Source organism: Candidatus Methanoperedens sp. BLZ2 (assembly GCF_002487355.1).
Lineage (GTDB): Archaea > Halobacteriota > Methanosarcinia > Methanosarcinales > Methanoperedenaceae > Methanoperedens.
Genome location: NZ_NTMG01000023.1, coordinates 1 through 57531, shown reverse-complemented (window position 1 = coordinate 57531; position 57531 = coordinate 1). Strand labels below are relative to the sequence as shown.

Here is a 57531-nt window from a genome sequence, read left to right as displayed (position 1 = left end):
ATTTAACCCTGATAGTTGAAGATAACGGGCCCGGGATTGTAAAAGAACAGATCCCCAGGGTTTTTGCAAAATTACTCTATGGGTCGCGTTTCCATGCGGTCAAACAAAGCCGCGGCCAGCAGGGAATCGGCATCTCGGCGACCGTGCTTTATTCCCAGTTAACTTCAGGCAGGCCCGTAAAAATTGTTTCCAAAATAGACCGCGATGCTCCGGCTCATTATTTTGAACTGCTTATAAACACCCATACCAACGAGCCTGAGATACTCGTTGATAAGATCGTGGACTGGGACAGGATGCGAGGAACTCGTCTTGAACTTGAGATGGAAGCCTCTTATGTCAAGGGACGAAGACAATCTGTTTATGAATACCTGAAGGATACGGCGATCGTAAATCCGCATGCCCGCGTTACTCTTATTGAGCCTGATAATAACCAGGTAATATTTGAAAGGGCGACTGACAAACTGCCTTTGCAGGCTAAGGAAATACTGCCGCATCCTCATGGTATTGAACTTGGTACGTTAATGAAGATGCTCCGGTATTGCGAAACAGACAGGCTTGATTCGTTTTTGCGAAGCTCATTTTCAAGAATGGGACCAAAGACCGCTGATGAGATCTGCATGAAAGCAAGCCTGGGTCCTGAAACCGACCCAAAAGCGATCGCACTTGATGAAGCAAAAAGGCTTCACGGGGCATTCAAGATCGTCAAGATCCTGGCGCCATCCACTGATTGCTTATCTCCCATAACTGAGGAACTTATCAGGAAAGGCGTGGGGAAAGAACATATAGTGGATTTCATTGAAACCACAACACGTTCCGCATCTGTGCATAACGGTCATCCGTTCCAGGTGGAAGCTGGTATTGCTTATGGCGGCAATCTCCCAAAGGAGGAAAAGGTAGAGATTCTCAGGTTCGCAAATCGCGTACCTCTTCTATACCAGCAGGGAGCATGCGCCATAACGCATGCAATTGAGAATCTTAACTGGAGAAGCTATTCTTTAAACCAGCCGGGTGGCTCACTGCCTATCGGTCCTGCAATAATTCTTGTGCATGTGGCATCAACGCATATCCCTTTTACCTCTGAATCAAAAGAAGCGATAGCAGATGTACCTGAGATCATAAGTGAGGTGGAACTTGCCCTCAAGGATGTGGCGCGAAGGCTCAAGAATTATCTGTCAAGGCAGGATAATCTTGAAAAAAGGCGTGAAAAAGAAGAAATAATCTATTCGATCCTGCCGCGCATAGCAAAGAAAGTGGGTGAGATACTTGAGCGCCCCACACCTGATATTACCCCGATCATTGCAAAAATAATGAGAAATGTATTTTGCCAGCGCGTGGTGAAGCAAAACGGCAAGGGATGCGAAGTAGAGATACATTTTAAGAATCACGGGGATTCGGTGCATCATTTCAATCTTCATGAGACGCTTCCATATTCTATCCAATCGCCAAGTCCTGAACCCAAAAAGATCCCTATGGGAAAACAGATCGATTATGTGTGGAAAGTCTCGCTTAAACCGGGTGAGCAAAAAGCCATCATTTACAGGCTGGATATAGCTCTCGAAGAAGCTGCAAACCTGCCACAGCTTGTGGTTGAGGGCATTGAGAGCGAACTTGTTACAGGCGCAAAGGCGGTCAACGTATGAATGAAACTGAAAAAAGCAACAAACAGATACGAGATTCCCTCTCAAAGACGACTTTAAAGAAACTCATTCAGGATTTCTATGAACAATTCGAGAGCGAGACTATTCCTCACATCACGCTGCCCTCACGCACCAAGAAGAACATCGAATTGAACACAGACAGCGATGTGTGGGTATATGGTGACAGCGAGAGCATGCGAAGCGCGAAAACCGTAAAGGGCGCAACGCAGCTTCTTAAAACATCGCATGTGGTGGAACTTTTGATGAAAGGGCATCTTGACCAGAACAAAAGCTCAACATTGAGAGAATTGTATTACATCAGCGAAAACTGGGATATCGCAAAATTCAACGAACAGTCTGAAAGCGACCGCCTGATCGAAGACCTTGAGATAATTACAGGCTTGCAACGTGAGGATTTCCATGTGCGCCCTGAGGAGAACGGCGCGACATTGTACGGCCCCATTAAGATCAAGGAACTAACAAAACGCGGCGACCGCACCATGCACTGCCAGGACGAGGTTGGCGAGGCGGGATACCAGATACCTTACAATGTGGAGACCATAAAGTTCGTGGAGCATGATGCCAAGTTCATTATAGCCATCGAGACAGGCGGTATGCAGGACAGGCTTATCGAGAACGGGTTTGATGAGAAATTCGACGCCATCCTTGTGCACCTGAAAGGCCAGCCAGCGCGAAGCACCCGGCGCATCATAAAGCGCATGAACGAGGAACTCAAGCTGCCTGTCGTTGTATTCACTGACGGTGATCCCTGGAGCTTTCGCATATACGCAAGCGTAGCCTACGGCGCCATCAAGAGCGCGCATCTATCCGAGTTCATGGCAACGCCTGCGGCGAAATTTATCGGTGTGCAGGCATCGGATATCGTGGAGTACCAGCTTTCAACTGACAAGCTCAATGACCAGGACATCAAGGCGCTTGAGAGCGAGCTTACTGATCCGAGATTTGATACGCCATACTGGAAGGAGCAGATAAACCTGATGCTGAAGATCGGGAAGAAGGCTGAGCAGCAGGCTTTTGCGGGTAAGGGGCTGGATTATGTTACGGATAAGTATCTGCCGGAGAGGTTGACGGAGATGGGAGTGATTTGATCGAAATGTGATCACTCAGTTTATTTCATTACAAGATTATAAGTACTACAAATTACAAACAAAACACGCAGTAACAATGACTCAGAAACCAAGAACTATTGAAAAATCCATATTTAGAGGAAAAAATACCAAAGCATCAGTTTCATCAATAAAAAAAAAGCCATCTGTAACACTTAGATCCAGCGCCACAGGCAAACCTGTTAAATCCATTCAAGAAATAGGAGCGCCGTTTCATATTATGGATAAAGAAGACATCGAAAAAGAACTTTCTCGGATAAAAGAGATGTTCAATATGACACCAGATGAGTTTTATCAAGCATGGAAAGAAGATAAGGTTCATGGTTTTCACGCATTGAAATTCGGGTGTTTGTATGAATACTACAGGAATGAATATGCGTGAATTTGAGGGAACGGGCGACTGAAATAAAAGGGATTTTTTATTCATCTTGTAAGGATATAATAGATGAACCTCCGTCATTTGAGATCATCCCGGATATTAAATATGCCGACTATGGAACCATTTTTGAAGAAGGAATAAGATTCATAGATGGCTCTTTTTTAAATTTTCTTGAAGAAATAAAGGAGGGGAATATTGAAAGATATGGTTATGAATATATCCGACCTGATACCGGCTTTTTCTTTCACTATCAAAATGAGGGCATTGAGAATGGAATTAGAAAACCGCTTAACCATTTACATGTCGGGATATTGAAAAAGTATGCCAATGGAAATCTATTGGATTTACTTCCTGAAGAGTTAAAAGAACATAAAGGCCCACACTTTAAAGCTCCGGAAATAAAATTCAATGAATTTATGGGAATGATCATTGTTTGTTTTTTTGCTGACCACGGGAGCTGTGAGGAAATGAAAAGAAGTCTGGGAGTGTAATTCATGGCAATCCCCCTGATGCTAAAGATCGGGAAGAAGGCTGAACAGCAGGCTTTTGCGAGGAAGGGTCCGGATTATGTGACGGATAAGTATTTGCCGGAGAGGTTGACGGAGATGGGAGTGATTTAATAAATCGAAAGCATAAAATGAATAAAAATTATGACTGATAGAAAAATATATCAAAATACAGAATTTGTAAACAAATTGTAGAATGAGTTCGAGAAGGTTGGCCTGCCTTTAGAAAAATAGTTTCAACATCACAAAAGATAACTCAGTTTATAAATACATTTATAAATTATCCAACCTTTATTAGAAAATATGGACGATGAAGAGGAGTTACCGGAATATTTAAAAGATATCACAAAATCACTCCCCAAAAAAAAGAAAATTGGCAGAAACTACCCGTGCCCTTGTGGAAGTGGAAAAAAATATAAAAAATGCTGTTTAGGTAAAGATTTTAATGAAATAAATAAAAAATTCTTTGAGAATCATGATCTAAAGCAAAATATAATAGAAAAAGTTGAACGATATCCACAAAATTCTTATCTTATACTTCAGTTAGAAAAAGATGAATTATGCATAAGTACTAGTTATGGACCATACACATTTAAAGAATTTGCATTATATTTTTCGAGAAATAAGATTAAATTAAGCGATCCTGATTTTGAGACCCTTTTTGAAGAAATAAGAGAATTTCTGGAAGAGGATAAATTCTTTACCTGGCGAAGTAATAAAATTGTTGACTTAGATTCAGATAAAATTCACGAAATTGAACTGATATTCATGGGATATCAGAAAGATTTCATTTTGAAAGTGATGAAAGAAACAAATGATACTGTAATTGACATGATGTTTCTTCAACGTGCTTTACTAAATTATGTTGGAAAAATGATTCATGATTTTTTAATTAAAAAAGGTTATACTTCCTCATATCCACGAATGATTGAAGATTTGAATGCAGAGAAGGAAGAGTTAATGCAGGAATTTGAAAAAGACTTCATTATTGACTGTAGGGCAAGTCAAAAATTGCTTTATATGTCTACCTTATTAAAAGAGATTGAGGATAAATGTGACAGTCCTATAGAATATTCTCTAGCAAAAGGGCTAGCAATAAATAACATTGCTTTTATTCAACAGAAAGAGATTACTAAAAGCTTTCCAGAAAAAAAAGATGGTGAGAAATTCTTCACAAAGCCGGATATACTTTTATGGAATGATGAATTTCCGATTGCAATTTATTGCGATGGACACGATTATCATGAAAAGACCCCAGATCAAGCATTTAGGGATAAAAATATAGATAGACGACTTACAATCTTGGGTTTTAAAGTTTTAAGATTTACTGGCTCAGAAATACATAATAATCTTGAAAGGTGTGTTGAAGAGATTAAAAATCTATATTTAGGAGATGCTTATTCTAAAACATCTCAAGAAGTTTTGCATAGACAGTTGCTGAGGATAAATCCTGAAAAATTAAATGATTGGGAAAAAAGATTCTATAATTCTATGTTTGACTATCTAGATGATGATAATAGATTGACTCTTAAACAAGAAAGAATTGTAAAACAAATTTTAGATAAATCGGAGTCTTACAAATCCTCTCCCATCTCAAAACTTGACAAATATGATGAAGAATTAAAAATCATTGAGAAAACACTAAAGATTAATCCAGACGATGAGAAACTATGGTTTAACAAAGGTAATATTCTTTCTGAACTAAGCAGATATGATGAAGCATTAGAATCTTATGATAAAGCACTTGTTATTGAACCAGATTTTGATTTAGCATGGATTCATAAAAGTAATATTCTTTTAAAATTAAATAAATATGACGATGCGTTAAAAGCCATTGGAAAAGCATTAGTGATCGATCCAGATTTTGAGGAAGCGTGGTCAAACAAAAGTAATATTCTTTTTAAATTAAATCGATATGAAGAAGCTCTTGAATCAATTGATAAAGCACTTGAAATTAACTCGACCCTTGCTGAGTCGTGGTCTAACAAAAGTAATGCTCTTTTTGGATTGAAAAAATATAATGAAGCATTAGAGGCTATTGACAAGGCATTGAATATTGATCCAGATTTTTCTGGAGCGTGGTCCAATAAAGGTAATATTCTTTCTAAATTAAAAAGAAATGATGACGCACTTGAAGCCATAAATAAAGCACTTAAGAACGAACCAAATCTTGATGTTGCCTGGAGAATCAAAAGTACTATACTTTATGAACTAAATAGATACGATGAAGCACTAAAAGCGATTGATAAAGTAATTAAGATAGAACCGACTTTACTTTGGGCTTGGTTAAACAAAGTTAAATTTCTGTTTGAATTAAATCGATATGAAGAAGCATTAAAAACAATTGATAAAGCAATTGAGATAGAACCCAATGTTGCTCTTATATGGGATTTCAAAGGTACTATTTTATCTAACCTAAATAGAGATACCGAATCGTTGGAAGCTTTTAATAAAGCACTGCTGATTGATTCCGGTTCTATTGGTGCATGGTCTAATAAGACTAATGTTCTTTCTAAATTAAATCGATATGAAGAAGCTCTTGAGGCAATTGATAAAGCACTGGAAATTAATCCAACCCTTGCTGGATCGTGGTCTAACAAAGGCAATATTCTTTTTGGATTGCAGAAATATAATGAAGCATTAGAGGCCATTGAAAAAGCACTGGATATTGATCCAGATTTTGCTGAAGCATTGTCCAATAAAGGTAATATTCTATCTAAATTAAATAGAAATGATGAAGCCCTTAAAGCCATTGATAAACTATTGAATATAAATCCAGATTCATCTGAAGTGTGGAATTTTAGAGGTAATGTACTTTATTGCCTGAATAGATACGATGAAGCTTTAGAAGCTTATGATAAAGCTGCCGATATAAAACCAGATATTCCTGAAATTTTGTTTAACAAAAGCGGTATTCTATTTAGGCTTAGTAGATATAACGAAGCATTAGAAGCCATTGAAAAAGTGATAAATATTGAACCTGATTTTGCTGATTCATGGTTTAGCAAAAGTAGTATTCTTTTTAAACTCAATCGAGACAATGAATCATTAGAAACTATCATTAAGGCACTGGAGCTAGAACCTAATGTTGCTATTATGTGGAATTTTAAAGGTATTATTCTCTCTAGATTAAAAAGATATTATGAAGCATTAGGATCTTACAATAAAGCACTGGATATTGATCCGAATTTGGCTGTAGCATGGTACGATAGTAGCTGTAATTATTGCTTAATTGATAAAAAAGAGGAGGCTCTATTTAATTTAAAACGTGCAATTGAACTTGATGGGTATTATAAAGGAAATGCAAAGACCGATAAAGATTTTGAAAAGTTATGGGCTGATAATGAATTTAAAAAATTGGTTGAGTGAATCTCCAATATTTAGTTATACCAATCCGCTGCCCCTTGCGCCGCCTAAAATGAGACCGGCGCATCCCTCAAATCTTTGCGCTCTTTGCGTACTTTGCGGTGAAAAGCTTAGATAAAACCACAAATAACGCTAACCAGCGCCCCCATCGCCTTTCCCATGCCCCCATGCGCATCATCCCGGCGGCGCCTGACAGCCCGAATTCCTATAGAGGCACCACAAACCTGCGCCCACCCATCACAAGATACCCGGCGCTAGTCGAATAAACTCGAACAAGATTTCCTAACGCTTCCCCTCAGGCTGCCGCTCTTTAAAACCCCGCGCCTCCCGGTGTCGTCTTAAGAGAGTAAGCAAAGGGATAACAATATTAATAATAGCATACTAATTTAGCTGTGACATTTATGGAATCCTCGATAAATCTCGAAAAGCGGCTCATAGCCCTTGATAAAGAACTCCATGCCATTTTAAACATGGTACGAAAGCAGAAAACATCCGGGAAAAAAACAAGTGCTGTAGAGGATTCTCTTGGCGCATGGGGCTATGATATTGACAGTAAAAAATTCGTTGATAATCTGCGCAGGTCAAAGAGATTAGATTGGATAAAATGAAAGTTTTTATCGATACATCAATATTTGTTGATTGTCTGAGGACAAATTCGGTTACCTCATCGAAAGACTTCCTGGAGACTTTGGAAGGTTCGAACAATGGTTTTACATCCTCTATTGTTGTAGCGGAATTAAGTGTCGGAGCATACCTTTCAAAAAAGACAGATGCTTTGGAAAAGACCCTTAAGATAATCTCAACAACATCTGTAATTGATCTCGATAAAGAAATAGCGATACTTGGAGGCAAAATTTACTCAAATCTCATCCGAGAAGGAAAAGAAATAGAGTTAAATGATTGTCTTATTGCTGCAACTGCGGTTTCATATGGAATCAAAAAGGTGGTGACCAGAAATATAGATCATTTCAATAAAATCAAAGACTTAAAAGCTGTCACTCCAGAAGAGTTGGATTTTTAATTAAAGCGACTGCGCCACCCCCTGAAACCTTGGTGCATTAAATCACGCGCCCCAAAGTGATCAAATAACGCTAACCAGCGCCCTCCTCGCATATCCCCAAGCACATCGTCCCGGCGGCACCTGACAGTCTGAATTATGTTTGTATAAAAGCAATGCAGACCCTGCCCATACCCGGTGTCCAGCAACCTATATACTTGTTCACAAAAAATGAACAAAATGTTTATTATAAATAAACAATGTGTTTAGTAATGATGAACGATTTACAAAGATTGTTTACAAAAAAGAATCTGGTAATCCTGAAAGATCTATCAAGTAAAAATGAAACATACATAAGAGAAATTTCTGAAAACACAGGCGTATCTCCGGCGCAAGTTCATCAGGCAATAAAAATATTTAAAAAATTAGGCTTCATCAGGGAAAAAAAGCTCAAAAATAAAAAAATCCTTTCCCTATATCCAAATAACTTGCTTCTCAGCAAAATCAGGCAGCTTATCAATATTAATGATATGCTCAACCACAGTTCTTTCAAAGAACTGAATAAGCACGGGATTGTCGGCATATACGGCAGTTTTGCCGCAGGAAAAGATACGCTGCAAAGCGATATCGATATGTGGATTTATACAAAAAATCATTCAGATGCCATAAAGCTAAAAAACATAACGCGCAAAATAGAAACAGATTTCAGGAAAGAGGTAAAATTACTGCTCCTGACCGATAAAAAAATAAAAGACTTAAAAGAAAACGACCCTGAATTTTATTTCAGGTTGAAACTGACATCTGCAGGAGAAGATATATTTGACTGAGCTATCTGATTACGTTGAAGAAAAATACGTTAATACAAAGTTGCTAAACAGAGATTTTCTCGATTACCTCGATACCCTTCGCGATGCCAGGCATGAGACTCAATATTCGCTTGGTTTTGCGGAAATAGAGATGGATTTGCATGCTGGAATCGTGGTTTGTAGAGAATTTATGAAAGCGGTAGATGTACTGATCAAATAGATATAGGATATTTACTTTGAGTCATCAAACACCGATAAAACAACAAGCAACGCTAACCAGCGCCCTCATCGCACAGGCATATGCCCCCCGCGCATCGTTCCGGCGGCGCCTGACAGATGGAATTATTATTGCATAGAGGTGCACCAATCTCCGCCCGCTGCCAGGGGCGGGTCTAAGCAGCTGAAAATGAAAGTGATATTTCACACAACTTTCACCACAAACTCATCAGCATCCACAGGCAGTATTTTTGCGAATTTCTTGGTTGCAAGCATCTTGGAAAGCTCTTTCGGGAATCGTATCAGGTAGTTCCTCCCATCCGAAGATATTTTGACTTCATAGCCCTTGATCTCCTCAGTGTGCCTGAGTGCAAACTCTCGCTCTATTCTACTGGAAGTTTCAACGTCTAAAAGCTCTTTACCGCATTTCGGACATTTGTATGCACTCACATTCATTATCATGATATTGCCTCTCTTGATATCGATTTTTGCAGGTTTCATTTTTATATGGCAATCAATGCAATATGCCGGAATTTTGTTATCGAGTTGAACTTCAAAATCTGCTTCCTCACCTGTTAGCTCATCAGGCTGAATATTTTCATAATCAATTTCTTTCTTCTTGGATTTCATAATCATCCTCTCTTTCTCTTATAAAGATCAATCTGCCAATCTGATGCCTTGTATGCAGTTTTAATCTCAGCAATTCCTGCTTCATATACAAAAAAATTTGATTTTCTCCGAAACTTTGGGTGAAATAAGTATTTTCTGTATAAGCATTCATATCATACGTATGATTTTCGTATGATTAGATAAACGTTTCGAAGAACAATCTGCAAATTTTTCTACCTTTGAATCGCATTCCTGTTGTGACAGCTTAGTCTGAAACTCTCAACCTGAACCCAGCGCCAGTCAAAGCACAGTCATCCGGTTGCCCTAACCCTATCATGCCCCCTGCGCCGTCCCTAAAATAAAACTGGCGCGCCACCCCTACCCTTAAATCCCAGCGCCGATCAAAGCATAGTCATCCGGCTGCCTCATCACATCCTGCTCCCGGCGCCTTCTTTTATGAAAATAGAGTGCTGCATACATCTTTTCGCCTTATCAAAAAAACAGACAAAAAGAACAACTAACTCGGACGAACTGAAACGAACTCATCCTACCGGAGTTCGTTCAGTTCGTGTTAGTTCGTTGTTTTGTTTCTGCTGTTGCTACCTTTTCAATTACGGAGTACACAACCTGAAACATCAGGCCAGAAAAAAGCGCCCCCATTTCATAGTCACATGCCCCCCATGCGCATCGTCCCGGCGGCGCCTGAAAGCTTCGAATTATTTGAATATTGCTGCCCCGAGGTACTGTCAAGTCTTCGTCAGTTATAAGTACAATGCTATCTTTCCTGGATCAACCGATACTGATTTAATAAATTATATTATATTAGCAAACGCATACTTGACAGAATCCATCTCGGATAATATTTAAATATCATCAGCTCTTCATCTAACTTCCCCTAAGGGAGCAATATATGAAAAAGGAACCAATACTTCCGGAATCAAGAGACACTACTTTCAGGGATCAGGTCTTAAAAACCCACGTCGGAGAAAAAATCCCGACCTGCATACAATGTGGAATATGCGCGGGTTCCTGTCCTGTCAGCCACGAAATGGACTATTCCCCGCGCGAGCTTGTGCGCATGGTGCAGCTTGGCCTTAAAAAAGAAGTGCTTTCAAGCAACACGATATGGATATGCACGACGTGCTTCTCATGCTCTGTCAGGTGTCCGAGGGGAATTCATCCGACTGAGCTTATGGAAACGTTAAAACCAATAGCGATAGCTGAAGGAATAATAAACAAAAATGCAAAGTTCGATAACGTTTTTTCAAGTGTAATTAAGAATAACGGCAGGGCTTCTGAATTCCTGCTCATCTCCAGATACAGCATGACTGAGCCTCGAATGATAAAACAGCTCCCTTTTGGACTGGAAATGATGGCAAAAGGAAAATTGCCATTATCTATCGACAGGATGGAAAATACCAGGGAACTGGAGGCTATTTTTAAACTTGGAGAAAAAGGGGAATCGAAAATAGAGAACAAAGAGATCAAAGAAAAAGATAGGGAAAAAGATAGCGATAAAGAAAAAGAAAAAGAGCCTCAGGAAACTAAAATGCAAGAAAATGAGAATGAGAAAGTTGAGGCTAAAAAATGAAATATTCCTATTATCCTGGCTGTGCTCAGCATGGAACTGCGGTGGACTACCGCATTTCTGTGGAAGCTGTATTTGGCCGCCTTGGCATTGAGCTTGAAGAAGTAAAGAACTGGAACTGCTGCGGTGCTTTGCATGTGCCGGATAGAACTGTAAAGACAGGGCTGTCTGCAAGAACACTTGCATCCGCTAAAGGGCTTGATATGGCAACTCCATGCAACCTGTGCTATTCAAACCTCATGCGTGCCCAAACCGCACTCCAGGACAGCACCCTTAGAACCAGGGTCAATGAGGCTCTCACCGAAAAATATGATGGTAACACAAAACCAAAACATCTTCTTGAAGTGATCGTCAAAGATCTTGGATTGCCAAAGCTTGCAGAACAGGTTAAAAAACCTCTTAAGATCAAAGCTGTTCCTTATTATGGCTGTCTCCTGACACGGCCAGAAAACAATTTTGACAGCCCTGAGAACCCGAAATCCCTCGATGATCTTATTGTAAGCCTTGGAGCCGAACCCGTAAAATATTATTACAAGACCAAATGCTGTGGAGGCCCGATCCTGATAACGAATGAAGACCTGGCCCTCAATCTTTCAAAGGAATTACTGGTAATGGCAAAAGAATCCGGCGCTGATTGCGTAGTTGTCACATGCCCCATGTGCCATCTGCAGCTTGATGCAAAACAAAAAGCAGTGGAATCAAAATTTAATATCAAGATCGACCTGCCAATTATTTATTTCACGCAGCTTATGGGACTTGCCATGGGTTTTGACCCGAAGGAACTGGGGCTTTCCCGGCATCTTGTTCCAACTGATAAATTGATCGCAAAAATCGGAGGCAAGCAATGACAGAAAATGAATCCCCCAGGATCGGCGTGTACCTTTGCAGGTGTGGAGGCAATATCGGTGATGTGGTTGACCTCCAGGCAGTTGCGGATAAACTCAAAGAAGATAAAAACATTACTGTAAATATCCAGGATTACCTTTGCAGCAGCGCTGGGCAGGATAAGATAAAAAACGATATCGAAAAGGGAAAAATTGACCGTGTTGTCATAGGTTCATGCTCTCCAAAGCTGCATCTTGAAACTTTCAGGGGGATGGCAAAAACAGCAGGACTTAATCCGAATCTTCTTGAAATAACAAATATCCGGGAACAGGCAAGCTGGGTTCATGACAGGGACAGTAAGGAAAGTGTGAACTCAAAAGTTCTGGGCCTGATAAAAGGCGCTGCGGCCAGAATGGGTTCAATAGAGCCGTTAACACCACTTACAAAGGAACTTGTGGACAGGACGCTTGTTGTGGGCGCAGGGATAGCCGGAATAACAACAGCGCTTGAACTTGCTGACTCCCATGAAGTGATATTGATAGAAAAGCTGCCATATCTTGGAGGCCACATGATAGGCCTTTCCAAAACGTTCCCCACTCTTGACTGCTCCCAGTGCATTCTTACGCCAAAGATGGTTGCGGTTCACAATAATCCCCGGATCACAATGTTCACGCAGACTGAGGTAGCAGATGTTCAGGGAAGCCCAGGGGATTATTCCATTACCCTGAAACACAGCCCGCGGTATGTGGATATCAAGAAATGCATAAACTGCGGCGCATGTGCAAGGAAATGCACGGCTGGCGCAATATTTCTTCCATTTGCCCAGGCTGTCCCGCAGGCGTACATGATCGATATGTCAAAATGCAAGAATTGCGGCGTATGTGTAAAAGTATGCCCACGCGATGCGATTAATCTTGAAGCAAAAGAAGAAACAAGTACGATTTCCGTGGGCGCAGTTGCGATCGCTACAGGATTTGAACCTATTGACCCATCCTTTATAGAAGAATATAATTATCCATCTCCAAACATCCTCACAGCTATTGATTTTGAAGAAATGTTATCTGCAAAGAGCAAAACCGGAATGAGATTACAGAAAGCTGACGGGACATTCCCGAACAGGGTCGCTTTCGTACTATGCGCAGGGAGCAGGGATTTCACAGGCAAAGGAAGAAAACATTGTTCCAAAGTCTGCTGCATCTATTCGCAGAAGCAGGCGCAGCTTGTGAAAAAGATGAAAGAGGACGCAGAGGCCTGGATATTCTACATCGACATGCGTTCCGCCGGAAGGAGGTTTGAGGAATTTTATCATCACACGCAGGAAAAAGGCGTTAATTACGTGCGCGGGAAAGTCGCGGAAATAATTCCCAAAACAGATGGCACTCTCATGATACAGTACGAGGATACCAATCTTGGCAGGAAAGGGCGCGAAATTTTTGATATGGTCGTGCTGTGCCCTGCTCTTATCCCCTCAAAAGGGACAAAAGAAATCGCGGATAAGCTTGGCGTATCTCTTGGCGATGACGGTTTTATTGAGGAAAAGCATGTGAAGCTTGAACCTGTGAATACGCTTAACCAGTCTGTATTTGCGGCAGGATGCGTGCTTGGCCCCAAGGATATCCATGATTCAGTTACTGAAGGAATAAGCGCCGCCCACAAGGTCTCGCAGTTCCTCGGTAAAGGCATGATACTTATCCCTCCTGAGAAGCCGCAGATATTTGAGTGCAACGGGTGCGGGGAATGCGTGAAAGCCTGTCCGTATAATGCACTTGCTCTTGATGGAGGAAAAGCGGTTCTTTCGCCTCTTGCCTGTACAGGCTGCGGAATATGCGTGCCCGCGTGCCCGATAAAAGGCATTGAGATAAGAAATTTCACACGCGGCCAGTTAAAGGCGCAGCTTCAGGGAATCCTGAGTGAAGCACCGGGTGTATTAGTGTTCATCGACCCGTATGCATATGCTGCTGCCGATATTGCAGGAGTTAACCGGAAACAATACTCCTCTCTTATCAGGTTCGTGAGCGTTCCTTCCATCCACATTCTCGACGCCGATGTGGTCAATGCCGCTTTTGAATACGGCGCAACTGGCGTTATGCTCATTGAAGGGACGACGGATGAGAAACTCACATCGCGCTCTGACGACCTGTATAAGAAGCTCAAGAAAGATACACGAAAGCACAAGAAGCCTTTGAGGTATTCGCATATCGAGACAGCACAGTATGAAAAATTGACCGACCTTTTGAATGTGTTCGCTTCGCAGGCCGGGGCAAAGGCCGAAAAGAGGGGGAGGAAGGAGAAAGGGGAAAAACCGGAAGAGCAAGAGGATTGAAAAATTTCATCAATGTGACAATAGCTTAAATAATAAACTTAAATCTTATATACTATCGATGTTATAACATTGTTACAACATGCTAAGAAATATCATAAAAATAGGAAACAGCCAGGGAATCATAATCCCGGGAGACATCCTGCAAGGAATGGGTTATCCCGGGACAGTGGAAATAATCCCCACCAAAGACGGTATATTCATAAGGCCAATAGGTGGTAAAACCATCAGGCGTAAGCCAAGGAATAAGGATGAAATTGATGGATTATACGATTTAATGAGATCAAAAATTGAAAGGAATATCAGTACTGGAAAGACGCGGTGGATCGGAAACAGGGAAATGGAGCGAAAATTATAACCACAGAATTAAAAAAAATATCATCTATCGAAAATTTAGTTGATAGAAAAATATATTTCATGGGATTGTTGACCCGGGAAGCTGAAAAAAGACATGTGCAGCCTATTGTTGTGGGCGGTTCGGCTGTGGATTTCTATACTGAAGGAATTTATCCGAGTTATGATATAGACCTTGTGAGCGATAGAAAAGTGATCGGGGAAATATTGGAACATGTATTCGACTTCAAACAAAGTGGAAAGAATTGGATAAATGAACAAATAGGTCTTTATGTAGAGGTTCCCGGCAGTCATCTGGCTGGAGATAAAGATAAAGTAATGACAATAAAAATTGAGAACCTGAAGGTCTATGTAATTGGAATTGAAGATTTAATAATTGATCGTCTTAACGCCTGTGTTCATTGGAAGTCCCAAAGAGATTGTGACCAGGCACAGTATATGATCAGATATTACCGGGATCGCGTAGATTTTGAATATCTGGAAAAGAAAGCCAGGGATGAAGTTGTTCTTAATAAATTTAGAGAACTTTGTAAAGAATGAAATAATTTAATGTAATGCATAAAAATATTATTTCCGAATATTTCTTTCCAGCATTTTGCGTTTTCTCCTTAGGGCCGAGATACTAAAATAATAATATAACCATACAATAACAGCGCAAATCAAAAGGAATCCAAACATATATAACAAAAGTTCTGGTGTATCTTTGTAGTGATATCTTACCCTGATCTTTTGTCCTGTTGGATTATTCCAGATGAAGACTTCTCTTCCCAATGCGTCATGTGTAATATTATCCGGATCTGGCTGGATATATCCCAGAAACATGGTCCCGGCCGTGAAATTTTCAGGTAAAACCACACGTATTGTCCTGTTGCTTTCAGGAATATAGTTAAAATCCTGCCCTCCTGGTATGGTATATGCCACAAATCCTGTAAAATTGGTACTGAAGTTAAAATGGGCATAATTTCTGCCCATAATTGTCTTTATCGTCACATTTACGCTGGCATTATTTCCTTGATAATCTACTGCTACAGGATTCCTGAAAGTCTGGATGCTATCTTCTATCCTGTAATCAACGGATGTCTGGTTAATGACACTGTCTATTACCTGGGTGGAAGAGAGATTCAGATAAAAAATAGTAGTATTTTCCATGCCTGGGAGTTCATACTGCATAGGGTCGCCAGTTTTAACATCAGGGGAAATGCATCCGGCCACCAGAACAGAAAATATGATCAGACCAATAATTAATTTCATGAATGCTCCAATGCTCCAACATGAACAATACAACCCTTAAATATTGTCCTTTGAAAACTTAGTTGATAACATACAGTTATCAACCATTTAATAATCATTATTATCATTATTATATCGATAATTTCATATACTTTTCGCTTTATCAATAATATACATTTATAATATTCTTTAAGGAAGAAAATGGAACCACTGAATACAGGAGTAATTGGATTTGATGAAATGCTAAAAGGGGGTATCCCGAAAGAACATATTGTTGCAGTTCTCGGTTCACCCGGTACAGGTAAATCCACTTTTGCGCTGCAATTCATATACGCAGGTCTCCTGAAAGGTGAGAACTGCGTTTACCTTTCACTTGAGGAAAGCGAAGACACTATCGTCAAGACCGCTTCAATTTTCGGCTGGGACCTGAAACCCTACATTACGAATAAAAAATTGGTTCTGATACGCTTAAGCACGATGAATATCAAAGCAGCAGCCGCCTGGGTCGAAAATGACCTTCCAAGACTCTTTAAGTCATTTAATGTTAAAAGACTCGTTATTGACCCGATAACATTGTATGAAATGTTGTATGAGTCTGAAACTTTGCGCCGCGAACATCTTTTTAATTTTGCGGAAAAAATCAGGGAACACGGAATAACTGTGATCATGACTTCTGAAACTAACAATATCAATCCGTATAATTCAAAATACGGGGTTATCGAGTATATTGCGGATGGTGTTGTTTTATTAAGGCAGGTGAGGCATAACGACCTCCAGTCAGTGGCAACAGTGATCGAAGTCTCAAAAATGAGACGTATTGAACATTCAAGGGATATCAAACCTTATTCCATAACAAAAAACGGAATAGTTGTCCACTCTGAGGCTGAAGTTTTCAGTTAGCGAAAGATAGTCAAACGACTAACTCCACATATGGCCGCCAAGTATCATTTCTGTCTTGTCGTTGGTGCTCTGGTGAATTTTTTTGATCCTGACAAGAAATTCATTCCCGATCATTTCAGGCTGCTCAAAAACAGCATCTATTCCCAGTAATTTAAGGAACTCTTCAAATTCCGTAATGGTTTTGAGGCTTTTCACCCTCAGTTGCACATTTTCAGCGATCCGTTCCCCATTTTTCTTCTTTTTAATTGTGGAAATCATTGGCAAAAGGATACTTTCCCCAAGTTCCTGGCATCTTTTCCTCGCACTTTCCTCATCCTCATCCCATTCTACTGACTGGAATGCTTCCCTGCATACCCTTCCAAAGAAAAAATCCCGCCCGAAATCATTGTAGAATTCAAAAGCATATCTGAGATCAGCGCAATTACTGAGCGAGCTTGTATATTTTACAGGAGGCAGGATCATTTTGGGATCTTTGATGACAACGCCTTCGCGCAATGTATCACCAAAACCTTTTATTATATCCGTAATTGCATCATGAGCTTTCTCAACCTCGAATTCACCGAAAAGATGCACTGACTTGATCCTGAATTCATCCATAAGTTTTCGCCTTTCCATTACAGGCACAGGATTTCCGGAATTCTTCTCCCTTATATCAAATACAAAAAAATCCAGGGACTCTATATTATAAAATATTTTAGGTACATAAGGGCTGTCCGGTCCTACCATTTCACCGCACAGCACAAGTTCCGGATGGTCGTGAAAAAAATCCGGCCCTATCAGGTCATTTACCTTCTGCGTTGTATAAGGACATATAAAACCGCCACGCGTAAGCGCTACAAGTTTATCGCCGATCAGCGCTACCCTGACATTGTAACCGTTCATTTTCTCTTCAACCGCCACTTTATCGCATGAAGAAAAATGTTTAATGAGCGCAGGATATAGCATCAAGGTGCGTGATATCTTAGGAAAGCCCCGCACGATCTCAAATGGTTCAAGAAATACCGCAGTTCCTCCTTCAACAGAGGAAACAGGCTTATCGAACCTGAATAATTCATGTTTCCCATATACATACTGTATAGTCTTTCTTTTCAGCGCCCCTGTAATGCTATGTTCGGGAATATCCAGCAGGCTGGATATTTTTTCAATATCAAGTTTATTCGTTAATTCTGAGACATCCCGTCTCATCCTTTTGCCGCCATATATTTTATGATCTCTCGCCTGCTGATAACGCCAACCATTTCATCCCTCAGGTTCAGTACAGGCACTCCGCCAATGTTTTCATTAAGGAGAGTCGATATTACTTCAGTTATAGGAGTATTTGTCCGGACTGATTTTACATTGCGGGTCATAATATCACCCACGATCAGATTCCGGATTCTTACATCCTGCTGATTGTCAGGTACAAGATCCCTGAAATTCATCATCGCTTTTGCGACATCTCTCTCAGTAATAATTCCTACTATATCGCCATTTTCGAGGATAGGCAGTCTCCCAATGTCGTTATCAAGCATGATACGCCTTGCATGGGAAACCCTGTCGCCCGGGCTTATGGTAATCGGCTCTTTCATGACCTCAGCAGCATATCCCTTTATACCCTTTGCATTTTTCAGGATCTCATGAGGAGTTACCCAGCCCAGGATGTTACTATTATCCGTAACGATCAGGATGCCATTTTTCCTGTCCATCAATGCGATCGCATCTTCTATACCCATATCAGGGAGTACCCCGGTGAAGGTATCCGTTGTCGCAGCTGCAACATGCAGCGATGACGCCGGAAGATTTGAAGTCTTCCATGTCCCGAGTTTGCTGGCAATGCTTCTCATCGTGATTACACCCGTAGGCTCACTTCCATTGAGGACCAGCAGTCTTCGTGTATCATATTTATCCATCAGGTCCATTGCATGTGATATCTTATCTGATTTATGCACAGTGATTGGTTCACTCATTATGTTTTTTACTTTCATAGTATCACCTCACATTGTCAATATAGTCTTTATTATGTTCTCCCCTGTCAATATCCCCTTGACTCCATTTCCCAGTACTGAGAGCCCGTTAATCCTTTTTTTAATCATCAGGCCAGCGGCATAGGTCGCAAGGTCATCATAATTCACATTGATGATCGGGCTTGACATTATATCTTCTGCGACAAGGGGTACTTCGCTTATATACCTGTTCTGTTTTCGCCCCGCAGCGCTCTCTTTTCGTGTCATTTTTATTTCTTTCTGCGGGAGGCCGCCTGTTTTGTCCCTCATTTCCGTGAAGGTTAGATTTGAATTGGTTATTATACCCACAGGCATATCGTTATCTTCAAGAACAATTGCCCTGTCTGCTGAATTTGCCTGAAGTTCATGTATTATATGGCTTATCGTATGATGCCTGTGGACAGTTAGTGCTGGATCAATTTGCAGATCCTTGACTTTCATATCAAGATCCAATTTTGAGAAATACCTGATAAGATCCCATTTTGTGGCTATTCCTATGACTTCATCTTTATTATTCACTACAGGTAACCCGCCGATATTATTCTCAGTCATAAGTTCGGCCAGTTGCCTTGGTGTCGCATCCGGAAATATCGTTATGAGGCTCTCGGTCATTACCTTTCTTACAGGTATATCATCGATCGGGCGCCTGCGCCACTGTGGTTCGGCCTGGTTGAGCCTCTTTACGATATCTTTCTTTGTCACCATTCCTATTGGCTTGTTATTTTCAACAATTACAAGTCTTCCGATCTTATGACGAAGCATCAGGTTCCTTGCACGCGCTACATTTTCATCAGGCGATACAACAAAAACAGGAGCGCTCATTATATCTTTTATTTTCATAACAACCTCTTAATCTTAATCAGCCATTGCACGGACAAAATCACGTTCGGTTATAATTCCTTTCAATTCACCATCTTCCAGGACAGGTAGTGAGCCAACATTCTTATCAAGCATCACATTTGCAGCCTCTCCAAGGTCAATATCCGATTTCGTAAAGATTATGTCCCTTTTTACAAGAGTGCTGACCGGAACCTGGAAAACTTCCCTGGCGTTACCGGTAACAAGCCTGTCAAATATATCACCGCTTCCCAGGAAACGCATAATATCCGATGCTGTAATAATACCGATAAGTACATTATCCCGAAGAACCGGAAGTCTCCTGAAACCATTATTGATCATGGACCTGGCTGCTGCCCCTACTGACATATCAGAAGGTGCTGTGACTACTTTCTTGCTCATGTATCCTTCAACTGTTTTACCTGTAATTATACCGGATAATAGGAAAACAAAATCCCTCTCGGAAACGATGGCTTTCACTGTGCCATCTCCATCCGTTACAGGGATCCCTCCGATATTCTCTTTTATCATGGTATCCAATGCATCTTTCAATGAATCTTTTACATTAAGGGAGATGACATTTGTTTCCATGATTTCACTGATGCTGCCATTGACAGCTGCAAGCAGATTGCCTTTGAATTTGTTTTTAACTATCAAATTCCTTTGTCCGCCGCCAAGGAAATCCACTATATCCTGTGATGTAATGATCCCTTTCAGGTGATTTGTCCCTGCATCCGCTACGGGAATTCTTCGGAATCCGTGATTCAGCATCGTCTTTACTGCCCCGATCACAGACATTGTAGGGGGAATAGTGATGACCTCGTTTGATGCTATACTCATTATGTCCCCTGTTTTTTCTGATATCCTTGATTTGAAATCGATGGGTGCCATATTCCGCATATATCCCTTTCTACCCTGCTTTGCTATAATTACATTATTTATAATTACATTATTCCCAGATTTATTCATAAAACACCTTTAGATGAATGCTTTAATTATATCGTTCCTGTCAACTATGCCAACAAGTTTTCCGTCATTTGTTATTGAGATCCTCCCCACGTCAAGTTTCATGAATGCCTGTATTGCTTCCGCAAGCGTTGCTTCAGGGGATAATGTATATGCCGGAGTGCTCATTACCTTCTCAACAGGTGGCGACATCGTGGATTTTGTTCCCTGTTCGTCTTCTCTTTCAATCCTGGCATACCCGGCATTGATTATATTGCGCCGTGTTACCATGCCCACAAGTTCTCCATTTTTCAACACAGGAAATCCTGACAGACCTGTTTCTTTCATGTTCAGCCAGACTTTGGATATGTGGTCTTTGTTGGAACTGGTTATTACATCTGTGGTCATTATTTCATGGATCTTTTTGTGAGGTATTTTATCAACCTTAAGGTTCCTGAAAATGTCAACAACACTTAGTATCCCTGCAAGTGTCATATCCTGTCCCGATTTCAGGACAGGAACACGTCCCATCCCTGCATCCATCATTAATTTAGCAGCTTCCATCATGTCCATCTCCGGATATATGTATGGGAACTCTGATGTGAAACCTTCAACAGTTACATTCGATTTGGTGGAATATATATTCAACAATTCTTTTTCTGTCAGTATCCCTATTACCCTCTTTTTTGCATTGACCACTGGCAGGGTCCTGTAATGTCTGTCCCGCATCACCTGGCGCGCATGCGTCATAAAATCCGTATCCCGTATAAAAACAGGATTTTTGGTCATTACGTCTTCAACTTTCATAACATACTCCTTTTATCATGTATAATTATGTTATATGTTAATAAATAATTATTCAAAATCCTTTGCGAATTGCTGTCCTAGGTTTCCCTGCAGCTCTCACAGAGAAGTTTTCCTTCTACTTCTAACAAGTTATCTGAAATGTATCCGCAATCCTCACAGATACCTTTAAAAACCCGTCCTTCTGTCTCCATGGAAAATATTTTTTCCCTGTGCATCTTGATCAGATCTGAGAATATGCTGCCCATTTCAGCGGAAACAGCAAGAAGATCAGTATCCGTAATAATACCAATCAGTCTCCCGTTTTCCACTACAGGCAACCGCCGTATCTCCAATTTCACCATCTTATGCATCGTTTCGGTGACGTCATCTGTCGAAGATATTGAAATAAGAGGTGTGGTCATTAATTCTTTAATGGAAATATCATCCGGTCTTAAATTCTTTGAAACGATCTTTTTGACAATATCACGCTCTGTAACTATACCGACTGGCTGTTTCCTGTCTGTGATAATGACGCTTCCAACCTTGTATGTAAGCATTTTCTTTGCTAATTGCTGGACATCACATTTAATGTCTATGGTTACAACGTTCCTGGTCATTATTTCTTTCACCGGCATTTTAACTTCCATGTTTTCAGTCCTCCCTAATGTATAACTATGTTTTTGGAGTGTTTATATGTTATGCTGGGTAACTATAAATGAATCATAATTCCAATGACTCAAATTGAACTATTATCAAATTTAATGTATTGTGCTTTACTGTTGTTTTACTGTTGTAGCATCTTTACCATTTTAATAGCAGCTTCAACCGCCCTTTTGCCATATTCCACTCGTTCATGGGCATCAAGCCTGCTCATCCCAGGACCGGATATCCCCAGGGTTATGGGTTTTGAAAATTCAAGCGCAAGATCAGCGATTTTCCTTGAAGCATGCTGGATCACGATTTCATCGTGTTTTGTTGCCCCCTGTATAACGCAGCCAATGGTTACTACTGCGTCTATTGTTTTGTCCTGCGCCATTTTTTTTACGGCCAGGGGCATGTCAAAAACTCCAGGCACATAATATATTTTTTCAACTGTGGCGCCAAGGAACGCCGCATGTTCTTTTCCGAGCGTCTCCATCTGGATAGTAAGATCACGGTTGAATTCTGAAACAACAAATCCTAATTTAATACTCATTTTGGCACCTGATTGGTTATATTATTTGGAACATCTATATATTTTTCGTTACAGTTTTGTAAGAGTTCATTTTGTGTTGTGAACAAAAAGGGATTGTGAAACATTTATATCCCTTATTAATGTAATGAAAGCCAAAGAAGGTATCTATTATGGTTAAAATATACTATGACAAGGATGCAGATTCAAAAATATTGAAAAAGAAAACGATTGCAGTTATTGGTTATGGCAGCCAGGGAGCAGGGCAGGCGCAGAACCTGAAGGATTCAGGACTGAATGTAATTGTCGGTGTCAGGCAAGATGGGGAATCATGGGCCCAGGCAAAAGCCGATGGCCTGACGGTCATGACAATGTCTGAAGCAGCAAAAAAAGCTGATGTCATCCAGATGCTCGTACCCGATGAAATACAGGGTGCCATTTATGCTTCTGAGATCGCCCCGAATATGAAGAAGGGCAAAGCATTATGTTTCTCGCACGGATTTAATATCCATTATAACCAGATCGTTCCGCCAAAGGACGTTGATGTAATAATGGTCGCACCAAAAGGTCCGGGTTTCCTTGTGCGCAGGACATATACAGAAGGCAACGGTGTTCCCGCACTCATTGCGATATACCAGGATGCAACGGGAAAAGCAAGGGACATAGGCATGGCTTATGCAAAAGGAATTGGGGCAACAAGAGCAGGCGTGCTTGAAACAACATTCAAGGAAGAAACAGAGACCGATCTTTTCGGTGAGCAGGTTGATCTTTGCGGCGGAGTGACGTGTCTGATGAAAGCCGCATTCGAGACACTTGTTGCAGCAGGATACCAGCCTGAGATCGCTTATTTTGAAACATTCCATGAAATGAAACTCATAGTTGACCTCATTCATGAAGGCGGATTGAGCAAGATGTGGTACTATGTGTCAAATACTGCCGAGTACGGCGGCCTTACCGTCGGGCCAAAGATCATCAATGAACTGTCTAAACAGGCCATGAAAGAGGCGCTTCGCAGGATCCAGAGCGGGGAATTTGCAAAAGAATTCGTTCTTGAAAGCAGAGCCAACAGGCCGGTCCTCAATGCTCTTGAGAGACAGGAGAACGAGCACCAGGTTGAGAAGGTCGGAAAAGAGCTTCGTTCTATGATGAAGTGGTTGAATCCAGAGTAGAGATTTTTTTTGAGGGATCGGGTAAATCCCGACCCTGCACATATTTTTTAATATACTCCGAGATATTCTCTTGACTTCATCGCTTGAAGAACCATTAGTCTATATATATCAACAGACAGATTGAAGATAGTCGATATTTATGCCAGAGACCATTACACAAAACAAGATGGTAATAAGCTTTGATGCTTTTAATAATCTTAAGAAATTAAAAGACGAACTGGAAGCTTTGATAGAAACGATCGAAATATTGAATGATGAAAAGCTAATGAAAGGGATAAAAAGCTCCAGAAATGATGTAAAAGCAGGCAGAATACATGAGCTGAAAACTATTGATGAACTTGATGAAGTCTGGGTATGAAATTAATTTATACAGAGGAGTTTAAGGGAGATATAAGGAAGATAAGAGATAAGAAAATCCAAAAAAGGATAAAAAAGCTAATCCAGAAGATTATCGATAATCCGGAAATCGGAAAACCACTAAAATATGAGCTTTTTCCCCTTCGTAGTGTTAGAATACCACCATTTCGGATTTTATATGAGCTAAACGGCGATATTATGATCCTGCATAAGTTTGAAAACAGGAAGAAAGTTTACAGGTAATGCAACTATTTTTACGAATTTAAATCTGTAAAACAGTATGTTTTGAATCATTTTCTGGAAATTAATAACCACAAAAGTCACAAGAACACTTTCACATCGCTTTCCAAAGATATATAAGGAGATGGGGCGTTTGGATAGTATCAGGCTGCGAACGCTGCGAAAGGGTGCAAGGCGTTCGTGGAATGCGCGGTCGGAAGATGGAAGGGTGAAGATGAGACGGGATTATGGAAATGAGGGCGCGGAAGAGGGCGGGCGAGTACCTATGAAAGAGGAGGATTTGAATTGATTGAGGCTGTAAAAGAGATCGGAGAATACTCGCTTGAAAAGGCTGGAAGACGATTAGAAGACCCTACGGATATCGTAATTGAAGATCCAGATAGTAATGGCACTTATAAACATATTCTTGGTATTAGAGTTAATAAAAATGAAAATGGTTTTGGATATGTTGGTATCGAATTAGAAGAATACAGCAAAAGCAAGATAAAGCAATATCTGTATAAGCAAGGGGCTCCTAATGGAACTGATTTAACACCCACAAGCAGGATTACAGATATTGAAAAGACCTTTTCTAATAAGACCATTAAATGGTTTACGAATATTACCAAAGAAAATCAAATCATCTTTATAGGTGAGGAAATTGAATTTCTTAAGAGATTAAACGACTGTTTAAAATCAAATACAGATGCAATTTTATCGGATTTAACAATTAAATATAATACTCTTGATAAAAAGGATCCAAGCATAATAACTGTGTTCATTTATTCTCCCGAAAAACAGTATATCGGAGACTTCCCAGTTTTCAGAAGAATTTTACTTGAAAAGACTTCGAAAGGTTATTATCAAAAATATGGAAAGGAATCCAAATCCACTAATAAAGTTTGTTCAGTTTGTAGAAAAAAGTCCGAAGAGGTATTTGGTTTTGTCGGAACCTATGAATTCTATACCGTTGATAAGCCTGGATTTATTAGCGGTGGATTCGATCAATCATTGGCATGGAAAAATTACCCTGTATGTTTGAATTGTGCCTTAACATTGGAAGGAGGGAAAAAATACATCTTTGAAAATTCAAAATTCAGATTTTATGGGTTCGATTATTTTGTCATTCCAAAACTTTTAAATCAAAATAAAAGAGTTGACATTTTTAGAATTTTAGAGGATTTTAAAGGAAAAGATCCAAAGTTTGAAAAGAAATATATTCGACTTTTAGATGCTAATGAAGATGATATATTAAGTATTCTTGCAGAACAAGAAAATTTTTTTAATAATAATCTATTAATTTATGAAAAAGATAACTCTGCATTCAGGATTTTACTATATATCGAAGATATTTTACCTTCTCGATTAAAGAAACTTTTCCAAGCCAAAGAAAAAGTTGATAAAATTGGCATTTTTAGTGAATACATATTGAAAGAAGGTAAATCATTGGAATTCAACTTTGGAAACATTTTTTCATTTTTTCCCAATCCTAAAGGAAAGGGGAAAATGGAATCAGATTTGAGTTCAATCGATAATACCGTTCAAGCTGTAAAATATCCTTCTAAGGGTAAGGGCAATATAGAACAGGATTTAAGCACTTATTTTCTTGAAATAACAAATAAAATTTTTACAAATAAGAAAATTGATTATTCATTTTTAATGTGGGGAATAATTAAGAAAATTCGAAGAGATTTTCAAGATGAAACAAAATCAACAAAATATCTCACCTTAAAAGGTTTTCAACTTCTTATTTATTTAAATGAGTTAGAACTTCTTGACAATTTTAACGGAGGTAAAAATATGAATGAAAAGAGCATCACAAACCTACTGCAAGGAACAAATTTACAGTTAGAGGAGAAAGTAAATACCTTGTTTAAAGAATTTTCAGATTTCTTTAATAAAGATTCGAAAAAAGCAATATTCTTAGAAGGTGTATTGACGCAATATTTATTAAATATTCAATACAATGATCGAAAAGCTACGCCATTTAGAATAAAACTTCAGGGATTGAAATTAGATGAAAAACATGTGAAGAAATTGTTGCCCGAAATTCAAAACAAGCTTGAAGAATATGGAAAAAATTATTATAAAAATCTGGAATTTTTAATTGGGAAATATATGGTTCAATCTGGAGAAGGGTGGAAAATGTCAAATGATGAAATAAGTTTTTATTTTGTATTAGGTATGAATCTCTCAAATCTATTTAGATCAACAACGGAGGAGACACATGAGCAATATAATTACAAATAGGTCAGAACTCGTATTTTTGTACGATGTGAAAGATGCAAATCCAAACGGAGATCCTTTGGATGAAAATAAACCAAGAATTGACGAAGAAACTGGACTCAACCTTATAACAGATGTCAGGCTTAAGAGAACTATCCGAGATTATTTATATAATTTTAAGAAACAAGATATTTTTGTGAGGGAGATCTCTGATGAAGAAGGACATATTCAGGACGCAAAGTTGAGGGCATCGGACTTCTTAAAACATATTCCCTCTGCGGAATTAGAAGGCAAAACACTTCAGCAACAAAAAGAAATAGCTACCGCTGAAATCTTGAAGAAGTGCATAGACGTTAGATTATTCGGAGCAACAATTCCATTGGAATTGAAGGTTAAAAAAGGAAAAAAGACCGAAAAACCTAAAGAAGATATTAAGGAGCAAACTGAAAGCAAGGAACAAACAAGCTCATTAACTTTTACTGGACCAGTTCAATTTAAGATAGGTAGATCGTTACATAAAGTATATATAAAACACTTCAGAGGTACTGGAGCATTCGCTTCAAAAAAGGGTGCTGAGCAAAAAACATTTCGTGAAGAAGATTTTCTGTTTTACTCATTAATCAACTTCTATGGAATCATAAATGAAAATGCTGCAAAAGACACAAAACTTACCGATGATGATGTAAAGTTTCTTCTGGATGGTATATGGAATGGTACAAAAAATTTGATATCCAGATCAAAAGTGGGTCAAGTTCCGAGGCTGCTTATAAAAGTGAATTACAAAGAGAATAATTACCACATTGGGGACCTCAATAGTATGATTTCATTGGTAAAAGAAGTTCCTGATGAAGAGTTGAGAGACATATCTCAAGTTAAGATAAATCTTACAAAAATAATCGATGTCCTAAAAAACAAAAAGGATTTAATTCAAAATGTTGAATATCAAATTGATGACAGAGCAAGATTTGAATTAGAAGGTAAAGAAATCACGATTAATGAAGCCTTGAAAACCACTGGAATTCCAGCGCTGCAGTTATCATCGTAGGGTATATGGATAAAATATTGGTATTCGATGTTTGGGGTGAGTATGCACATTTTAGAAAATACTATACTACAACATCGCCTCTTTCTTTTTCAATTCCACCAAGAACAGCAATTAGTGGGCTTATAGGGGCTATCTTAGGTCTTCCAAAAGATGAATATTTGAAATATTTCTCAAAACAACAGGCGCAGATTGCAGTTAGAATTCTGAATCCGATTAAAAAGGTCAGATTAGCTGAAAATCTGATTAACACAAAGGATGATTATTTCATTCCAATCAAAAAAGGCGCCCACAGCCCTCGAACACAAATAAGGTTCGAATTTGTGAAAGATGCAAAATATAGAATATATTTCTATCATATAGATCCAATTATATTTAACAAAGTAAATTCTATGCTTTTGCACCATAAATGCGTCTATACCCCCTGTCTAGGAATCACCGAACATATTGCTAATTTTGAATTCATTGGAGAAAAAGCGATAAGAGAAAAATCATCCACTGAGTTTATAAAATTAGATTCTGCTCTCCCTACTGACTCGATCAAAGAAATCAAATTGGAAGATGGAGAATATTTTTCTGAAACCATTCCAACGGAAATGGAACTGGATAGATCATTAAAGGAGTACAGAAAAGTTATGTTTGAAAGAAACGGTGTTCAAGGAAAAGGAATAACAGCAAAAGTTGATAGATATTGGGAATTGGAAACTAATGAATCAATCATCTTTCTTTAATCTAAAATCCCATCCGGATAAATTTTTAATTGATCACCTTAGAAATGTGGGATTATTTTGTAAAAATACTATACAATCCAAGAAAATCAACTCGAATATTTTCAATTTAAATGATGAAATCTTGGCCAACTTTTCATTTATAACAGGGGTTTCACATGATTTTGGAAAAGGAACAATTAATTTTCAAAATTATATAAATGAAAAAGACGAAAAACGAAAAAGTTCGCTTAAAAATAATCCTGAAACAAGACATGGACTACTTTCTTCGTTATTTACTTACTTTGTTATAAAAGAATATCTTAAAGATTTAAAATTTGAATTTTTACCGATGTTAGGTTATTTTGCAGTAAAAAAACATCATGGAAATTTAGGAGATGTAACAAATGAAATCTTAGACTTAGATGATAAAAATGTAGAAATCTTAAACAGGCAAATTAATTCTCTGTGTTTAGAAGAGCTCAAACTGATTTATTTGGAATTATTACCAAATATTGATATAATTAAATTTATTAGTACTTATAAAAGCATTATCAAAGAAATCAAAAGCAATAGAAGAACTTTTTCTGATCATCTGCAAAATGAGAAATCCATCCAAGGGGATGCGCCTGGATTACAATATTATCTTTTGACTCAACTTTTTTATTCTATTCTTTTAAATTCCGACAAATTAGATGCATCGGGTATTCAAGAAATTGACCGTAACAATGCGATTCCTTTAGATTTGGTTGATAATTATCGGATAATCAAAGGCTATGATAAACCAAAAAATAAAATGGATATTATCAGAAATGAGATTTATTCAGATGTTATAGGAGAATTAAAAACCTTAAGTTTAGATAATAATATTTATTCATTGAATGTTCCGACTGGAACAGGAAAAACACTTACTGTATTATCTTTTTCTTTAAAACTGAGGGATAAGATTATAAATGAAAGAAATTTCATGCCTAAAATTATATATTCACTTCCTTTTTTAAGTATTATAGATCAGAATTTCGAGGTTTTTGAAGATGTATTTAAAAAAGTTCAGGGCTATACTCCAACAACCGATATTTTATTGAAGCATCACCATTTATCTGATATTTTTTATGAAACCAATGAAAATGTTGATTACGATACTTCTGAAAGTTTGTTACTAATTGAGGGCTGGAACTCTGAAATAATTGTAACTACTTTTATACAACTCTTTCACTCTTTAATTTCAAATAAAAATAGGTCATTAAGAAAATTTCATAACATTATAAATTCAATAGTTATTCTTGATGAGGTTCAATCAATTCCTCATGAATATTGGCTTTTATTCAAAGAAGTTATCTCATTATTTTCAAAATGCTTCAACACTTATTTTATTTTTGTGACTGCGACGCAGCCATTGATTTTTGATGAAAGCAAGAAAGAAATTGTTGAACTTGTAACAAATAAAAAATATTATTTTAATAAATTTGATAGAATTGAATTAATACCAAACCTTCAACCTTTGCTTCTCAATAATTTTAAAGAAATCATAAGAAGTGATGTTGAAGAAAATAAAGATAATAATTTTCTTATTGTACTTAATACAATAAATTCTTCAAAAAGTGTTTATCAATATTTGGAATCATTAAAAATTACAGGCATAAAATTGTATTATCTTTCCACAAACATTACTCCTTGCCAACGTATTGATAGAATAAACGATATAAGAAATAATAAAGCACGAAAAATAATTGTCAGCACTCAACTTATTGAAGCTGGTGTGGATATTGACGTTGATACTGTTTATCGTGATTTTTCAACAATGGATTCAATAAACCAAGTTTCTGGAAGATGCAATCGAAATTATTCAGAGGGGAAGAAAGGGCTGGTAAAATTATTTATTCTGAAAGATGAGAATAAAGAATATTATAGATATATCTATTCACCTTTTCTGATCGATAAAACTAAAGAAGTCCTCAAAGAAGCTCCTGAAAGAATAAATGAAAATTACTTTTTAACCTTAAGCAATAATTATTTTAAAAAAATCAAAGACAGTGGAAGTGATGATGTATCTAATAAGATTCTTTCATTTGTCCAAAAATTAGAATTTGAACAGTTATATAAAAACTTTAAACTTATTCAAGAGGACTACTATAAAATCGATGTATTTATCGAATTGGATTATTTTGCTAAAGCTGTATGGAATCAATATAAGGTGATAAAAGAACTAAAAAATCCAATTGAAAGAAAAAATGAATTCTTAAAAATAAAAAAAGATTTCTATGAATATGTAATTTCAATCCCCAAGAATAAGGCACCTAAGCCTGAAAATGAAACTGGGATAGCCTATGTTTCAATAGAAGAATTAAAAGATAGGTATGATTTAGAAACTGGATTTATACCAGGTTCAGGAGGAACTTTACTGTTTTAATTATGATCTTTCACTTCATCCCGCCCCCCTCTCCTCGCATCCCCCAGGCGCGGTACATGCGGACAGGCAGCGCAAAGAGCATACGGAGAAACCATATGATCAGGCAAACCTACCAGCAATTTAACAAATCTGCGTTCATCTGCGTTCATCTGCGGTTTGTTTTAGACTATTTGTTGCTGCCTTATTTCTCTATGAAACCTGCGCCTGCAAGCGATAGCGCCGGATTTTTAACACAATTAAATGATATATTTTTTAAAATAAACTATGCGAGGAGATGTGAACATTAATACTAACCTCCGTAGTTCCAATAGAACACGGATGACACAGATCTCGCGGATTATCACAAATCCGTGTGCATCCGCGTCATCCGCGCAATCCGTGTTCTATCGTTCGATTTTTCACCTGATCATATACACCAAAGTTAACAAAACTGATAACTATGGTGCATCAAAAAATAAACAAGAAATACCAGGACAGATTTCCAAACAACCATCGATCACCAGAAAACCCCGCCAACGGCGGCGCATCCCCGGGGTCTGGGGGTCACAACCCCCAGCGCCGTTACTGAAACAGATCGAGAGTGAATAATTAGTAGAACAGAATAAAAGAGCCAGTGTTTAAATAATTATAAAGCAGAGGAAATAATGATGAAAAATCAAATTGTTCATGTGCCAAAAGTAAACGATCAAAAAAAATCGAACATAGACCTCGACGAGTTGATCATTAAGCTCAGGAGTTCAGGACTTGTTCACTCGATCATTCTTTTTGGATCAAAGGCAAGAGGAACTGAAAAAGAAAATAGCGATATAGATATCTGTGTCATTCCAAAACCGGAAGTTAAGATTACACTTAAAGAGAGAATATCACTTAACAATTCTGTCCCGGACAATATCGATATTTCATTCATAGATGAATTGCCAGTTTATATTCGTAAAAGGATTTTTCTTGAAGGGAAGGTGCTATACACGCAGGACATGTATCACCTATTAACACTTTCAAAGATCAATGATATGGAATATGAACGATACAAAAGGCTCACCGGGGAATACCATAAGCGCGTAATGGAACGCGTTAGAGCCAGATTGGGATGATGATCGTGGATAAAGATAGATTATTTGAGAAGATAGATGAAATGGAGAACTATCTGAGGGAACTTGAGGAATATCTCCCGGAACAAGAAGAGGATTACCTGAATAATGGTCTCAGGAAACGAGCATGTGAACGTGCTTTCCAGCTGGCAAGTGAGAATTTGCTTGATATCTGCAATTTGATCATATCTGAGAAAGGATTTGGAATACCGTCGGATAGTAAAGACAGCATAAGGAAGCTTGCAGAAAATCAAGTATTACCAGTGTCACTTTCCACCAGGCTTGAAGAACTTGTAGGATTTCGAAACCTGCTTGTACATCAATATGGTCGTGTGGATGATTCGAGGTCATATTCTTATCTAAACCTGGAATTGAAGGATTTTTATGAGTTTATAGAAATCATTGACAGGTATATAGAAAATGAAACCTGATAAAAAATATGAAACATATCGCATCAAAATCTAAACAGATATGAACCTCAAAACCTTCACACTCACCCTTGCATCCAACCGCCACATAGAAGGCACATCAACACAGCTTCGCGGTTTCTTTGCCACTAAATTCAACGAATACGCCCTTCTCCATCAGCACAAAGCCGATAAATTCATTTACAGCTATCCACTGGTACAATACAAAATGATAAACGGCGCGCCCATGGTCATCGGCATCAATGACGGCGCCGAAGTTTTAAAACAAGTCTATGATAAATACGATGAGATAAAACTTGGGGATGAGGTTTATGAGATCGTTGAAAGGGGCATCTGCGTAAAGAACCAGGAATTCGGGCTTTCAGAGAAGATACATTCTTACGAGTTCGCAACACCGTGGCTTGCTCTTAACCAGGAGAATTATATGAGATATTACGGTTTGAAGGATGGCGGGGAAAGGTTTGATTTCTTGAGAAAAACACTCACTGGAAACCTGCTGTCCATGTCGAAATCGCTGAATTACCAGGTTCCTGATAAAATAAAATGTGATGTCCAGGTAAATATCAGGAAACGCAGGTTGAAAGACGTGAATGTAATGACCTTTATCGGAGGTTTCCATGCAAACTTCATCATACCCGATCATCTCGGTCTGGGAAAATCAGTTTCAAGGGGTTTTGGCTCAGTTGTCATGAAAAATGATCCTGAAATGAACTTTAATAATATATACCAAAGCTGACAAATATGATAACTCATGATATAATGAAACAAAATTATCAAAAGTCAACCAATATGGATGCTGAAGAACTTATAATAAGGCTGAAGAAAGAATTCGAATTCATAAAAGACGAAGCGCAAGGCATCTTACTTTACGGTTCCTATGCTATGAATACTGCAAATGAACGTTCAGATATCGATATCTGCCTCATCAAACCTCGAACGACCGGAATTTTGAAAAGCATCTTTCAAAAAGTCGGCGGCAGATATGATATAAAGGTCTTTGAAGATCTGCCCCTGTATGTTAAAATGGATGTTATAGAAAATTACAGGGTGATATATGGCAATGAGCCCTCTATTTCTTATTATCTTTATCATTTCAGGAAAAATTGGGAAGATATGTTGCACAGGATAACCGGCAACAGATTCAAAACAGCAACGGATATGACCACAACAAGGAGGAAATGGCTTGAAACAAGAAGACAGGTATCTTACAAACCTCAAAATGATCATCTTAAAAGTGGCTGATTATTAATGCAGCTCGTAATAAACACGCGCGGTGCGTATCTCAAAAAGGAAAAGAACTGCTTTCTCATAAAGAACGATGACAAGAGCTTTGAAGTCTCGGCAGATAAGGTTGACAGCATCCTCATAACCACATCAGCGACCATAAGCACGGATGCGATCGAGTTCGCTGTCGAGAACAATATTGATATTGTTTTCCTGGATTTCCATGGAAATCCTTTCGGAAGAGTATGGCACTCAAAACTTGGCAGCACGACCCTTATCCGACGCCGTCAGCTTGAAGCCGAAGCGTCCGTCCTGGGATTTAATCTTGCGCGCGGCTGGATAGTGCGCAAGATCGATAGCCAGCTTGATTTCCTGAAAGACCTGAAAAAGAATAGGCCGGATGATAAAGAGCTGATCGAGCCAAACATTGCGAAAATTGCAGAACTTAGAGAAAATCTTGCTGGCATGAAAGGATCACTTGATGAAAAGCGCGGCTCTATCATGGGGACTGAAGGTATGGCATCACTCAATTATTTCAATGCCCTTAGCAATATCATGCCGGATGCCTGGAAATTCAACGGCAGAAGCCGCGATCCCGCGCAAGATGCTTTTAACTGCCTTCTTAATTACGGCTACGGTGTCCTGTATTCGCAGGTCGAGAAAGGATGCATAATAGCAGGACTTGATCCCTATATGGGCTTTTTGCATACGGATAATTACAATAAGAAAAGCTTTGTTTTTGACCTTATTGAGATCTTCAGGATACATGTTGATAGAACGGTTATGAACCTTTTCTCAAAAAAACAGGTGCATGAAGGGCTTTTTGATAAGATTCCCGGAGGCTTGTACATGAATAAGGGGGGTAAAGCGGTTTTAATAACAGCGATCAATGAAATGCTTGATAAGGATATTGACTATAACGGGCGCAATGTCAAGATAAGGAACACTATACAGATGGAATGCCACAGCATAGCGAATAGCCTGATAAAATAAAGACTTGATGAAACAAATAAAATAAAAACCTGCAAAAAAAGGAGGAAATCAAATGACAATGGTCTGGGTGGTTTATGACATTACGGATAATACCACACGCAAAAATGTGGCGCGTATCTGTCTTGACAAAGGGCTTTACAGGGTGCAAAAAAGTGTTTTTCTTGGCACCCTTAATGCGAACGAAAGAGATTCCCTGGCTCTTGAATGTGAAGATGAGATCGATCCTGATGTGGATTCAGTCTATGTTTTCCCCATGGATGATGAATCTTTCAGGAAGGTCAAGCTCCTTGGCCAGGCTTTTGATAAGAAGCTTGTAAGTGATGAAGTATTAACAAAATTCTTTTGAGGACTATGTCGCAAGGAGATACGATAATAACTATTTCGGATGTGCTTGAATACCTTTTCTGCCCGCGTTTTATTTATTATATGCATTGCCTTGCCATCCCGCAGCATGAGGAATCAAGGTTCAAGGTCATAAAAGGCAGGGAAGTGCATGATGAAAAGCGGATCACTAACACCGAATACCTGAGAAAAAAGCTTGGGGTTGTGAAAAAAGAAATAAATGTTTTCATAGCCTCAAAAAATAACCATATCAAAGGTATCGTGGACGAAGTCCTTTTCCTGGATAATGGAACTGCGGCTCCTTTTGAATATAAGTATGCCGAGTTCAAGGATACTATATTCCAGACTTATAAATTCCAGCTTGTGCTTCATGCGTTAATGATAAAAGAAAACTACAAGACCGATGTGAAAAAAGGGTTCATTTGTTTCACGAGAAGCAATAATCATATTGAAGAGATCATTTTTACAGAAAAAGACTTCAAGAAAGCAATCGAGATCATTGATGAAATCCTTGTAATTATTGATAAAGGCTTTTATCCCGGCAAGTCCAAATATAAGAATAAATGCATTGATTGCTGTTATAGCAACATCTGTGTGTGATTTTCTTGTCTTTATATACCAATCCATAATTTTGCAGCAAGAAATCCAACCGCAAAATCTAAGCCATATTAACCCTTATTTTGCCTTAAACAGGTGAAAATCTGTGGTATTCGAGAGGCACATCCATTAAAACAAGGATTGAAACATCCTTTTCCAGATTGTAGTATCTCAAAAATAGATGATTCGAGAGGCACATCCATTAAAACAAGGATTGAAACACGATGATGCCCTATTTTTTGGATATACTGGAAGCAGAAACGTAATTCGAGAGGCACATCCATTAAAACAAGGATTGAAACTTAATATTTTCTGGATAATATAATTTTGAATCTAATATTCGAGAGGCACATCCATTAAAACAAGGATTGAAACTCTCCTACCTTTCCGCTTTAAAATTATGAGGTGAAATATTCGAGAGGCACATCCATTAAAACAAGGATTGAAACTAATGAAAAAATAATGAAAAATGGGGATAATACCATTCGAGAGGCACATCCATTAAAACAAGGATTGAAACCTCCAACGATCAAAATAGATTTCCCTACAGTATAAGATTCGAGAGGCACATCCATTAAAACAAGGATTGAAACTCTTTTCTACGTGTTGCGAATCTTCCGAATTGAAATTCGAGAGGCACATCCATTAAAACAAGGATTGAAACTAATATTCAACTGCATAAATGAGAAGTTCCCTATAATTCGAGAGGCACATCCATTAAAACAAGGATTGAAACTAATATTCAACTGCATAAATGAGAAGTTCCCTATAGTATTCGAGAGGCACATCCATTAAAACAAGGATTGAAACAAAGCATCATTCATAGATGCCCTAATTGTATAAGATTCGAGAGGCACATCCATTAAAACAAGGATTGAAACCCAACATAAGCCTTATAGTTGTTTGCCATCTTGTCAGATTCGAGAGGCACATCCATTAAAACAAGGATTGAAACAACTATCTTATTTATTTTTTATGGGAATCAAACCTATTCGAGAGGCACATCCATTAAAACAAGGATTGAAACATATTTCTGGGGATGAAAACAAGAAGCGGAAGCATATTCGAGAGGCACATCCATTAAAACAAGGATTGAAACGGACTAAATACTGCTTGTACTATCTGGAAAACAAGAATTCGAGAGGCACATCCATTAAAACAAGGATTGAAACCGCTTTCAGATACCGCTGATGCTGTGATAGAAGTCAATTCGAGAGGCACATCCATTAAAACAAGGATTGAAACTGATCTTCCGGGATAGTCTCTTTTTCATTATTCAATTCGAGAGGCACATCCATTAAAACAAGGATTGAAACAAAGCTGCCGTATTCGCTGTAATGACTGTTTCAAATTATTCGAGAGGCACATCCATTAAAACAAGGATTGAAACAACTCTTCATCCTTCATGCACATCATGAACCCTTATTCGAGAGGCACATCCATTAAAACAAGGATTGAAACTACATGGCGATGTTAGAGCATGCGTGAATTGTAGATTCGAGAGGCACATCCATTAAAACAAGGATTGAAACCAGGTGTAAGCGCTGCGGGGAATGTTGCAGATATAATTCGAGAGGCACATCCATTAAAACAAGGATTGAAACCCAAGCTGGTTATTTTCCGTACCTCTATCCCGGAAGATTCGAGAGGCACATCCATTAAAACAAGGATTGAAACAGGATATTGTATAATTCTAATGCAGCCATAACAAAATTCGAGAGGCACATCCATTAAAACAAGGATTGAAACACAATAGAAATTATTTTTTGGATCTGGCTATCCAATTCGAGAGGCACATCCATTAAAACAAGGATTGAAACTGCAAACAGTGCTTCCGTTGTTGAATCTTCAATCTAATTCGAGAGGCACATCCATTAAAACAAGGATTGAAACCCAAAGAAAAATAGAGATGATTAAAATGGCTAAAGGATTCGAGAGGCACATCCATTAAAACAAGGATTGAAACAAAATTAATTTTCGTAATAACCGTTACGGTGATCTCTATTCGAGAGGCACATCCATTAAAACAAGGATTGAAACCCGCCACAGTCAAGACTGGTTGACATCAATCGTTAATTCGAGAGGCACATCCATTAAAACAAGGATTGAAACATCCGACGCTGCTAAGCCCCGCGACACCACCAAAAATATTCGAGAGGCACATCCATTAAAACAAGGATTGAAACTCACAACTTTTCAGCAGAGATATGAAGGTGTAATCATTCGAGAGGCACATCCATTAAAACAAGGATTGAAACTGTCTTAATTCACCCTGCGAACGCGTAATTTTGTAATTCGAGAGGCACATCCATTAAAACAAGGATTGAAACTGAAGATATGTTCGCCCTGCTGCAAGTATCTCAGATTCGAGAGGCACATCCATTAAAACAAGGATTGAAACTTGTTTTTCTTAATCTATTATTTAAGTTAATATAATTCGAGAGGCACATCCATTAAAACAAGGATTGAAACTTTTCATGAATTCACAGACGCGACTGCTACCTGGGATTCGAGAGGCACATCCATTAAAACAAGGATTGAAACGGAAATCCCTTCAATCTTGCAGCTCCAGGAACGAAATTCGAGAGGCACATCCATTAAAACAAGGATTGAAACTGTGCCATTAAAAATGTCTCCAAAGGCTTTTTTTGATTCGAGAGGCACATCCATTAAAACAAGGATTGAAACTTAATATGGCTCCGAATAACAGAACAATAATAAAATTCGAGAGGCACATCCATTAAAACAAGGATTGAAACAGATAGTGACAAAATGCTCACCACATCGAAGGCAAATTCGAGAGGCACATCCATTAAAACAAGGATTGAAACAACTCATACCATGTATGGCTGAATAATATGTTGATAATTCGAGAGGCACATCCATTAAAACAAGGATTGAAACTTTCCAAGCACAGCAGCAATGATGATCGCAATTGCATTCGAGAGGCACATCCATTAAAACAAGGATTGAAACAGATAGTGACAAAATGCTCACCACATCGAAGGCAAATTCGAGAGGCACATCCATTAAAACAAGGATTGAAACACTTCTCCTGAAAAATGAGGTTATAACTCTCCAAATATTCGAGAGGCACATCCATTAAAACAAGGATTGAAACATTCTACAGGATCCCGTCCAAGCCTGTCCAGACGAATTCGAGAGGCACATCCATTAAAACAAGGATTGAAACTCATCTCATCATCGTCATCAAATACAGGAGAAAAGATTCGAGAGGCACATCCATTAAAACAAGGATTGAAACCAAGGGCTTTTTTGGTGTCGATGAGCCAGAGAGTATTCGAGAGGCACATCCATTAAAACAAGGATTGAAACCAGTGATCGAGGAGTGGGCGTAGATGGCAATCTATATTCGAGAGGCACATCCATTAAAACAAGGATTGAAACATTCTACAGGATCCCGTCCAAGCCTGTCCAGACGATTCGAGAGGCACATCCATTAAAACAAGGATTGAAACAGATAATTGATTGCTGCGTGCGCCTGTGTCGTCATGTATTCGAGAGGCACATCCATTAAAACAAGGATTGAAACCACCAGCAAAGGCTGCAACATTTGTAACGGTCAATTATTCGAGAGGCACATCCATTAAAACAAGGATTGAAACGATAATATTCGGGAAGGGATGCTCGCTGCGAGGAAAATTCGAGAGGCACATCCATTAAAACAAGGATTGAAACTGACTTTGAGGTCTATCTCCTTCCGATACTTTTCATTCGAGAGGCACATCCATTAAAACAAGGATTGAAACTTGCTTTAAGTCCTATGGACTATGTTCAGTGAACACAATTCGAGAGGCACATCCATTAAAACAAGGATTGAAACTAGGAGATTAATATGCCCACACTTCCACTAACAATAATTCGAGAGGCACATCCATTAAAACAAGGATTGAAACTAATTAAATACTGCTGGTACAACTGAGATAATACTATTCGAGAGGCACATCCATTAAAACAAGGATTGAAACCCAAATAACGCTTGCTCAGAATCAACAAATTCATCTTATTCGAGAGGCACATCCATTAAAACAAGGATTGAAACTTGTTTGCTCTGAGTATGTCGTTAGAATGAGTTGAATTCGAGAGGCACATCCATTAAAACAAGGATTGAAACCATACACCAAAGGTAAAAAGAGAGTTGAACTTAGATTCGAGAGGCACATCCATTAAAACAAGGATTGAAACTGGAGCGAATAAGTCCTTAAGGATAGAGTGTTCGGATTCGAGAGGCACATCCATTAAAACAAGGATTGAAACATTCGGTCCGGAGCATGGCAGGGCGGAAGTAGTGGATTCGAGAGGCACATCCATTAAAACAAGGATTGAAACTTAAGCCTTCTTTTCGCTAAAGAATAGCTATTATAGTATTCGAGAGGCACATCCATTAAAACAAGGATTGAAACTATAAAGAAACTATCTCTTTCTCTCTCTCTCTCTCATTCGAGAGGCACATCCATTAAAACAAGGATTGAAACTATCATCCGACAAAGCAGTCGAACCAACAAGCATATAATTCGAGAGGCACATCCATTAAAACAAGGATTGAAACACTTTAGTTGATACTGTTGGTAGAGATATATCTTTATTCGAGAGGCACATCCATTAAAACAAGGATTGAAACCATAGCGGACGGATATATAGCTGACGCAGTAAATGCTATTCGAGAGGCACATCCATTAAAACAAGGATTGAAACATGTTTTTTGGCTAATACCAAAACCGGATAAACATTATTCGAGAGGCACATCCATTAAAACAAGGATTGAAACGGTGGTACTTTGTGTTGTACTATTAAAGGTTATTGCTATTCGAGAGGCACATCCATTAAAACAAGGATTGAAACTCTATTATTGATTCAGCAAGACATACTGTTATAGAATTCGAGAGGCACATCCATTAAAACAAGGATTGAAACAATACAGCTTCGAGAACTCTATCATATTCTTTCTCAGATTCGAGAGGCACATCCATTAAAACAAGGATTGAAACTAAAAAGAATATCTGATGATGACTGGTGGGCGTTTGATTCGAGAGGCACATCCATTAAAACAAGGATTGAAACTAGTAACAGCTCTTGGCGCAGCAGTAAAAGCTATTATTCGAGAGGCACATCCATTAAAACAAGGATTGAAACTTCAGACAGGGCGCAGATGGATACTGTACATGCACATTCGAGAGGCACATCCATTAAAACAAGGATTGAAACTACATAACTCAACTCCCTCACGGCAAGAAGAGTACATTCGAGAGGCACATCCATTAAAACAAGGATTGAAACTAATTTATATGTTTTCCATGATACGGGGGTTTTCCATTCGAGAGGCACATCCATTAAAACAAGGATTGAAACTCTTGTTGAAAGACCGGTTCAGGTAAAAGTTACTGTATTCAAGAGGCACATCCACTAAAACAAGGATTGAAACCTGGTGCAACTGCTCCAGTAAATGACTGTGAATTCATTCAAGAGGCACATCCACTAAAACAAGGATTGAAACGGCGTCCTATACGAGTAGGCTAAGCCTACTCTTTTTATTCAAGAGGCACATCCACTAAAACAAGGATTGAAACGGATCTATTCGTTCGACGGATCGCTGCTGTTCTCATTCAAGAGGCACATCCACTAAAACAAGGATTGAAACTCGTATAATTGAACGGCCAAAAAGAAATACTATAGAATTCAAGAGGCACATCCACTAAAACAAGGATTGAAACTACTTACTTCTAAAGTTCTAAAGTAAGAGGAGGTGAATTCAAGAGGCACATCCACTAAAACAAGGATTGAAACGTATTATGCATGTTGCCATAGTTTATCCTCTATTATTCAAGAGGCACATCCACTAAAACAAGGATTGAAACTTCAGGAAGTAATAAAAGCCGAACCTGAAAATGACTATTCAAGAGGCACATCCACTAAAACAAGGATTGAAACCATGGCTACAATCTGAACCCTCATCAGATCGCATCGAATTCAAGAGGCACATCCACTAAAACAAGGATTGAAACTCGTGAACAGGACAATAGTGATCACTGAGTGGGTAATTCAAGAGGCACATACGGAGTTCAAAGTTGAATTTGATGGCTATCTATCCAATGTCAAGATGATAGGTGGAGGAATGGTCTGTCCACCCGGCAGAAACAGAGCGCCCGAAAGTGATGGATAGAGCCATAACCGCAAGCATGCAGGGCATGATCCTTAAAATAAAGGTCAAGAAAAGGCGACAAGTTTTCAAAAGGCAATGTGGCGATGATCCTTGAAGAGCAGAAGATCACGCAGATACTAAGTCGAAGATTGAGAGCCCGCACCTGGTTCAACGAAAGGAACCTTCACATCAGGATACCACATCTGCATGAACGTCAGCAGATGATATTTCATGAGAACAGGCAAAGGTACGGATACTATCAACAGGAATAATATCAATACCACTGCTGCGATAAGCCCGTAGGGTATCATTACTGCCCATAATAAGAAACTCCCTGAGCCCTGTCCCAGCGCTGATAATATAAAATATAATATCAAAGCTGGTATGAGAAGGATAAATAATATTACCATAAAAAGCATCAGTGCCATTATACCTACCACGATTGACCCGGCTATCCAGGCGAAAAATCTGGCCACCCAGTAGACCACGATCTGTCTCCAGTCTTCTTTGAATCTCCGCACGACCTTCTTTATGGCCATTATTATGCCCACTCTCTGATACATCACTACAGGTATCGCAAGACTTATGAACGAACTTATGATGCCGCTGAGCACGGCGAATATAAGCGCTATGCCAAAAAACCACAGAATACTGCTGAAGATCAATCCAGGAGTAATAGTGCCTGATGGGAGTTGCCGGAACACCGGTAACATTGCCAGAATAAATAATGATAAAAAAACTACACTCAGAGTTATCTTTATTATAAACAGATTGAACCCGGGATGCATGTATTTCCGGAAGTATGCTCTGATGGCAACTTTATTCGTAACCAGGGATTCTACAAATACGAACTCCAGGATGCTGGATAATAGAGTGAATAGCAGTATTATGAAAATGATAAGAGCAAGACCGATCAGGATATATGTTTGGTACTGATACCAGAACTGTGTTATTTTACCGATGATCTCTTGTGTTGATGGTGCTTCCATGTTCCGGTCATCAGTCTGCCAGCTTGCCGGGAAGTTGAAGTTCGGTATTCCCATACCACCTCCGCCGATAAAGAATATAATGATCCCGAGCCTTATCCATTTCCAGAAATCGAAAGGCTCGGCAAGAGATTTCTTTGTCCGTTTGATCGCCGAATTGAATGCTTCTAAACCATACCAGCCCATAATCACTTGTTATACTCTCAGTTATAAATAATTTATGTATAATAATTCTTAGACGTCACTGACCTCGGATTTAAACCCAAAAGGCATCGGGAGGCCATTAGCTCCTCAAAAATCATATAAGGATAAACTTGAACGGTCATATCCAGCGCCGGACTTTCTTTTTGTAATCCAGGTATTTTTCTCCAAAAATCATCTCAAGGTTCTTTTCTTCAACAGGGATAAAAATTAATTCCATTAAAATTACAAAAATGACCGGAAAAATGAATGTAATAAATGTACCTAAAAGAATAGCCTCGCCTAATAATATTGTGGTCATTCCTAAATATATTGGTTGGCGGCTAATGCAAAAAGGACCTGTAATCATCAGTGATGTAGGAATTCCATCCGATTTTATTGTTGTTCCGTTCTTTTTGAATAAAGAAAAAGCCCAAATAGCCATTATGAGCCCAAAGATAATCAGAACAATCCCAGAATAAGTATATGGGGCGTGAACTATTCTTTTAATAGGTAAGGCTATGAAAACTATTAACAGTATTAAAGTTCCCATTCATAAGGCATTACTCCTTATTGGGTGTAGCCCTACACCCTCTATTCCTTTTGCGAATGCATCAGGAATTGCTTTTCTTATAATGTTGTAAGCACCGTTTACATCTGAATTTAAGATTGTACCATTTTCTGATCTGAAAAGACCTCTTGTAAACCTTACACCTTTGTAAGTTTCTTGATGACAGATTGGTTCTGAATCAAGGAATGAACACTTTGAAGTATGTGATTCTTGTTGCAGTTTAACTGTTATTCCTTCTGTTTCTGCTTTATATTGAAGCATTTGAATTAACTTAAAGTGTGGAATTTGAACGAAATTCTGGTTGTTCTTCTTTCCCATATTGGCTTCTTGTTTCCAATTATCATTCTTACCAATCACAATCGTTCCAATGTTGTTTTCAAGACAATAATCAATGGTGTATCTTGAAATCTTATGCATTGTGTCTTTTATCTTATGATTTCTTTTAGAATTAAGTTGAGACATTCTTGTTCCAAATTTAATGCCTTGTTTATCATAAATTGATTGAAGTTGTGCTTTTTCTTTATTATAATATTGATTCATGCTCTTTAAAATACCGCCTTTAATAACAATTGGTATTTCACCAATGTTATTTGCAATAGTTACGACATTTCTTAATCCTAAATCAATTCCTATAACCCTATTTCCGTTATGTATTTTTGCATACCATCGTTTGTTTATTTCACCTACTTCTGATTGTTTTTTATAAATTATTTCACAAATGTAATTTAAACCTTTTGGGATTAATCGGACTTCACGTAAATTTGTGTTATCAAGTAGTCTTGTTTTGATTTTTAAAGGTAATTTTTTTGTGAAGGATAAAATATGATCTTTAATTGTGACCTGTTGATTTGTAAATATCAACAATGCTTCACCATCTCTTGGTTTATAATTAGGTATTTTTGGTCTTCCTATGAATTTATCAGGATTTTTTGACCATTCTTTTATTGCTTTGAAAAATGAATTCCAGCTTCTATCAAGAACCTTAAGTATTTGTTGGGCTGTTTGAGCATTTAAGTTTTTATAATTTTCAGATGTTTTTAATGTTGCTGCAAGCGTATTGGACCTTATCCAATTACCGTTCATGAAAAATTCTTGTCTTATTAAATAATTAGCCTCGTTCCACAAATTCTTTGATAAATGACACAATGAACTAAGTTCATCAGTGCCTTCTATTTGAATCTGTTCTGTTCTAATCAAGTTCATCTGTGGAAACCTCAATGTGTTTATTATTTTTACGTTTGCTATAGAGTTTCATTGAAGAACAATGAAGTAAAGATACTATTTATTTGGTTGGACTTCAACCCTTATTGTTCCATTTGAAGCATTCTTGTGAGTGTTTGTCTGGAAATTCTTAATAAGTTTAACACTTCTTTGGATTTCATATTGTTAGTGATACTGTTTGATTATATTATTATATATTATGATTCGTTAATTGGACTATACAAAATGTGATTCATATCCTCTTAAGATAATATGAATGTCTTCTATATTAATTTTTGTTATTCATTATTTATTCCGGCGCCGACTCCTTGTATTCTGGTAGTTATTTGTGGAGACTTATCCGGGAACATGACAACGAACATATTATTAATGTCAAAATAACGTATGATGAATTATTTAAGCCCCCAGAACAATAAGCATCTGAATTAATATGAAAGGCTCTTATTGTAATCAGATGAAGGAGTAATAAAATTCATGTTTAAAAAAGTCCTGATAGCCAACCGCGGTGAAATCGCGATCCGCGTCATGCGTGCATGCAGGGAGCTTGATGTAAAGACAGTGGCGGTTTATTCCGATGTAGATAAAAATGCGCTATTTGCAAAATACGCAGATGAAGCACGTCCCATAGGCCCTGCGCCTGCCTCACAGAGCTACCTGAACATGGACAACATTCTTGAAGTGGCGCATAAAACAGGCGCAGAAGCTATACATCCTGGTTACGGTTTTCTGTCTGAAAACGAGATTTTCGCAGACAGGTGCAAAAAAGAAGGGATAGTTTTTATCGGCCCTTCAGGCAAAACCATAGAAAGTGTTGGCAGTAAAATCGCGGCAAAAAAGACCATGAAAGCTGCGGGGATCCCGGTCATACCTGGCAGCAAGAACGGTATTGATGATCTGGATTCTGCTGTTGATGTGGCAGAATCTATCGGTTATCCTGTGATCGTTAAAGCCTCGGCAGGCGGCGGCGGCATAGGCATGAAAGTGGTCAGGAAGACCGAAGAACTGCGTGAAACCATCGAATCCACCCGCAGGGTGGCAAAATCCTCCTTCGGGGATGCAACAGTTTTTATAGAAAAATACCTGGAAGAACCGCGCCATATCGAATTCCAGATACTTGCAGATTCCTACGGGAATATTATCCATGTTGGTGACCGTGAATGTTCTATCCAGCGCAGGCACCAGAAACTTATTGAAGAATCGCCGTCTCCCATAATGACACCTGAATTAAGGGAAAAGATGGGTTCTGATGCAGTGAAAGCGGCTGCTGCTATAAATTATACTAATGCGGGAACGATCGAGTTCCTTTATTCAAAAGGAGATTATTATTTCCTTGAAATGAATACAAGGCTCCAGGTTGAGCATCCGATAACTGAAATTGTAACAGGAGTTGACCTGGCAAAAGAGCAATTGAGGATCGCCTCGGGCGAGGCGCTGACATATAAACAGTCGGATATCCAGCAAAGAGGCTGGGCTATTGAGTGCAGGTTGAATGCGGAAGATCCGCTTAATAACTTTACACCTGCGCCCGGTAAACTCAGGAGATACCGCTCTTCCGGCGGTCCAGGCGTACGTGTGGACAGCGGCGTACACACAGGATTTACCATTACACCGTACTACGATTCTCTGATCTCGAAACTTACTGTATGGGGCAGGGACAGGAACGAAGCTATCGCCAGGATGAAGCGCGCATTATATGAATATATAATCGTCGGTGTAACCACCAACATACCTTTTCATAAAGCCGTTATGAATAACGAATATTTCAGGCGCGGGGAGTTGACTACTCATTTCATTGAAGATCACAATATCATAAAAGAAGTGGAGAAGATCATAGAAGCTGAAAAGGAGAAGGGTGCCACGCTTGCATCTGCCCTGGGAGCAGAGGATAAAAAGGTGGCAGCAATAACAGCGGCTGTTGGTACATATATCCGGAATGCAAAGCTGGGTGAGCTAAATGAACATTAAAGATAAGATACTTGAAAGACTAATTAATAATAAAGGCATGCGGATTTCCGGAGAACAGCTCGCAAGCGAACTTTGCGTTTCAAGGACTGCCATCTGGAAACATATCAAGGTCTTAAGGGATGAGGGATATATGATCGATTCGTCAACAAATCTCGGGTATTCACTTATCGAAACACCTGACAGGCTGACCCCGGGTGAAATAAAAGCCGGGCTTAAAACAAAGGTTATAGGAAAAGAGATAAAATATTTTAAAGAGACAGAAAGTACAAATATTGTAGCCCATGAGATAGCTGGATCAGTAGATGAGGGCACTATTGTAATAGCTGAAGCCCAGACAGCAGGACGCGGCCGTCTCGGGCGCAAATGGATCTCTCCTGAAGGAGGAATATGGCTTTCCATCATACTTAAGCCAAAGATACAACCTTCACATGCCCCCAGGATTACGCTTCTTGCAGGTGTTTGTGTTGCCAGGACAATACGGAGTCTGGGTCTTCCTGCAAAAATAAAATGGCCGAATGACATTCTTATTAACGGGAAAAAAGTATGCGGCATCCTCACAGAGATCCGGGCTGAAGCTGACCTCATTGATTATCTTATTGTCGGGATAGGAATAGATGCAAATGTAGATACAGAATCATTCCCCGATGATATCAGGGATAGTTCAACATCACTTAAAAAAGAAAAAAGAGCTAAAATAAATCGTGCTGGCTTTGTCAGGAAATTACTTGAAGAGTTTGATGAATTGTATCTGAAATTCCAGGATGAGGGATTCAAATCCATACTGGAAGAATGGAGAAACATGTCGGCTACAATAGGTGAATGGGTAAAGATAACCACACAGGCGCATTCAATATATGGTGAAGCGATAGGTGTGGACAATGAAGGAGCACTCATTCTTGAAACAAGTGATGGACATCTTGAAAAGATCGTATCCGGGAGTTGCGAACATTTAAGACGCACCTGAAACACTTCAATATGGAAGGATAACAAAGACTATGCACAATGATTTGAAAGAACGCGTGAAAAAGCTTGAAAACAATTACAATGGGAAAGAGTTCCTATCTATCGTGAATGAGATCAAGAAAGATAAGATTAATGATGATGAACTTCTCATGCAAATTGAAAATTTAAGTCGAAAAAGATTTGAGGGAAAAGTGTCTTTGACCCCTGGATTATTTACCGGGAACTTATTGGAAATTACTGCCACAATTGCTGCTATAGTTCTTGCTTTTCGGGTAAATACAGACTGGGTGCTATATCTATGTGCCCTCATTCTTATGGCCACACTGCATCCGCTTTCACATTATTTGACAGGCAGGCTTTTCGGGATCGGATTCACACATTATTATCTAAATGGCCCTGCACGCATCGAGCCTACTCTCAGGATCAATTATTTTTCATACCTTAAGGCAGAAGGCGTGAAAAGGGCGCTTATGCATGCTTCAGGTGTCATCGGAACCATTGCGGCACCTTTGGTCGCGGCATTGATAGCCCTGGATAAAGGAGCTTTGGGTGTCGCAATGAATCTTATGTATTTTTTCTTATTGCTAATTGTTTTTGAACTCCTGACTTCAACCAAGATAGGGGATTTGATGAAAGCAAAGAGGGAGTATGGGTACAGGTAAAAATTTTGTAAAATTTGAGACGTGGGAGGAAAGTAATCAGAAGCAGCCCCAACATCTTGCTCTCGTCGGCACCGGGATTCGCATGAAGGGGAGAGGCGAGGAGGCAGCAGGAATGGGGGAAGTTGGGATTACTAGAAGCACTTGATTTTTATAATTAAATCATGATATTTTTTTGATGCAGTTTTAATGCTTCAGCGCTTATGCTCTAAGGTACGGAGCGTCTGGATAAAGACCGCAGAACAGCAGCTTTTCTATGAACTCGAAACAGAATATGGATTCCCTCGGGCAACCTGCCGCTCACTCGTTCAATTGATGCAGGAATTTTTAGAGGAGAATTATGGAAATCTAAGTAGATGTCTTAAAATCCATTTGAAAAATAAGTTACATTTTCATAAATTTATATACCATAATCACCATACAAGGACTGAAGAATTATGGTTTATGATATCGTCATTATCGGCGGCGGGCCTGCGGGTCTCACTGCGGGAATTTATGTAAAGCGCGCTATGCTGAATGCTGTCCTTCTTGAAAAAATGGGGATCGGAGGACAGATAATAGTCACTGACAAGGTCGAGAACTTCCCGGGTTTCCTTGAGATATCAGGCGCTGACCTTGCAGCGAAATTCGAAGAACAGGCACGCAAATTCGGGCTTGAAATGAAAGGAATGGCAGAAGTTGATTCGATCGAGGATAAAGGAAATATCAAGATCATTAAAACAACAGAAGGCGACATAGAAACTAAGTCGGTCATAATAGCATCCGGCACAACGCCAAAAAGGCTGGGTGCAAAAGGGGAGGTTGAATTAACAGGCAGGGGTGTTTCATATTGCGCTACATGTGACGGTTTTTTCTTTAAAGAAAAAGAGGTTGTAGTTATAGGCGGAGGAGATTCCGCGATCACTGAAGCCATTTATCTTACAAAGATGGCAAAAAAAGTAACTGTAGTCCACAGGCGCAATGAGCTGCGTGCTGAAAAGATCAACCAGGAACATGCTTTTTCAAATCCGAAAATAAGTTTTATCTGGGATTCGGTACTCGAAGAAATTGTGGGGAAAAACGTCGTTGAGAAGGTCGTTTTAAAGAACCTGAAAACGAATGTGACCTCGGAGGTAAAAACAGATGGCGTCTTCATATATGTGGGTTTGATCCCAAATACAAAATTTGCAGATGTAAAAAAGGATGAACGGGGATTTATAATCGCAAATGCTAAAATGGAAACTTCTGTTAAAGGCATATTTGTTGCAGGAGATTGCAGGGTCACACCACTTCGCCAGATAACAACAGCGGTAGGTGATGGGGCGATCGCTGCGGTATCCGCAGAAAGGTATCTCGAAGAATTATAATCGAATTAATCAAAATTGACCAAGTTAATCAAAATGGGAAGCAGGGAAGTGTGAACCAAAAAGAATTAAATCCGGATGATTGCATATCCCTGGAAGAAAGGGAGCATTTACTCAACGGGTTACACAGATATCTTATATGGGTGGGAGAAAAAGTACCAGAGGAAGTAGAGATTAATGGGGAAAACATTAAACTCCATGAATTAATATGGCGTTGCATACATAATAAGGAGCTTTCGGAACAGGAAAAAGACCGTTTACTGGAACTTGTGACTTTTCTTGAAACTAAAGCGAAGTATGATGAGGAGATCCTTTTAAGAGAAGATATCACGAAAGAAGAGGCAAAAAAATTATATAATGAGATCGCAAGTTTCATACGCGCAATTATGGATCTAAAGGAATGTGAAGCAGGTAAGATCAAGTTAAAAGATCCAAGTGATGATATCAAACAAAAAGTCGATGATGCACGGCGATGGATAGGGTTTTTGAAAAATGTGGGTAAGAAAAGCCTCCTATGATTAACTATAATTTAAGCTTCATTAAACGGGCGTTCTGGCCGTCATTATAGTATTTTTCAGCTATCCCGAACTGGGAAAATCCAAGTCTCTCATAGAATCTTTTCGCTTTAATATTATCCATCCTGACCTCAAGAATTATCTCAGTGACTCCCTCCTTTCGGAAAATGTTAATTATTTCTTTTAACAGGTTGCTACCAACACTCCTGTTTTGATATTTAGGGTCTACTGCAAGTGAAAATATGCGTCCTACTCCAACTTGTGCCAGAAATCCTGCCACATAGCCTATAACAAAACCGTTAATGTCAGCTACAATAAAAGTATCGGGATATGTCTCATAGAACTGCATGTAAAGATAAGGGTCATGCTCATTAAAAACCTTCCTTTCGATGTCGATGACCCACTGGAAATCAGAAGGCTGGAATTTTCGTATAATTATCAATTTTTCTCCAATAATATATGACCTGGTATTGGTCTGCCTGTTAAACCATGATGTATAAAAGTATTACTATGGATGGAAAGTGAACTGCTCCGGCTAAAGCCACGGAGCGTCCCGCTGCATTGATACTCCGCTGAGATATCCTTGACGGGCGTTAATTCCGGTAGTTCCTACCGTACATCTATTCTCGATTAATATTGCAGACACCTGATCTCTTCCCATGACAAGACCACAGGAAGGACAACTATGTACCCTCACTGAAAGGTCTTTTGGGACACGGAAACCGCAAATACAGGTCTGGGATGTTCCTGCGGGATTAACGAATTCAACTATTTTCCCGGCACATTCTGCCTTGGATTTTGTGAATTGCATTAATTGATACCAGCCAGCATCGGAGATGGATTTAGCAAGACGAGGGTTTTGCACCATGTTTTTTATCTGCAAATCTTCAAACACGATACGGTCATAGGAATCCACAAGAACCTTGCTGGTCTTATGAGCAAAATCTTTTCTTTGATTCCCGATCTTTCGATGTACTTTTGATACTATCACCCGCTGCTTATTCCTGTTCTTTGACCTGAGTTTTTTCCGGCTTAACCGCTTCTGTTCCTGTTTCAGCTTATCCTCTGATTCCCGCAGGAACTTCGGAGGTTTGATCTGTTCCCCGTTACTCAGGGTTATCAGGTCGATTAATCCAACGTCTATTCCTGTTTTGGTTTTGACTTCAACCGGGATAGGCTCTTCGATTTCACATGAAAAGGAAACATACCATTGATCAATATTCTTTTTGATGGTACAGGTCTTGATTATGCCTTCAATCGGTCTATGCAGGATGATCTTGATAGCTCCAATTTTTGAAAGGTTAAGCTTTCCGTCTTTGATTGAAAAACCTGATTGGGGATACGTGAAACTATTGTATCTATTTCTTCCTTGAAACCGTGGATAGCCGAACCCATTAAAGAAATTCTTGAAACTGCGATCCACTCTTTTTAAAACATCTTGAAGCACTTGACCATATACTTCTTTTTGATATTCTGTTTTTGTAGCTGTTAAATCAAGCATTTGATCGTATTTGCTGATCCATTCATGTTTTCCCCACGGGAATACATCAAATGATTTTCTAAGCCGATTAAGCTCTGCTTGCTTCTTTCGTTCTGCAAGAGCATTATTATAGAGATACCTGCAAGTTCCAAGCGTTCTATTCAAAATAACCTCATGATTTTTGTCAGGGTATATTCTGAATTGATACGTCTTTTTCATGCAGCATCGACATTATTTTTAGATTATATATCGCTTATGATAGAGTGGGGTGAAAGTAATCTATTCCAAGGGGAACGATTCAGCTCAAGCCTAAAGCATTGGGCGATCTCTATCCCTTGACCCCGCGCAAAGTATAATTATATATTCAATGATTATGATCATGTTTATATACATTATAATATTTTAATCCCGTATAGATTTAAATAACTTGAAATCTTGATAGGTAATCCCTGAAAAGGATTATGGATAAACAAAAAATTATTTAACAAACGTAATTAACCAATTAAATAAACAATACTTAACCGGGGTGATTTAAAATGAAAGTTGCTGTAATAGGTGGTGGCGCCATGGGGCAGCACCATATAAGAATATACAGAGAAATGAAAGACGTAGAACTTGTGGGGATATGTGATACGGACAGGGACAGGGCTATTTCGCTTGCTAAGACAAATAATACAACACCATATTTTGACCACAATGAATTACTAAAACAGGATCTTGATGCAGTAAGCGTGGTAGTGCCAACGACTTTTCATTCAAGAGTTGCCCTTGATGTTATCAATTCGGGAACTCATTTGCTGGTCGAAAAACCAATAGCTGATACCCTTAAGAACGCTGATACAATGATAAATGCAGCACATGATGCAAAGGTAAAGCTGATGGTAGGACACATCGAACGATTTAATCCTGCGGTCTCAAAACTAAAAGAGATTGTAGATTCCGGCATGCTCGGTAAGATAGTGTCCATTTCTTCAAGACGGGTCGGGCCATTCAATCCCCGAATACGTGATGTCGGGATAATAATGGATCTTGGCGTGCATGATATTGATGTAATTTCATATCTTTACGGCCGCAAGATCAATGAAGTTTATACGATAGCAGGCAAAGATATTCATTCATTCGAAGACCATGCATCAATCCTTTTAAGATGCGATACGAATCTTTCAGGAATGGTAGAAACAAACTGGCTGACACCGCATAAAATACGGAATCTTACTGCAATAGGGTTAAAGGGTGTTGCATATCTTGATTATATTAAACAGGCAGTGGAATTGCATGATGAAGCATGGGTACGCACAGCCAAGGTTGAACCAAAAGAGCCTTTAAAGAATGAACTGGAGCATTTCATTAAATCCGTAAGGGATAACACAGCCGTAATTTCCAATGGGGAAACAAGCAGGCATGCCCTTGAGGTAGCAATGGCTGCAATTGAATCATATGAACAAAAGAAAGCAATAGGAATTGCTGAAAAATAAAATTTTATCTATAAACTATATAAAAATTTATTTATTGCAGATTTCGTGGTAGTTCTTATCTCCCCTGCCAATCCCTTTATACACAAATCCTTCCTTGATAAAAGCATCAGGGTCGATCACATTCCTTCCATCGATTATGACAGGATGCTTATGCCCTGATAATTTCTTTATGGCACTGGCTTTAATATTTAAATATTGTTTATGCCCTGTAAAAATAACTATCGCATCTGCTCCTTTAATGCTCTCTTCAAGATCCTGGGAAATTTTAAGGCTGCCATCCTGGGATACATAAGGATCGTGTATCGTAACTCTGGCGCCATCTTTTTCCACCATATCCAGATAAGGTTCAGAAGGCGTATTTCTCGTATCATCAGAATTATTGATAAAAGCCCAGCCAAGTAATGCTATTTTTGAACCGTTGAATTTCTTCCCTATACTTGTTAATCCCTCATTTGTAAGATTATACATATGCTGGGGCATGAAATCATTTATTTTCCGGGCAAGGACATAAAGGGACGCAGATTCCGCGGGATAATCCAGTTTTGAACCGGAAATTTTGACTCCTCTTTCAAGATGATAAGTATCTTTTGTTAAACAATGCCCTCCGACGCCTGCTCCGGGGTAGAGGATGGCTCTTGTTATTCCTTCTCCTTTTAAGCTGTCAATGCCTGTTCTTACATCATAGACATTTATTCTCATAGCTTCGCAATAAAGGGCTAATTCATTGATAGCAGCAATTTGTAAATCCCTGAATGTATTCTCAGCAGTCTTTGTAACCTCGGCTGCTGTTGAATCCATGGGTATTATTTTGCCTATGGTGAGGACAGGGGTATAGAGTTCAACTGCGCGGCCGGTACTTTCCATATTTATTCCGCCAACTATCCTGTCGTGTTCCCGGATATTGCGTATCAGTCTTCCAACCATCACTCTTTCAGGAGCATGGGCAAGCGCGAAATCTTCACCTGGTATAAGGCCGGATTCTTCCTTCAGGATATCTGCTGCAAAATTTTTTGTAGTTCCGGGTGTTATCGTTGACTCAAGAACTACAAGAATTCCCTCTTTGAGGTACTTTCCGATCTGGCGGATTCCTTCTTCCAGAGCGCCAAAATCAGGCTCAAGCTCCCCCTTATCCTTAAATGGCGTCTGGATGGCAAGTGTGACTGCATCCAAGTCTCTAATTTTTGAAAAATCAGATGTGCTTTCAAATTTACCCTGTGAACGGACTTTTTTGATCAGGTCTTCAAGTCCTGGTTCTTCTCCTTTAAGCGGGCTTATTCCATTATTTAACATTTCGATTTTATAACCTGAACTCTGGGATGCTCTCTGGAAGCCCCATACAAAATCAAACTTTTCTGCAAATAAAACCGCTGACGGGATCCCCACATAGCCCATTCCGACCACGCCAACTTTGCGGATCGGGCCTTTTTCTTTTAATATTTTTCCAAGTTTGCTCATGTGTTATTCTTTTGTTGAATTGATCGTTCTAATAATAAATTTTAGTATGGCAGTATAATTCATTTCAGGTAATATATCATCAAAAAGGCATTCACAGGAAGGTTTTTCCAATTATGTATACTGAAATGAGCATATAAGAAAAACAATCTATCACCAATAACAAAAATGATGGCATCGCTTAATCTAAAGGCTAATATAATTGTTAGGATAATTATTGCCATAATGTTTGATATTTACAGTTTATTTTCGCATGGAATTGAAGAAACTATCGGAATTCATGTAATTCTTTCAAATCTCTTCTGGTGGACATCGTTAATTCTGGTCATTACAGCCTACAAGTACAGGCGTAACTGGAATGTGGGTGAGATGCCATGGACATACCTGTTCCTGACATTTTTATTTTTCGGGATCCGTGAATTGGGACATTTTTCCAAATTACCTGTTTTAGATTCAATAAGACACATTTTTGGCATAGGCTCTGCGATATTCATGACAGCCGCATTAATACTTATTTATATGAAATTATACAAAAGAAAAATTATCTCAAAACCTATGAGTTTTATTCCGTTCATATTTGCTCTTGTATTTCCGATCCTTTTTATTTACCTGTATTTTTCCGGAATGGAAAATGAAACTATAAAAAATATTTTTTTTAACCTTGAAAATATTATGTGGATAACAGGAGGCTCAATAACAGTATATACAACTTATATGCTTGGAATGAAATCAACGGGAGATTTTGTCCACGTTTTTATGTTTTTCCAATTCGCTGCTATTTTTGCTATTTTATGGAAATTCCTTGGTTTAATAGGTACAATCAGCTGCCCCATTCCTTATTCTATCCGCGAACTCATGGAGACATTATTTGGAGTAAGTGCAATAATCTCCATGTATATCCTTGAAAAAATGTTGAGAAAATTATCCAGACACATTTCATAACGATAAAAATGACTACTAAAGCGGAATTATATTTACTTGCACTTTCGGAATTGGAAAATTCCACCGGGGATATCATATCTACAGCTATCGTAACATATGATGGGCTTATTATGGCAAGCACCAGATCGGATACCATGCACAGGGAAACATTTGCGGCTTATGGAGCGGCTGCATTCAAACGTGCTGGTGAAACCATGGAAGAGCTAACGGGTGAGAATATTAATGTATTAATATATGAGTCAGAAAACCACATAGTTGTTACGGTTCGGGCTGGAAAGCATGCAATATTGATAGTGCTTACAGGAAAGAATGTCCAGATGGGGCTTGTGCTTATGAATGCCCGGAATACTGCCATGAAGATAAAGGGAATATAAAAGTTTTTACATTGCCATGAAACGAACACAAGCAAGAGCAAAACTGTGGTTAATAAATAATAACGAAGAGCCAATCATAGGAGAAGGTAAAGCAACTCTTCTTGAAGCCATAAACAGTGAGGGTTCCCTGAACAGGGCATGCAAGAAAGTGAAAATGTCTTACAAGCATGCATGGCTTTTGTTAAAAGAAATTGAAGAAAGCATTGGAGAACCCCTGATAATAACACAGCGAGGCGGCCTGGATCAGGGAACATCCCTGACTGAAAAAGCATTGAATCTGCTTGAAGAATTTAATACATATCAAAATTTACTTAACCAGACGGTTTATGACAAAACTTTCTGGGAGGCGATCGGATTGAAAATATCAGCAAGGAATCAGATGAAAGGCAGGATAATCGAGATTGAGAAAGAAGGTCTTATTTCAAAGATCAAGATTTCCATTGAACCTGCAATAATTACTGCAATAATTACAAAAGAGGCTGCAGATGCCATGGATATCAAGAAAAACGATGAAGTGGTAGCGGTAGTGAAGGCTACTGAAGTAATGATCGGAAAAGAAAAATAAAATGTCTGGAATTTAAGATTATAGAACACCAGTCTCGAAATATTTTCGAAACTTTTATTAATAAGCGTTATGTTTGAGTGAACATAAGGTGATTATGATATGAAAATCCTGTTCACAAAAATAATTTTAGTACTTATCCTGAGTTCACTTATAACCGGCTGTACCCAGCAGGCACCCACCGAAAATATTAAAACCCCTGCAATAACTTCTACAATAACTTCAACAGCTTCTACAACAACTCCAGTCTCAACAATATCTACCTCTGCCCCGCAGAAGCTGCGTCTGGCTACCACAACTTCAACCTGTGATACAGGATTGCTCGATGTGTTTAACAAAAAGTTCGAAGAAGAAAATAACGTAGAAATGTCAACGATATGCGAGGGAACAGGTAAAGCAATAGCTACAGGCGAACTCGGAGCAGCAGACGTTCTGATGGTCCATGCAGTCCAGTCTGAATTAAAAGCTGTCGCTAACGGCAGTTTTATCAACCGCACTTATATGATGTACAATTATTTCGTGATAATCGGACCAGAGAACGACCCGGCCGGGATAAAAAATGCCAGCAATGCTACAGACGCCTTCCGCAAAATCGCATCAAAACAGGCTCCCTTTATTTCCCGCGGTGATGAGTCAGGCACTCACGTAATGGAAAAATCGATCTGGAAAGCCGCCAATATCACACCTGCAGGGACATGGTACCAATCAGTGGGCAAAGGCATGGGAGACACGATCACAACCGCTGACATCAAGAATGGTTATACACTCTCAGACAGGGGAACATATCTTGCAATGAAGGATAAAATAAAATTGAAAATTCTTTTCGAATCTGACCGGAAATACCTTTTCAATCCATACCATGTCATGGCTGTGAACCCTGCCAAATTCCCGAATGTGAAGTACGATCTTGCATTGAAATATATTAACTATGCGACATCTACGGAGGGACAGGATATAATAAGGAATTATGGTAAAGACAAATTCGGGGAAGCGCTTTTCGTACCTGAGGAAGATGCCGGGAATGTAACAAGTCCCTGAACTGAGGTCAATTACCCCCGAATAGAATTCGGGGGCATGTTTGATGCTCCCGAAAGAGGTTTATAACTATGTTCCATCTCAATTCCAATATTGGCTTTGACTTCATCACATGCTATAACAGGCTGATTGACAGCAGCCCTTGCAGCAATATTGATAGCTGCAATGTGGTCAGCATGACCAGAGAAATCACACTTAACACACCTGAACGTATCCCGGTTTGCTGGTATTCTCCCATTATAACAGGTATTTTGAGCCGCCCGTT

At 38.8% G+C, this 57531-nt stretch carries 67 protein-coding genes and 2 pseudogenes (1 of these 69 only partly in view); 49 read left to right on the top strand and 20 right to left on the bottom strand.

Annotated features, from left to right (window positions below; translation table 11 throughout):
* The 11 genes and pseudogenes from CL181_RS03440 to CL181_RS03395 all read left to right on the top strand — a co-directional run.
* Window positions 1-1640 carry the 3' portion of a DNA topoisomerase VI subunit B gene (locus CL181_RS03440; RefSeq protein WP_097297845.1) on the top strand. It extends 211 nt beyond the left edge of the window, so the window shows 1640 of its 1851 coding nt (coding positions 212-1851); its start codon lies off the left edge, out of view; its stop codon occupies window positions 1638-1640.
* Window positions 1637-2746 (top strand): DNA topoisomerase IV subunit A, encoded by a 1110-nt coding sequence (locus CL181_RS03435; RefSeq protein ID WP_097297844.1) that lies wholly within the window; start codon window positions 1637-1639, stop codon window positions 2744-2746. Before CL181_RS03440 ends, CL181_RS03435 begins: the two co-directional genes overlap by 4 nt.
* Before the next feature lie 76 nt (window positions 2747-2822).
* Entirely contained in the window at window positions 2823-3146 is a 324-nt protein-coding gene (locus tag CL181_RS03430; RefSeq protein WP_097297843.1) for a hypothetical protein, read from the top strand.
* Complete coding sequence (locus CL181_RS03425; RefSeq protein ID WP_141398779.1) at window positions 3143-3634, top strand: DUF6516 family protein; 492 nt, start codon at window positions 3143-3145, stop codon at window positions 3632-3634. Before CL181_RS03430 ends, CL181_RS03425 begins: the two co-directional genes overlap by 4 nt.
* Before the next feature lie 9 nt (window positions 3635-3643).
* Window positions 3644-3763, top strand: a pseudogene (locus tag CL181_RS03420) (DNA topoisomerase VI); the annotation flags it as partial.
* A gap of 189 nt (window positions 3764-3952) precedes the next feature.
* Entirely contained in the window at window positions 3953-7018 is a 3066-nt protein-coding gene (locus tag CL181_RS03415; RefSeq protein WP_097297841.1) for a tetratricopeptide repeat protein, read from the top strand.
* 98 nt (window positions 7019-7116) lie between these two features.
* Complete coding sequence (locus tag CL181_RS20080; protein WP_176505043.1) at window positions 7117-7281, top strand: hypothetical protein; 165 nt, start codon at window positions 7117-7119, stop codon at window positions 7279-7281.
* Window positions 7282-7416: 135 nt separating this feature from the next.
* On the top strand, window positions 7417-7623 hold the full coding sequence (locus CL181_RS03410; protein WP_097297840.1) for a hypothetical protein: 207 nt from the start codon (window positions 7417-7419) through the stop codon (window positions 7621-7623).
* Entirely contained in the window at window positions 7620-8036 is a 417-nt protein-coding gene (locus CL181_RS03405; protein WP_097297839.1) for a type II toxin-antitoxin system VapC family toxin, read from the top strand. Before CL181_RS03410 ends, CL181_RS03405 begins: the two co-directional genes overlap by 4 nt.
* A 248-nt stretch (window positions 8037-8284) precedes the next feature.
* Window positions 8285-8839, top strand: a complete 555-nt coding sequence (locus tag CL181_RS03400) for a nucleotidyltransferase domain-containing protein (protein WP_176505042.1) — start codon at window positions 8285-8287, stop codon at window positions 8837-8839.
* Complete coding sequence (locus tag CL181_RS03395; protein ID WP_097297837.1) at window positions 8832-9038, top strand: hypothetical protein; 207 nt, start codon at window positions 8832-8834, stop codon at window positions 9036-9038. Before CL181_RS03400 ends, CL181_RS03395 begins: the two co-directional genes overlap by 8 nt.
* Before the next feature lie 200 nt (window positions 9039-9238).
* On the opposite strand, the gene CL181_RS03390 is transcribed toward CL181_RS03395, so the two are convergent.
* On the bottom strand, window positions 9239-9664 hold the full coding sequence (locus tag CL181_RS03390; protein WP_176505041.1) for a YgiT-type zinc finger protein: 426 nt from the start codon (window positions 9662-9664) through the stop codon (window positions 9239-9241).
* Window positions 9665-10204: 540 nt separating this feature from the next.
* The gene (locus CL181_RS19690) at window positions 10205-10393 is read right to left on the bottom strand and encodes a hypothetical protein (RefSeq protein WP_141398777.1); all 189 of its coding nucleotides are present in this window, start codon (window positions 10391-10393) and stop codon (window positions 10205-10207) included.
* Between the two features lie 160 nt (window positions 10394-10553).
* On the opposite strand from CL181_RS19690, the gene CL181_RS03385 reads away from it, so the two are divergent.
* From CL181_RS03385 to CL181_RS03365, 5 genes are all read left to right on the top strand, one after another.
* A complete protein-coding gene (locus tag CL181_RS03385) occupies window positions 10554-11234 on the top strand; it encodes a 4Fe-4S dicluster domain-containing protein (RefSeq protein WP_097297835.1) in 681 nt (226 codons plus the stop codon).
* The gene (locus CL181_RS03380) at window positions 11231-12079 is read left to right on the top strand and encodes a CoB--CoM heterodisulfide reductase iron-sulfur subunit B family protein (protein WP_097297834.1); all 849 of its coding nucleotides are present in this window, start codon (window positions 11231-11233) and stop codon (window positions 12077-12079) included. The genes CL181_RS03385 and CL181_RS03380 overlap by 4 nt, the downstream gene beginning before the upstream one ends.
* Window positions 12076-14379, top strand: coding sequence for a 4Fe-4S binding protein (locus CL181_RS21360; RefSeq protein ID WP_097297833.1), 2304 nt, complete (start codon window positions 12076-12078; stop codon window positions 14377-14379). The genes CL181_RS03380 and CL181_RS21360 overlap by 4 nt, the downstream gene beginning before the upstream one ends.
* A gap of 79 nt (window positions 14380-14458) precedes the next feature.
* A complete protein-coding gene (locus CL181_RS03370; protein WP_097297832.1) occupies window positions 14459-14734 on the top strand; it encodes a hypothetical protein in 276 nt (91 codons plus the stop codon).
* On the top strand, window positions 14698-15270 hold the full coding sequence (locus CL181_RS03365) for a DUF6036 family nucleotidyltransferase (RefSeq protein WP_097297831.1): 573 nt from the start codon (window positions 14698-14700) through the stop codon (window positions 15268-15270). The genes CL181_RS03370 and CL181_RS03365 overlap by 37 nt, the downstream gene beginning before the upstream one ends.
* Before the next feature lie 27 nt (window positions 15271-15297).
* Here CL181_RS03365 and CL181_RS03360 read toward each other — a convergent pair whose 3' ends face one another.
* On the bottom strand, window positions 15298-15981 hold the full coding sequence (locus CL181_RS03360) for a DUF5803 family protein (RefSeq protein ID WP_097297830.1): 684 nt from the start codon (window positions 15979-15981) through the stop codon (window positions 15298-15300).
* Window positions 15982-16161: 180 nt separating this feature from the next.
* Between CL181_RS03360 and CL181_RS03355 the strand changes: the two genes are divergently transcribed.
* The gene (locus CL181_RS03355) at window positions 16162-16860 is read left to right on the top strand and encodes a KaiC domain-containing protein (protein ID WP_097297829.1); all 699 of its coding nucleotides are present in this window, start codon (window positions 16162-16164) and stop codon (window positions 16858-16860) included.
* An 18-nt stretch (window positions 16861-16878) separates the two neighbouring features.
* Here CL181_RS03355 and CL181_RS03350 read toward each other — a convergent pair whose 3' ends face one another.
* The 7 genes from CL181_RS03350 to ribH form a co-directional block, all read right to left on the bottom strand.
* Window positions 16879-18045, bottom strand: coding sequence for an RNA ligase (locus tag CL181_RS03350; protein WP_097297828.1), 1167 nt, complete (start codon window positions 18043-18045; stop codon window positions 16879-16881).
* A complete protein-coding gene (locus CL181_RS03345; RefSeq protein WP_097297827.1) occupies window positions 18042-18824 on the bottom strand; it encodes a CBS domain-containing protein in 783 nt (260 codons plus the stop codon). The genes CL181_RS03350 and CL181_RS03345 overlap by 4 nt, the downstream gene beginning before the upstream one ends.
* Window positions 18825-18833: 9 nt before the next feature.
* Window positions 18834-19682, bottom strand: a complete 849-nt coding sequence (locus CL181_RS03340; protein WP_097297826.1) for a CBS domain-containing protein — start codon at window positions 19680-19682, stop codon at window positions 18834-18836.
* 15 nt (window positions 19683-19697) lie between these two features.
* Entirely contained in the window at window positions 19698-20648 is a 951-nt protein-coding gene (locus CL181_RS03335) for a CBS domain-containing protein (RefSeq protein WP_097297825.1), read from the bottom strand.
* Between the two features lie 9 nt (window positions 20649-20657).
* Window positions 20658-21431, bottom strand: a complete 774-nt coding sequence (locus CL181_RS03330) for an HPP family protein (protein ID WP_097297824.1) — start codon at window positions 21429-21431, stop codon at window positions 20658-20660.
* 77 nt (window positions 21432-21508) lie between these two features.
* Complete coding sequence (locus CL181_RS03325) at window positions 21509-22057, bottom strand: cyclic nucleotide-binding/CBS domain-containing protein (protein ID WP_097297823.1); 549 nt, start codon at window positions 22055-22057, stop codon at window positions 21509-21511.
* Window positions 22058-22194: 137 nt separating this feature from the next.
* Window positions 22195-22605, bottom strand: a complete 411-nt coding sequence (gene ribH / locus CL181_RS03320; RefSeq protein ID WP_097297822.1) for a 6,7-dimethyl-8-ribityllumazine synthase — start codon at window positions 22603-22605, stop codon at window positions 22195-22197.
* Window positions 22606-22754: 149 nt separating this feature from the next.
* Here ribH and ilvC point away from each other — a divergent pair, with 149 nt between their 5' ends.
* From ilvC to CL181_RS03285, 8 genes are all read left to right on the top strand, one after another.
* Window positions 22755-23750 carry a ketol-acid reductoisomerase gene (gene ilvC / locus CL181_RS03315; protein ID WP_097297821.1) on the top strand — a complete coding sequence of 332 codons (996 nt, stop codon included), beginning with the start codon at window positions 22755-22757 and terminating at the stop codon, window positions 23748-23750.
* Window positions 23751-23889: 139 nt separating this feature from the next.
* The gene (locus tag CL181_RS03310; protein WP_097297820.1) at window positions 23890-24108 is read left to right on the top strand and encodes a hypothetical protein; all 219 of its coding nucleotides are present in this window, start codon (window positions 23890-23892) and stop codon (window positions 24106-24108) included.
* Window positions 24105-24350: a type II toxin-antitoxin system RelE/ParE family toxin gene (locus tag CL181_RS03305; protein ID WP_097297819.1), complete on the top strand. Its 246-nt coding sequence runs from the start codon at window positions 24105-24107 to the stop codon at window positions 24348-24350. Before CL181_RS03310 ends, CL181_RS03305 begins: the two co-directional genes overlap by 4 nt.
* Before the next feature lie 130 nt (window positions 24351-24480).
* Window positions 24481-24636 carry a hypothetical protein gene (locus CL181_RS20075; protein ID WP_176505039.1) on the top strand — a complete coding sequence of 52 codons (156 nt, stop codon included), beginning with the start codon at window positions 24481-24483 and terminating at the stop codon, window positions 24634-24636.
* Window positions 24633-26576, top strand: coding sequence for a TIGR02556 family CRISPR-associated protein (locus tag CL181_RS03300; RefSeq protein ID WP_097297818.1), 1944 nt, complete (start codon window positions 24633-24635; stop codon window positions 26574-26576). The genes CL181_RS20075 and CL181_RS03300 overlap by 4 nt, the downstream gene beginning before the upstream one ends.
* Window positions 26554-27597: a type I-B CRISPR-associated protein Cas7/Csh2 gene (gene cas7b, locus CL181_RS03295; protein ID WP_176505038.1), complete on the top strand. Its 1044-nt coding sequence runs from the start codon at window positions 26554-26556 to the stop codon at window positions 27595-27597. The genes CL181_RS03300 and cas7b overlap by 23 nt, the downstream gene beginning before the upstream one ends.
* Window positions 27598-27602: 5 nt before the next feature.
* Window positions 27603-28325, top strand: a complete 723-nt coding sequence (cas5b, locus tag CL181_RS03290) for a type I-B CRISPR-associated protein Cas5b (RefSeq protein WP_097297817.1) — start codon at window positions 27603-27605, stop codon at window positions 28323-28325.
* Window positions 28303-30711 carry a CRISPR-associated helicase/endonuclease Cas3 gene (locus CL181_RS03285; RefSeq protein WP_097297816.1) on the top strand — a complete coding sequence of 803 codons (2409 nt, stop codon included), beginning with the start codon at window positions 28303-28305 and terminating at the stop codon, window positions 30709-30711. The genes cas5b and CL181_RS03285 overlap by 23 nt, the downstream gene beginning before the upstream one ends.
* Here the strand turns inward: CL181_RS03285 and CL181_RS20815 are convergent.
* The gene (locus CL181_RS20815; RefSeq protein ID WP_217993078.1) at window positions 30708-30860 is read right to left on the bottom strand and encodes a hypothetical protein; all 153 of its coding nucleotides are present in this window, start codon (window positions 30858-30860) and stop codon (window positions 30708-30710) included. The two genes, CL181_RS03285 and CL181_RS20815, sit on opposite strands and share 4 nt — an antisense overlap.
* Window positions 30861-31355: 495 nt before the next feature.
* Between CL181_RS20815 and CL181_RS03280 the strand changes: the two genes are divergently transcribed.
* Genes CL181_RS03280 through cas4 form a run of 7 tightly spaced genes read left to right on the top strand, consistent with a single transcriptional unit; the run spans window position 31356 to window position 35386 of the window.
* Window positions 31356-31802 (top strand): nucleotidyltransferase domain-containing protein, encoded by a 447-nt coding sequence (locus CL181_RS03280; protein ID WP_097297815.1) that lies wholly within the window; start codon window positions 31356-31358, stop codon window positions 31800-31802.
* 5 nt (window positions 31803-31807) lie between these two features.
* Window positions 31808-32230 carry a type VII toxin-antitoxin system HepT family RNase toxin gene (hepT, locus tag CL181_RS03275; RefSeq protein WP_176505037.1) on the top strand — a complete coding sequence of 141 codons (423 nt, stop codon included), beginning with the start codon at window positions 31808-31810 and terminating at the stop codon, window positions 32228-32230.
* Window positions 32231-32270: 40 nt separating this feature from the next.
* Window positions 32271-32963 carry a CRISPR-associated endonuclease Cas6 gene (locus CL181_RS03270; protein ID WP_097297813.1) on the top strand — a complete coding sequence of 231 codons (693 nt, stop codon included), beginning with the start codon at window positions 32271-32273 and terminating at the stop codon, window positions 32961-32963.
* Between the two features lie 5 nt (window positions 32964-32968).
* A complete protein-coding gene (locus tag CL181_RS03265; protein ID WP_217993077.1) occupies window positions 32969-33469 on the top strand; it encodes a nucleotidyltransferase domain-containing protein in 501 nt (166 codons plus the stop codon).
* A gap of 6 nt (window positions 33470-33475) precedes the next feature.
* Window positions 33476-34444 carry a CRISPR-associated endonuclease Cas1 gene (gene cas1 / locus CL181_RS03260; protein WP_097297812.1) on the top strand — a complete coding sequence of 323 codons (969 nt, stop codon included), beginning with the start codon at window positions 33476-33478 and terminating at the stop codon, window positions 34442-34444.
* 52 nt (window positions 34445-34496) lie between these two features.
* Complete coding sequence (cas2, locus tag CL181_RS03255; RefSeq protein WP_097297811.1) at window positions 34497-34790, top strand: CRISPR-associated endonuclease Cas2; 294 nt, start codon at window positions 34497-34499, stop codon at window positions 34788-34790.
* A gap of 5 nt (window positions 34791-34795) precedes the next feature.
* Window positions 34796-35386: a CRISPR-associated protein Cas4 gene (gene cas4, locus CL181_RS03250; RefSeq protein ID WP_097297810.1), complete on the top strand. Its 591-nt coding sequence runs from the start codon at window positions 34796-34798 to the stop codon at window positions 35384-35386.
* Between the two features lie 2472 nt (window positions 35387-37858).
* Here cas4 and CL181_RS21725 read toward each other — a convergent pair.
* Complete coding sequence (locus CL181_RS21725) at window positions 37859-38047, bottom strand: hypothetical protein (RefSeq protein ID WP_408735453.1); 189 nt, start codon at window positions 38045-38047, stop codon at window positions 37859-37861.
* Window positions 38048-38732: 685 nt separating this feature from the next.
* On the opposite strand from CL181_RS21725, the gene CL181_RS21720 reads away from it, so the two are divergent.
* The 6 genes from CL181_RS21720 (at window position 38733) to CL181_RS20070 (ending at window position 41658) form a co-directional block, all read left to right on the top strand.
* Window positions 38733-38921 carry a hypothetical protein gene (locus tag CL181_RS21720; protein WP_408735452.1) on the top strand — a complete coding sequence of 63 codons (189 nt, stop codon included), beginning with the start codon at window positions 38733-38735 and terminating at the stop codon, window positions 38919-38921.
* A gap of 621 nt (window positions 38922-39542) precedes the next feature.
* Window positions 39543-39737 (top strand): hypothetical protein, encoded by a 195-nt coding sequence (locus tag CL181_RS21715; protein ID WP_408735451.1) that lies wholly within the window; start codon window positions 39543-39545, stop codon window positions 39735-39737.
* Between the two features lie 232 nt (window positions 39738-39969).
* Window positions 39970-40257, top strand: a complete 288-nt coding sequence (locus CL181_RS21710; RefSeq protein WP_408735450.1) for a hypothetical protein — start codon at window positions 39970-39972, stop codon at window positions 40255-40257.
* A 168-nt stretch (window positions 40258-40425) separates the two neighbouring features.
* Window positions 40426-40779 carry a hypothetical protein gene (locus tag CL181_RS21705; protein ID WP_408735449.1) on the top strand — a complete coding sequence of 118 codons (354 nt, stop codon included), beginning with the start codon at window positions 40426-40428 and terminating at the stop codon, window positions 40777-40779.
* Window positions 40780-41147: 368 nt separating this feature from the next.
* Window positions 41148-41348, top strand: coding sequence for a hypothetical protein (locus CL181_RS21700; protein ID WP_408735448.1), 201 nt, complete (start codon window positions 41148-41150; stop codon window positions 41346-41348).
* A 160-nt stretch (window positions 41349-41508) separates the two neighbouring features.
* Window positions 41509-41658 (top strand): hypothetical protein, encoded by a 150-nt coding sequence (locus CL181_RS20070; protein WP_176505036.1) that lies wholly within the window; start codon window positions 41509-41511, stop codon window positions 41656-41658.
* Between the two features lie 22 nt (window positions 41659-41680).
* On the opposite strand, the gene CL181_RS03245 is transcribed toward CL181_RS20070, so the two are convergent.
* From CL181_RS03245 to CL181_RS19685, 4 genes and pseudogenes are all read right to left on the bottom strand, one after another.
* The gene (locus tag CL181_RS03245) at window positions 41681-42715 is read right to left on the bottom strand and encodes a hypothetical protein (protein WP_097297809.1); all 1035 of its coding nucleotides are present in this window, start codon (window positions 42713-42715) and stop codon (window positions 41681-41683) included.
* Between the two features lie 136 nt (window positions 42716-42851).
* On the bottom strand, window positions 42852-43262 hold the full coding sequence (locus CL181_RS03240) for an isoprenylcysteine carboxylmethyltransferase family protein (protein WP_097297808.1): 411 nt from the start codon (window positions 43260-43262) through the stop codon (window positions 42852-42854).
* Window positions 43263-44483, bottom strand: a complete 1221-nt coding sequence (locus CL181_RS03235; RefSeq protein ID WP_097297807.1) for an RNA-guided endonuclease TnpB family protein — start codon at window positions 44481-44483, stop codon at window positions 43263-43265.
* A pseudogene (locus CL181_RS19685) lies at window positions 44470-44562 on the bottom strand (IS607 family transposase); the annotation flags it as partial. The pseudogene CL181_RS19685 and the gene CL181_RS03235, both read right to left, overlap by 14 nt.
* Before the next feature lie 413 nt (window positions 44563-44975).
* On the opposite strand from CL181_RS19685, the gene CL181_RS03230 reads away from it, so the two are divergent.
* From CL181_RS03230 to CL181_RS03210, 6 genes are all read left to right on the top strand, one after another.
* Window positions 44976-46466, top strand: a complete 1491-nt coding sequence (locus CL181_RS03230) for an acetyl-CoA carboxylase biotin carboxylase subunit (protein WP_096204257.1) — start codon at window positions 44976-44978, stop codon at window positions 46464-46466.
* On the top strand, window positions 46456-47430 hold the full coding sequence (locus CL181_RS03225; RefSeq protein ID WP_096204256.1) for a biotin--[acetyl-CoA-carboxylase] ligase: 975 nt from the start codon (window positions 46456-46458) through the stop codon (window positions 47428-47430). Before CL181_RS03230 ends, CL181_RS03225 begins: the two co-directional genes overlap by 11 nt.
* Before the next feature lie 31 nt (window positions 47431-47461).
* On the top strand, window positions 47462-48091 hold the full coding sequence (locus CL181_RS03220) for a hypothetical protein (protein WP_096204255.1): 630 nt from the start codon (window positions 47462-47464) through the stop codon (window positions 48089-48091).
* Window positions 48078-48236: a hypothetical protein gene (locus CL181_RS20810; protein WP_217993076.1), complete on the top strand. Its 159-nt coding sequence runs from the start codon at window positions 48078-48080 to the stop codon at window positions 48234-48236. Before CL181_RS03220 ends, CL181_RS20810 begins: the two co-directional genes overlap by 14 nt.
* Before the next feature lie 289 nt (window positions 48237-48525).
* Window positions 48526-49434, top strand: a complete 909-nt coding sequence (trxB, locus tag CL181_RS03215; RefSeq protein WP_097297806.1) for a thioredoxin-disulfide reductase — start codon at window positions 48526-48528, stop codon at window positions 49432-49434.
* 50 nt (window positions 49435-49484) lie between these two features.
* Window positions 49485-49949: a DUF5788 family protein gene (locus CL181_RS03210; protein ID WP_096204254.1), complete on the top strand. Its 465-nt coding sequence runs from the start codon at window positions 49485-49487 to the stop codon at window positions 49947-49949.
* A gap of 4 nt (window positions 49950-49953) precedes the next feature.
* On the opposite strand, the gene rimI is transcribed toward CL181_RS03210, so the two are convergent.
* Entirely contained in the window at window positions 49954-50388 is a 435-nt protein-coding gene (rimI, locus tag CL181_RS03205) for a ribosomal protein S18-alanine N-acetyltransferase (protein ID WP_176505035.1), read from the bottom strand.
* 93 nt (window positions 50389-50481) lie between these two features.
* Window positions 50482-51645 (bottom strand): RNA-guided endonuclease TnpB family protein, encoded by a 1164-nt coding sequence (locus CL181_RS03200; RefSeq protein WP_097297805.1) that lies wholly within the window; start codon window positions 51643-51645, stop codon window positions 50482-50484.
* Between the two features lie 317 nt (window positions 51646-51962).
* Here CL181_RS03200 and CL181_RS03195 point away from each other — a divergent pair, with 317 nt between their 5' ends.
* Window positions 51963-52901, top strand: a complete 939-nt coding sequence (locus tag CL181_RS03195) for a UDP-N-acetylglucosamine 3-dehydrogenase (protein ID WP_097297804.1) — start codon at window positions 51963-51965, stop codon at window positions 52899-52901.
* A 27-nt stretch (window positions 52902-52928) separates the two neighbouring features.
* On the opposite strand, the gene CL181_RS03190 is transcribed toward CL181_RS03195, so the two are convergent.
* A complete protein-coding gene (locus CL181_RS03190) occupies window positions 52929-54356 on the bottom strand; it encodes a nucleotide sugar dehydrogenase (protein WP_097297803.1) in 1428 nt (475 codons plus the stop codon).
* Between the two features lie 222 nt (window positions 54357-54578).
* Here CL181_RS03190 and CL181_RS03185 point away from each other — a divergent pair, with 222 nt between their 5' ends.
* The 4 genes from CL181_RS03185 (at window position 54579) to CL181_RS03170 (ending at window position 57269) form a co-directional block, all read left to right on the top strand.
* Entirely contained in the window at window positions 54579-55295 is a 717-nt protein-coding gene (locus tag CL181_RS03185; RefSeq protein WP_141398775.1) for a hypothetical protein, read from the top strand.
* Between the two features lie 8 nt (window positions 55296-55303).
* Entirely contained in the window at window positions 55304-55669 is a 366-nt protein-coding gene (locus tag CL181_RS03180) for a roadblock/LC7 domain-containing protein (protein WP_097297801.1), read from the top strand.
* Window positions 55670-55685: 16 nt separating this feature from the next.
* Window positions 55686-56234 (top strand): TOBE domain-containing protein, encoded by a 549-nt coding sequence (locus CL181_RS03175; protein ID WP_097297800.1) that lies wholly within the window; start codon window positions 55686-55688, stop codon window positions 56232-56234.
* Between the two features lie 99 nt (window positions 56235-56333).
* Window positions 56334-57269 carry a substrate-binding domain-containing protein gene (locus CL181_RS03170; RefSeq protein WP_097297799.1) on the top strand — a complete coding sequence of 312 codons (936 nt, stop codon included), beginning with the start codon at window positions 56334-56336 and terminating at the stop codon, window positions 57267-57269.
* A gap of 11 nt (window positions 57270-57280) precedes the next feature.
* Here the strand turns inward: CL181_RS03170 and CL181_RS20065 are convergent.
* On the bottom strand, window positions 57281-57531 hold a 251-nt coding region (locus CL181_RS20065), incomplete at its 5' end, for a zinc ribbon domain-containing protein (RefSeq protein WP_394336510.1).

Bases quoted from the DNA above. Each gene is read 5' to 3' on its own strand.
- trxB (WP_097297806.1), top strand. From the start codon at position 48,526: ATGGTTTATGATATCGTCATTATCGGCGGCGGGCCTGCGGGTCTCACT.
- CL181_RS03170 (WP_097297799.1), top strand. From the start codon at position 56,334: ATGAAAATCCTGTTCACAAAAATAATTTTAGTACTTATCCTGAGTTCA.
- ilvC (WP_097297821.1), top strand. From the start codon at position 22,755: ATGGTTAAAATATACTATGACAAGGATGCAGATTCAAAAATATTGAAA.
- CL181_RS03195 (WP_097297804.1), top strand. From the start codon at position 51,963: ATGAAAGTTGCTGTAATAGGTGGTGGCGCCATGGGGCAGCACCATATA.
- CL181_RS03345 (WP_097297827.1), bottom strand. From the start codon at position 18,824: ATGAAAGTAAAAAACATAATGAGTGAACCAATCACTGTGCATAAATCA.
- cas5b (WP_097297817.1), top strand. From the start codon at position 27,603: ATGGATAAAATATTGGTATTCGATGTTTGGGGTGAGTATGCACATTTT.
- CL181_RS21360 (WP_097297833.1), top strand. From the start codon at position 12,076: ATGACAGAAAATGAATCCCCCAGGATCGGCGTGTACCTTTGCAGGTGT.
- CL181_RS03340 (WP_097297826.1), bottom strand. From the start codon at position 19,682: ATGAAAATAAAAGATATAATGAGCGCTCCTGTTTTTGTTGTATCGCCT.
- CL181_RS03240 (WP_097297808.1), bottom strand. From the start codon at position 43,262: ATGGGAACTTTAATACTGTTAATAGTTTTCATAGCCTTACCTATTAAA.
- CL181_RS03265 (WP_217993077.1), top strand. From the start codon at position 32,969: ATGATAACTCATGATATAATGAAACAAAATTATCAAAAGTCAACCAAT.
- CL181_RS03390 (WP_176505041.1), bottom strand. From the start codon at position 9,664: ATGAAATCCAAGAAGAAAGAAATTGATTATGAAAATATTCAGCCTGAT.
- CL181_RS03200 (WP_097297805.1), bottom strand. From the start codon at position 51,645: ATGAAAAAGACGTATCAATTCAGAATATACCCTGACAAAAATCATGAG.
- CL181_RS03435 (WP_097297844.1), top strand. From the start codon at position 1,637: ATGAATGAAACTGAAAAAAGCAACAAACAGATACGAGATTCCCTCTCA.
- CL181_RS03385 (WP_097297835.1), top strand. From the start codon at position 10,554: ATGAAAAAGGAACCAATACTTCCGGAATCAAGAGACACTACTTTCAGG.
- CL181_RS03405 (WP_097297839.1), top strand. From the start codon at position 7,620: ATGAAAGTTTTTATCGATACATCAATATTTGTTGATTGTCTGAGGACA.
- CL181_RS03355 (WP_097297829.1), top strand. From the start codon at position 16,162: ATGGAACCACTGAATACAGGAGTAATTGGATTTGATGAAATGCTAAAA.
- CL181_RS03190 (WP_097297803.1), bottom strand. From the start codon at position 54,356: ATGAGCAAACTTGGAAAAATATTAAAAGAAAAAGGCCCGATCCGCAAA.
- CL181_RS03235 (WP_097297807.1), bottom strand. From the start codon at position 44,483: ATGAACTTGATTAGAACAGAACAGATTCAAATAGAAGGCACTGATGAA.
- CL181_RS03280 (WP_097297815.1), top strand. From the start codon at position 31,356: ATGATGAAAAATCAAATTGTTCATGTGCCAAAAGTAAACGATCAAAAA.
- CL181_RS03285 (WP_097297816.1), top strand. From the start codon at position 28,303: ATGAATCAATCATCTTTCTTTAATCTAAAATCCCATCCGGATAAATTT.
- CL181_RS03370 (WP_097297832.1), top strand. From the start codon at position 14,459: ATGCTAAGAAATATCATAAAAATAGGAAACAGCCAGGGAATCATAATC.
- CL181_RS03400 (WP_176505042.1), top strand. From the start codon at position 8,285: ATGATGAACGATTTACAAAGATTGTTTACAAAAAAGAATCTGGTAATC.
- CL181_RS03270 (WP_097297813.1), top strand. From the start codon at position 32,271: ATGAACCTCAAAACCTTCACACTCACCCTTGCATCCAACCGCCACATA.
- CL181_RS03180 (WP_097297801.1), top strand. From the start codon at position 55,304: ATGACTACTAAAGCGGAATTATATTTACTTGCACTTTCGGAATTGGAA.
- cas4 (WP_097297810.1), top strand. From the start codon at position 34,796: ATGTCGCAAGGAGATACGATAATAACTATTTCGGATGTGCTTGAATAC.
- CL181_RS03335 (WP_097297825.1), bottom strand. From the start codon at position 20,648: ATGAATAAATCTGGGAATAATGTAATTATAAATAATGTAATTATAGCA.
- CL181_RS03430 (WP_097297843.1), top strand. From the start codon at position 2,823: ATGACTCAGAAACCAAGAACTATTGAAAAATCCATATTTAGAGGAAAA.
- CL181_RS03325 (WP_097297823.1), bottom strand. From the start codon at position 22,057: ATGGAAGTTAAAATGCCGGTGAAAGAAATAATGACCAGGAACGTTGTA.
- CL181_RS03380 (WP_097297834.1), top strand. From the start codon at position 11,231: ATGAAATATTCCTATTATCCTGGCTGTGCTCAGCATGGAACTGCGGTG.
- cas2 (WP_097297811.1), top strand. From the start codon at position 34,497: ATGACAATGGTCTGGGTGGTTTATGACATTACGGATAATACCACACGC.
- CL181_RS03245 (WP_097297809.1), bottom strand. From the start codon at position 42,715: ATGGGCTGGTATGGTTTAGAAGCATTCAATTCGGCGATCAAACGGACA.
- CL181_RS03220 (WP_096204255.1), top strand. From the start codon at position 47,462: ATGCACAATGATTTGAAAGAACGCGTGAAAAAGCTTGAAAACAATTAC.
- CL181_RS03330 (WP_097297824.1), bottom strand. From the start codon at position 21,431: ATGAAAGTTGAAGACGTAATGACCAAAAATCCTGTTTTTATACGGGAT.
- CL181_RS03225 (WP_096204256.1), top strand. From the start codon at position 46,456: ATGAACATTAAAGATAAGATACTTGAAAGACTAATTAATAATAAAGGC.
- CL181_RS03175 (WP_097297800.1), top strand. From the start codon at position 55,686: ATGAAACGAACACAAGCAAGAGCAAAACTGTGGTTAATAAATAATAAC.
- CL181_RS03410 (WP_097297840.1), top strand. From the start codon at position 7,417: ATGGAATCCTCGATAAATCTCGAAAAGCGGCTCATAGCCCTTGATAAA.
- CL181_RS03305 (WP_097297819.1), top strand. From the start codon at position 24,105: ATGAAATTAATTTATACAGAGGAGTTTAAGGGAGATATAAGGAAGATA.
- CL181_RS03185 (WP_141398775.1), top strand. From the start codon at position 54,579: ATGTTTGATATTTACAGTTTATTTTCGCATGGAATTGAAGAAACTATC.
- ribH (WP_097297822.1), bottom strand. From the start codon at position 22,605: ATGAGTATTAAATTAGGATTTGTTGTTTCAGAATTCAACCGTGATCTT.
- CL181_RS03230 (WP_096204257.1), top strand. From the start codon at position 44,976: ATGTTTAAAAAAGTCCTGATAGCCAACCGCGGTGAAATCGCGATCCGC.
- CL181_RS03415 (WP_097297841.1), top strand. From the start codon at position 3,953: ATGGACGATGAAGAGGAGTTACCGGAATATTTAAAAGATATCACAAAA.
- CL181_RS03310 (WP_097297820.1), top strand. From the start codon at position 23,890: ATGCCAGAGACCATTACACAAAACAAGATGGTAATAAGCTTTGATGCT.
- cas7b (WP_176505038.1), top strand. From the start codon at position 26,554: ATGAGCAATATAATTACAAATAGGTCAGAACTCGTATTTTTGTACGAT.
- CL181_RS20815 (WP_217993078.1), bottom strand. From the start codon at position 30,860: ATGAACGCAGATGAACGCAGATTTGTTAAATTGCTGGTAGGTTTGCCT.
- CL181_RS03350 (WP_097297828.1), bottom strand. From the start codon at position 18,045: ATGAGACGGGATGTCTCAGAATTAACGAATAAACTTGATATTGAAAAA.
- CL181_RS20810 (WP_217993076.1), top strand. From the start codon at position 48,078: ATGGGTACAGGTAAAAATTTTGTAAAATTTGAGACGTGGGAGGAAAGT.
- CL181_RS03360 (WP_097297830.1), bottom strand. From the start codon at position 15,981: ATGAAATTAATTATTGGTCTGATCATATTTTCTGTTCTGGTGGCCGGA.
- cas1 (WP_097297812.1), top strand. From the start codon at position 33,476: ATGCAGCTCGTAATAAACACGCGCGGTGCGTATCTCAAAAAGGAAAAG.